The following is a 57,671-nucleotide window of genomic DNA, read 5'->3' as shown; positions in this document are numbered from 1 at the left end:
ATCGTTTTCGTCGAATCGCATTTTAGAGTTCATGATAGTATTAAATTTCTGTCAATAATGATTGGCCTGTCATCTCTACCGGAATCGGTAATTGCAAGAGTTGTAAAATTGTTGGTGCAATATCTGCCAGTTTCCCGTTTTTTATTTTCAAATTTAGTTGTTCAGAAACTAATATACATGGCACCGGATTTTTTGTATGTGCTGTGTTTGGGCTTCCATCTTCATTGATCATGTAATCTGCGTTTCCGTGATCTGCAAGAATGATAAATGAATATTTTTTTTGCTTGCCCGTTTCTACAATTTTTGCAAGGCAGGTATCCACGGTTTCAGCAGCTTTCATAGCTGCATTGAAGACACCTGTATGACCGACCATATCTGTGTTTGCAAAATTTAAACAAATGAAATCGGGTTCTTCTATTTTCCACAAATCTAAAAGAGCTTCTGTAACTTCTATTGCACTCATCTCGGGTTGAAGATCATAAGTAGCAACTTTTGGTGAAGGAATCAATATCCTTTTTTCACCCGTAAATACTTTTTCTCTTCCTCCTGAAAAGAAATAACTCACATGCGGATATTTTTCAGTTTCCGCGATTCTCAATTGTGTCAATCCATACCTGGAAATACATTCACCTAAAGTGTATTTTAGATTCTGAGCTTCAAACAACACATTGATATTTTGAAAATTGGCATCATATCTCGTCATTGTGAGATAATACAGTGGCAGTGGCTTCATGGCATACTCTGCCTGCGCGATATGCTGCGTAAGGACTTGTGTCAGTTGACGCAATCGATCTGTACGAAAATTAAAACAGAATACGGCATCGTCCGGCTGAATGACTCCCATAGATGAATCTCCTATTTTGTGAGCTTCAACAAATTCGTCAGTGATTTGATTGCGATAACTTTCTTCTAATGCCTCACTGGCCATAGGATAAAGTTTTCCTTTTCCAGAAACCAATAAATCATAAGCTCTTTCGATGCGTTCCCATCTCTTATCGCGATCCATGGCGTAATACCTTCCTATTAAACTTGCAATTTTGGTATTTTTTCCTTCGAGGTATTTTTCCAATTCACGGAGGTATTGAAGTCCGTTTTGCGGATCCGTGTCACGACCATCAGTGATCACGTGCAGAAAGATTTTTTTCAATCCTTTATTTTCTAGTCCGTCAATCAGAGCCAACAAATGACGGATATGGCTGTGTACACCACCATCTGAAACTAGGCCAATCAAATGACAGGCTTTGTCATTTTTTAAACAGTATTGTGCCAATTGGTCCCATTCGGGATATTGTTCCAATTGGTCTTCAGCGAAAATCTTGTCGATTCGCGTAAGATCCTGATATACGATTCGGCCAGCACCTAAATTCAGATGGCCAACTTCCGAATTTCCCATTTGGCCTTCCGGGAGACCAACCTGATTTCCATAAGTGACGAGTCTGCTGTTGGGACATTCAGACAAGAGTTTGTCGAAATACGGTGTATTCGCTTGTAAAATGGCATCTGCAGAAGGTTTTTGTCCGATGCCCCAACCGTCTAATATGATCAAAATGGCTTTCTGATTCACGAATTGTTATAGTTTATAAAGCTTCAAAGTTGCTACGATTTTTTGAATCTTAAATGCAAAAGAAAACTTGGCTGTCTATGTTCCCTTATTGAATGAATTAACATAACTTTAAGCCGTGATTGAAACGAAACCGCTGAGTTCAGCGTCTAATTTATAAAACATGAGACTTCCTTTAATTGTTGTTCTAAGCATCTTCGGTTTAAGCGCCCAAACCCAGGGTTTTTCCAATTTTTTGGACTTGATGCGAAAATCGGATCTGAATTCAATGGCCGAGATGATGGACCAGCGCATGCAATATTGTTTCAACGATCAAATCGAAATTGCAGATAAATCAGTAGTCATCAAAGCGCTCAAGGCTTTTTTAGACAGAAATGTTCCAAAGTCGATCCAACCTGTACATAAGGGAAATTCCAAAGGAGATGACTCCAGTTTTACCATTGCAACAATGGAATCGCTGAATGGAAGAAAATACAGAATTTATTTATACGGCGAAGCTGTGCATAGTAAATTTTTAATCAAGGAATTGCGTATAGATCCATTGTAAGATTCCCAGGTTTTTGAGCTCGCCGAGCAGCTATTTGGCATCAAATCCCAGCAAATCAATAAACCATTTGCAAATTGCGGTGTTCGTCCTCTAAGAAATAAGGCATATTTCTATCATCATTCGAACACAATCAAAATTTTCAAACTTATGCAAATCAAACGAACAGCAACAGCCGATTGGACTGGCACCGGTAAAGAAGGCGCAGGCAAATTAAGTACACAAAGTGGAGTCCTTTGCAATACCGAATATTCCTATCCAACCCGCTTTGAAGACAAAGCCGGTACAAATCCAGAAGAACTGATCGGTGCTGCACATGCAGGCTGTTTTTCAATGAAACTGGCCTTTATAATGACCGCAGGTGGATTTACTCCAGATCACATCAATACCACTGCAACGGTTATACTTGAAAATGGTAACATTCCAGTCATTATGTTACATACTAAAGTCAAAGCCCATGGGCTGACTGCAGAGCAATTGCATGAATTTACATCCAATGCAAAAGAAAATTGTCCGGTATCCAAATTGTTGAATGCGGAGATCATGTTGAATGCAGAGTTGATGGATTAAATTTTAATTTCCCATAGTTCTTGCAGATGATATCTTAAAAATAGGGAATTCTCTGCGCTAAATCTGCCAAATCTGCGGGAAACCCAAACGGATGTCCAATAAAACCCCCTCATCAAAAAGAAATTATGAAAAATGCGATCATCATTGGAGCAGGTTCCGGCATAAGTTTAGGAGTTGCAAAGCGATTTGGTAGTGAAGGATTCCACATTTCCTTGATTTCCAGAAATGAGAAAAAATTACAAGATTTAGTAGCGACTTTACAACATTCGGATATCGTTGCTGATTATTACATTGCAGATGTGAGTGATAAATTGGCTTTACAAAATGCTATCGAAACATCGATTCAAAAAAATGCTTATCCAGATCTGGTATTATATAATGCTTCAGCTATTCATATAAAAGATATATTGCTTGAAAACTGGACTATGATTCAAACTTGTTTTGATATTTGTACAGGTGGAGCATTTCATACTGCACAAATTATACTACCTGAAATGTTGAAACACAATAGTGGCAGATTGTTTTTTACCGGCGGCGGTACAGCTCTCAAAGGGGAATCGATGTTTGCTTCACTCAGCATTGGAAAAGCTGGCATGCGCAATTTAGTGCAGGCACTTGTACAAAAAGCAAAGGATTCAAATGTGCATGTTGCTCAACTAACGGTTTGCGGTAAAGTAGATCCCGCAGATATAAAATACAAGCCGGAAACCATCGCAGAAGAATATTGGAAACTATACCAGCAGGAGCCTGGCAGTTATGTACATGAGGTGATTTATTGAATGAAATAAAAGTACGGAATGGGTTGAAACCCATTCCTATTGATGGTTTGGTTTGATATTCAAGTTTATTTTGGTTTCCGTTTATTATTGACCAGATTTTGAATCTTGATTTCTATTCCGGCTGAAGCCGGCTTACGTTGGACGTAATATTGTTCACATGAATAAGATATTTCCGGATATCCAAAAATGAATTGCTTAATCATTTTTCCATGGACAAATTTCGTTTTCATTTTGTTCCTCATTCGGAATGGGTTGAAACCCATTCCTATTCATAGCTAATTTTAAAATTTATCTTTTTTGGGATCCCGCTATTTAATAAGCATATTGTGATTCCGGTTTCTATTCCGGCTGAAGCCGGCATACAATTGTTAGAATTTTACTTTTTTAAACCTAGATGGCTTTTACTTATTTGTGGTGATTGGATCTTTTTTAGCTTTTCTTTTTTCGGAATGGGTTGAAACCCATTCCTATTCATAGCTAATTTTAAAATTTATCTTTTTTGGGATCCCGCTATTTAATAAGCATAATGTGGTTCCGGTCTATTATTCCGGCTGAAGCCGGCTTACGATTGTTAGACTTTTTCGGAATGGGTTTGAAACCCATTCCTATTTATGGATTGGATCGAAATTCAACATTTTTTATGTCCTCTTCATCTTTAAGCTAAATTTAATTTCTGAATACGAATCCGGCTGAAGCCGGCATACGATGGTTAGTTTTTTTTTCATGTGGAATGAGACTACTTTGCTTCTCATCAGCAATGTGCCAATATACCTTTCTTTCAGACTAGCAGACGAACACTCTGCATAATCCTTTGGATAAGCCAATACCATCTATGATTTCATAAAAAGAAAGCCAAAAGCTTTTCGCTCCCGACATCACCATGTTATTGTTTATAAATGGCTTCATCATGTCGGGATAGCTTTTTCCCCTCCTATGGTTTGTGTAACTTATTTGCAAAATCACCACCTTTGAAAAAGCTGATTTTGTTGATGTCGATGTATTTATTCATCGCTGCGTGAATCTGTTGAGGAGTCAGCTTTGATAATTTTTGTTCAAAATCTTCAGAAAATTTAAAGGTCCTGTTGATGTTTAACATAGAATTCATTTGCCCGGATAATTGGTTGTCTTGTGAACGAGCCACTTTTCTGGATTGCAAATAACCGGAACGTGCATCATCAACTTCTTGTTGGGTAAAGCCCTCTTTAAGCATGCGTTCGATTTCTTCTTTAAACGCTATTTCCAGTTTATCTCTGTTTTCGGGAGCATAGATGGCAAATGCCATAAATCCACCTGTCTTATCCTGTGCATCTGCAAAGATCTGAGAACCTACTCCATAACTTAATCCTTCTTTTTGGCGGATGCGGGTTGCCAGCCTACTGTTCAGGAAACCACCTCCAAGAATGTAATTACCGAGTAAAAGAGCTGGATAATCAGGATCATCATCGCGGAGATTCAAATTCATACCTGCCATGAACATTGCGTTGGCTTTATCGGGTGTTTCAATATTCAGATTGACCGCAGGAACTTCAATGTGTTTGTCTATAATGCGTTGGTAAGGATATTTGCTTTTCCATCCTTTCAATCCATTGGCAACAACATTTTTGATTTCGTTTTCATCAAAATCTCCAACTACAGACATACTTGCATGGTCACCACCATAGAAATCATTGTAGAACATCCTGATGTCTTCAATTTTAGCAGCTTTCACATCTTCCAATTCTTCATCTATCGTTCTGCTATAGCGAACATCGCCTTTCGGATATGGATTTAAATGACGAGTTGCTGCATTTTGAACCAAAGCATTGGGATCTGATTTTTGTTCTTCAATTCCTGCAAGCTCTTCGTTTTTCATTTCTTCAAATTCCTTTTCATTAAATACAGGTTGTTTGAAAATTTCCATAACCAATTGCATGGCCGGAGCCAGATTTTCCCGGGTTGTTTGAATACTTGCGCTAACGACTCCTCCGCTGCCATTGAAATTAACTCTTGCCTTGAGTTTGTCGAATTGATCTTTGATTTGTTGCCAACTTTTATGGGTCGTACCGCGATTTAACATACGAGCTGTGAATTCGCTGATGGTGGCTTTTCCTTTAAGAGATTGCTCATCGCCAAATCGCAAACTGATATTCGCATTGACCAGATTTCCTTTTGTCTTTTTAGGAAGAAATGCATATTTCAATCCGCTGGGATCAACTCCACGATGGGTGCGACTTTCAATGTTTGCACAAGATGGTTCAAATTCTTCTCCCTGAGCCATTGCTAGGTCGCCTTTATAATTTTTTACGAGGGCAGCTATATCTGGAGCATTAGGTATCTCTGCGCGCTCTGGTTTTTCTTCCGGGATGAATAAGCCTGTGGTTCTGTTGGCCGGTTTGAAGTAACTCAATGCTACGCGTTGAACATCTTCGGGTGTAACTTTGCGGATATTGTCGCGGTATATAAAAGCCAGTCTCCAATCGCCCATGCCAATATATTCGCTGATGGTGCGGCCTACGAATTCTGTATTTCTGGTAAACAATTCGATGTCCTTGATCTGTTTGTTTTTAGCCCGCTCCACTTCCTCTTTTGTAGGAGGATTTTTTGCAATATCGTCTAAGGTTGCCATCATGATATCGCGAACTTCTTGCACATTATTTTCTTTTCTCACCTGAGCAGCAAAATATACAAAACCGGGTTCCTTCAAAGTTGCGCAATAACCAAATTGACTGGAAGCTTTTTTCGTTTCTACCAAAGCTTTGTATAATCTACCGGAAGGTTCCATAGTCATGATGTCTGCTAAAATATCAGCTGCTGCTGCATCAGGATGTGAGCCTGGTGCAATATGGTACATACAGGAAACCACCTGAATATCGCCGACGCGTTTTAAAGTAACATGGCGTTCACCATCCTGAGTTGGTTCTGCAGTATAAGTCGGTATGAGTTCGCGTTTGGGTTTCGGAATTTTTGAAAAGAATTCATGAATCCACCAAATGGTTTTCTTCTCATCAATTTTACCAGCAACCATCAAAACAGCATTATCAGGTTGATAATATTTGCGGTAGAATGCCTGCAATCGGTCGATTGGAACATTTTCGATATCTGAACGAGCGCCTATCGTCGACTTCCCGTAATTATGCCACAGATAAGCTGTTGAAAGAACGCGTTCCATCAAAATACCTGAAGGATCATTTTCTCCGGATTCAAATTCATTTCGCACCACCGACATTTCGGAATCCAGGTGTTTTTTAGCTATAAAAGAATTGACCATCCTGTCTGCTTCGAGATCTAAGGCCCACCGAAGATTTTCATCTGTAGCGTCGAAGGTTTCAAAATAGTTAGTGCGATCATACCAGGTGGTACCATTGGGCCTGGCACCGTGTTTAGTCAACTCATTAGGTATGTCCGGATGTTTGGGCGTTCCCTTAAATACCAGGTGTTCCAGCAAGTGTGCCATTCCAGTTTCACCATAACCTTCATGCCTTGAACCTACTTTATAGGTGATGTTGACCGTAATGGTTTGTTTTGATGGATCGGGATAGGTCAAAAATTGCAATCCGTTGGGAAGAAAATATTCCGTGATTCCCTCTACGGTCGCTCCTTTAATAACGCCGGGTGGAAGACTATTGTAATCGATAACTTTTTCAGATTGTTTTGCTTTTTTACCTGATTTGGATTTCTGGGCATCTATGCTAAGTGGGACCAGAAATAAGACCAAAATGAAATAAATGAGTTTTTGCATATTTTAAAATTTGTGATTTTTATATATCGTTTGCAAAGTTATTTTATTTTCTACGAAATAATTCGTAGTTAAATGTTAAAGTTTGCTTTTTGTTCCAATCCAAGGCCAAAAAGAGCAAAATCGTAACTAGCGGGGTCGTTGGGACTGAATGCTCTGCAATGGTCACTAAGTTCGAGAACGGCCTTCCAATCTGCCTGTTTTCGGCTCAATAAGCCAAGCTTACGGGCAGACTGCTCGACATGAACGTCCAAAGGCAACAACAATTGTGCTGGGGAAATGTTTGTCCAAATCCCAAAATCCACACCAGCTTTATCCTTGCGTACCAACCACCGTAAAAACATCAGCAATCGCTTACATCGCGAACCTGTTTCAGGTGACGCAATATGTTTAAGCGTTCGACCGGCAAAAGGCAGGAACTTTTTAAATTCCGATTTAAACGACATCAGTGCAGGTCCTACATGTAAATCAGATTTTTGCAAACCTCCTGCAAATGCGGCTTCCAAAGATTCGTTTTCGCGATAATAAGATTGAAAAAATTCGAGAAAATGGATGGCATCTTCTCCATTAAAGGTGCGATGTTTAAAATTCAAGAATTTTTTACGGTCGTTTTCATGGTGCTGTAATACAAATTGATGGGGTGATCCGTCCATCCATTCCATTAATAAATCTGCATTTTTTAAAATCGTTTTGCGTTGTCCCCATGCGATCAAGGCCGTCCACAAAGCGCTGATCTCGATGTCTTGTTTCTTAGAAAATCTGTGGGGTATGGAGATTGGATCATCTGCGATGAATCCGGGTTGGTTGTATTTAAGTACCAATGTGTCGAGGTAAGATTTTAAAGATCGAGCGTAATTTTGCATGATGTGAAGAGGAAATGGATTACGGGTCATCAAAAACTAACGTATGTTAGTTTTTGATGACCCGTATAAAATTTGTCTTTATTTTGAACAATTAAATAAGACATATCACTTTGATTAAACAGACTCTTAATTCTTGACAACCACTTTGTGGTATTCTCGTTTTTCAAATTCATTTCTAATTTCCAATATGTAAATACCATGATGAATGGATTCAACAGAAATCAACTGTTGGGTTACATTCGATGGCCAATCTCCAGATAGAATAGGTCTCCCATCCAGCGAAAACAGGCTCCATTTGTATTCGCCAAAACCATTCAAAGTTAATACGATATGATCCTTTGCAGGATTAGGATAAATGAATATCTTCCAAAATTCAGGTTTACGGACTTCTGTGGAAGTCACTTGTGGCACTTCAATTTCGGATTGAGTCTTACATCCCTTACTATCATCAATCCAAACTTTATAGCCACCTGGTGCCAAATTAAAAATCTCAGAAACTCTTTCCCCATTACTCCACAAATACGTATAAGGTGGGTTACCTCCTGTCACTTCTGCCTTTGCACTTCCATCGTTTCCGGTGCTCCCTTTTACGTCTACCTGTACAAACAGCAATTCAGGAGATTTTACTTCCAGCATTTGGATGGTTTGACATGCGTTTGCATCCCGGATAAATGCTGTGTAGATGCCGGCATTGACATCCATCAGATCTTTTGTATTTGCACCCGTATTCCAAAATACAGTGAAGGGAGCCCTTCCTGAAGTAAAATCTAAAAAGATCCTTCCGTTTTTGTCACCAAAACAATCCACATCAAAAACCAAGGGGACCACTTTCACAGAATCCAGATTGTTCAATTCCACTTCCTGCCTCATCTTACATCCTGCCGAATCGGTGACCTCCACTTCATAAGCTCCACTTGCAAGGGAATCATTCAGCGCTGTTGTTTTCCCATTGGACCAGAGGTAAGTATAATCCAGTCCACTACCTCCAGATGCGATAGCTTCTATTTGTCCGCCTTTCTCGGGGCAATCGGGACTAACGAACGTTTGTAAGTTGAGTTGAGGATTTACCTTGATGGTCACTTCATGGGTACTGTCACAACCATTGGCTGCAGTAAAATGAAAGCGTTCGATGGCATCTGCATGATAGGATTTGTTCATGAAACTGTCTGCATAACAGAGATACAGATTTTCCTGACTGAATGCATTGGGCTTCAGCATGAGTTCAGTATTAAGAATACTATCGCATCCTGTAATGGATAGCAATGTATCTGTGTAATTTCCTGAGGATTTATATGTATTTTTTCCAACTATTAAACTATCGCCATCACATATAGATAAGGCCTGTGAATACAAAGCGGGATAATGATAAAACCTAATGGAACCCTGACTTTTTTGATTTCCACGACTGACCTCCAAACTATAAATGCCTGTATCGCGAATCGTCAATTGATGAGTAGTATCTCCCGTAGACCATTTGTATTTGCCATTTCTTATGCCAGGATCTAATGTCAACACTTGCCCTTCACATAAAGGCTTTTCACAAGGAGGAATGGAATCTCGTTGCCGCCATTGTATTTTGATCGCAAAATCGACGGTGCCATCAACTCCTGCATCCAGTCTATTGTCATTGGTAACAAAATGCCAGGTACCCGCTGGATTAAAATTGCCTAGTATCCTCGAATAAGTTTTTACACCCTGATATCCGGCAGGTTCTACAACGTTAGGATTGAATCGGGTATTTGCAATTGCGGTATGTGCCGGACCATCGTAAGCGGCAGTCACATCGCGCGTCCATGAAGTTCCCATAGGACGAATAGTCATATCTAAAACGACCAATACATCACGAGCCCATGTGGGCACTTTTGCATATAAACTATCAGGTACGATGAGACTATCGCGCCGCGTTCCAAAATCGGCAATCATATTTATACTTAGCTGAACGGAATCTTTTACTCCTTTGATCAAGGGGCAACCCAGGTTTACCAAAAAGTCTGAAATTTCAATGGTATCGTTGGCTGAATATTCTGTACAATTGTTTGAAATAGCAGATTTATAAACACCACTGTATTTTACAGTCAATGTAGAATCTTTGGGTGTTGGCATCAGGTAATCATAATGGAACCAATCGTATTCGTATTTAGAATTTGAGGGCCTCGCCTTTAATCGCAGAACATCATCTTCAAAATAGGGACCTGTTATACTAGGAGTGATTTCCGGAATAAAACTCGCTGCCACACAAGATCTGTTTTGTGCTGCAATTCGAATCACTTCTGCCGGTTCCGGACCAAAACCTTTACTGAAATTAATTCCATACCCGGTAAGATGACAATAACTCATGATCGTACCGCCTCCATTCGGTGGTGGGCCAGAAGAACATCCATTGTTTTCAGGTGGCTGACAATTATCGATCACCTGATTTCTGTTAGGTCCCCAAAAACAAGCGTGGGTATGAGGTGAACCAAAATTATGCCCCAATTCATGTGCCATAACCTCAACACTCCAGGAATATGCAGGGAGTTGGCTAAATGAATTGTAGATATATGCAAAAGAATGCGGACCGGAGCTTCCATTGTAGGGTTGACACAAAGTACCTAAAAAAGCGATACCACCTTGTTGTTGAGGAGCAAAAGTGCTTACCAGTTGTGCCAGATTCCCAGTAAAATTATTCCTCCGGTAATTGGAGTAATGGTATAATATAGAAGCAAGATCTGTATGTAAAAACGGGTCTTGCGCGTTCCATACCATAATATCAGAAATTTCAATATTTACCCCATCGTTGAAGTATAAAGTTTTCACCACATTAAAAAGTGAGGTTACATAATTTTTAACGTTGGTTACGTTTCTGCCTTTGTACTGGTATAATTTATAGTCGCATTCTAAAAATATTTTAACTGTTTTACATCGATCCGTATAAATAGTTTCAGGAGCCTCGGATGTGGACTTAGAAATGCCTTCGTCTGATGTTCCACATTGAAAATCGGGTTTGACTAAAAGATCTTTATCGGCATACAAAACATGCAAATTTGCATTTGACTCTGTGGTTGAGGCCAACTTTCCAATGACCAAATTTCCGGTTGCTGGCAAGGCGATAACACCAGCTATTTCATTGCCAAAAATACTCAATGCAACGAATGAAGCTTCGACACCGGAGACCACACCACGGTAAAACAAACCATCTGATTCAAGACGGGATGAATTCGAACCTTCAGCTACCAGCAGTTTTGAATTAGCTCCAAAAAGAACTTGTTGGGTCATTAATAATTGAAGCAGCCTACCTTCGGGATCGACCAACTGCAATGAAAAATGAGCAGGTTTACTTTGCAAAAGAAATTCGATTTCATGCGCATCTAAAGCCAGATACACAGCCTTTTCGACTGGTTGCGGACCAAAGGAAGCTGCCAGGCCAGATGATTCTGCTTTTAATAAAGAGAACTCAGGGTAATTGTCCTTTTGGAATTGCGAAATCCGATACTCTTCCCAAAGCTTTCCAGACTGGGCAGGTGAAGAAATCACCGACAATAGAGTAAATAAAAGGATAGTAAAGTAGCGAAATTGAATCATGGAGAAAACATTAGCAGCTGTTATTGAATTTGTAAATATCGCAAAAACAGCCGAATTTTTGGTTCCCCACACATCAGCTTGACGAGTCCAGGAAATAAACCTAAAGAGCTTAAATCAATAATTTACACTATAAAAATTATAATATGTATAAAATTTAACTGAAATATTGCTAAAATATCGGGGTAAACCCTTAAAAATAAGAAAAAAATGAAAAATTTTAATTTTAAATTACATATTAATAAAAAAACATATATAAATTTGTTCTTACTAAAACACTCAACTATGCAAGGCTGGAAAAAAATCATGTCTTTGGCGGATGCTTACAAAGCAGAAATCAAAAAGGTTTTGCTTTTGAAAAATGGTATCGACGCGCTGGTAGAAAATAAATCTATGCGGAATACACTGGCTTCAGACCTTTATGTCAAGGAAGGTCAATATGAAATCGCCAGTATCCTGCTCTTTGAGAATGAGGAAGACTAGACGGGATTAAAAATCCAGGATAAAGTTCTTTTTGTAGATGTAAGCACACATCAGGCAAAATAAGAATACAAACAAGAGGAAGAACACGAAACACCTTCCCTTACTGCCCTTCTTCAATTCATTAATTTCCATGTCGTTTTATTATGGGCACAAAGAAAAGGGAATTCTCGTTTATTGCAAAGTTTGGGGAGAGAATTGTGGGGAAAGCTTAAAGCCAAAAGCAATGAGCCTATAGCTAAAAGCCGAGAACTATAGTAATTGTTTAGCATTTCGAAAACTTAAATCATGTTGGGTACCAAAGGCACGCGTTGAAAATGATTCATCATCAGCTACCTTCATAATGCCCCTGACGAATCATGGAATAAATCCTTTCTCAATGGAAATTAAATAAGGCCCATTATTCCTTACTCTTAAATCCATGCTCATTTCTCCATACTCCTTAATCAGTTATACATAGTCCTAATTTTCTTTTGCCTTTTGCCTTTTACATTCAGACTGTCCTATATTTCCCTGCATTTTCCCTTCAGCCATTTCTTTTCGGAGGCATCCAAGTGTGGGGACAGTCGTTTATACACCTGCTTGTGATAGCTATTCAGCCAGTCGACCGCTTGTTTATTCATTATCGGCATATGAATCAGATGTGTATCAATGGGAAACAAACTAACTGTTTCAAATTTGAGAAATCGCAGATCTCCCTGTTTTGAATGCAAAGCATTGAGCACCAGATTTTCAATGCGGATACCATACGAACCCTCTTTATAAAATCCCGGTTCATTGGAAGTCAGCATACCCTCGAGCATACCTGTCTGGCCACGTTGATTCCAGGCACTTACAAAGCCCTGCGGAGGTTCGTGAACATTCATAAAATATCCAACCCCATGTCCGGTACCATGTCCGTAATTGAGTCCCATTTTCCAGAGATATTGGCGGGCAAGGGCATCCAGCTGTATGCCTTTGGTTCCTTCAGGGAATACTGCATCAGAAAGTGCTATATGTCCCATGAGGACAGCTGTATATTGTTTTTTAAATTCGAGACCGGGTTTACTCAAAGCAATGGTTCTTGTAATATCAGTCGTACCATCCATATATTGACCACCGCTGTCGATCAACAGGATGCCTTTTGGTTTTATACGTGCAGAATTTTCAGCATGCGGCTTGTAATGAATGATGGCACCATTCGAATTATAACCAACAATAGCATCAAAACTTTCGCCGACATAATGACTTTGCTGGGAGCGAAAATGTGCAATCTGCATGGCAAAATCGTGTTCTGTGATAAGTTTTTTCTTTTTGAGTCCCTTTTCAAGCCAAATAAATGCCCGAATGAGCGCCACCCCGTCTTTTTCCATGACTTTGCGGATGTGATTTTGTTCATTAGTTGACTTACAAGACTTCATCAACATAACAGGACTCACATCTTCTTTCATAGCATCAGGTGCTAGCGTCAGGGACAGTTTTGCATTAAGACCTCCCGGATCAAATTGAACAACCGCATTTTTTGGCAAGGCCCTTAAAGCATCCTCAATTTCGGCATACATCCGAATGCTCACTCCTGATGCAGTCAACTTTTCCTGAAGTTTAGCATCTATTTTATGATCTGGAACAAACAGAACTGCAGTATCTTTAGATACGATCAGATAAGCCAGGAAAACAGGATTACAGCGTACATCGCTACCCCGTAAGTTGAGTAACCAGGCAATTTCATCCAAAGCAGATAATATGAGGTAATCGGTTTTTTGGAGTTTGAGTTGGGCCCTCAATTTTTTCAGTTTTTCTTCTCTACGACTTCCAGCAAACTTGGCGGGATGGTCGTATACGGGATCGACGTTAATCTTTGGCCGATCTTCCCATATTTTGTCGATGAGATCACCGGTATCTTTAAGAATAATGCCTTTTTCGGAAAATATTTTATCAAATATTCGCACTTGTGCATATGAAAAACACCAAAAATCGCAGCCCACTGTCTGCCCTTTTTGCAAATGATTGCACAACCATTCTACATATTCGGCCTGAGTTTGAACTTTGAGTTTATGCAATTCAATACCGGTCCCTTTCAATTCCTGTTCAGCCTGAAGAAAATACCTTGAATCGGTCCAAAGACCGGCGTGTTTTCCAGATACGATAACCGTCGCTGCGGAACCCCCAAAACCCGAGATCCAATAACGGTGAGACCAGCGATCCGGTACATATTCACTTTGATGGGGATCCGCGGTCGGGATCATATAAGCATCCACTTTATGGGCGGCCATCATTGCTCTAAGGGCTGTAATACGAGCAGGTATATTTATCATATTCAAATTATATATTAAATATTATTATAATATGTTTATATTTTATCTACATTTGCCATGCAATGTTACGAAGTTTCCTCCACGCTTCATTTAAAGCTGGCTTGAGGCTTATGAAGGTAGGGAAATTTCGAACATAAGGCCGAATCCTTTTGTTTTATAATAATGATATGATTAAACAACAACTCAGTCAGAGCCTCTTACAGAAATTATCTCCACAGCAGATTCAACTCATGAAATTGCTGCAGATCCCTACGGCCATATTGGACCAGCGCATCCAGGAAGAACTTGAATCCAATCCGGCTTTGGAGGAAGGTAATGATTTCGAAGAGAGTCCGGAGAGTATGATTGACAGCCAGGATCCAGAGGGTATGGAAGAATTTGAAGTGGGTGAAACCGAGCAATATCAGCAGGAAAGTCAGGACGATTTAATCAACAGCGATAGTTTTGAAGATTATCTCAACAACTACATGGATGACGATACGGCATCTTATAAGTATAAAACTGACGACTATGGCATGCCGGAAGAAGAATCCAAATCTGTTCCTATTGCGGTAGAGAATACTTTTCATGACCATCTCCGAAAGCAAATTGGATTACTCAAACTTAAAAATGAAGATCAGTTCAAAATAGCGCTGCAAATTGTTGGGAGTATAGATGATGATGGGTACTTACGCAGAGAACCATCTGCAATTATCGACGATTTGCTATTTTCTCAAAATCTCGTGTGTACGGAAAAGGATGTCGTCAACATACTTCTTAAAATTCAGTCTTTCGATCCTCCGGGTGTTGGTGCCCGTTCCTTGCAGGAATGTTTGTTGATACAGATTCGCGTCAAAATGAAGCTCACAACCAGCAGACCGCAACTCAAAATATTGCGACTCACTGAATTCATCCTGGAGCGCAATTTTGAAGAATTTACTAAAAAACATTATACCAAACTGCAGCGCGTACTCAATCTCACAGAAGCGCAATTGAAAGTGGCTATTGATGAAATTTTAAAGCTCAATCCGAAACCTTCTTCCGGGTATGTAGATCAATTGAATACAGGTTCTGCTGCCGGACACATCATCGTTCCCGATTTCACGATTGTGAACCGGGATGGCGAACTTGAATTATCGCTCAACAGTCGAAATGCACCGGATTTGCGCATCAACGACCAATATTTAGACATGTTGCGCCATTACAAAGACAATAAAAAAGCAGGTCTCAATTCGAAACAAGAAAAAGAAGCCATCCTCTTCATCAAACAAAAGATAGAAGGAGCCAAATGGTTTATCGATGCCATCAAACAAAGGCAGGACACGCTTTACCGCACGATGTACTCGATCATGTCATACCAGCGCGAATACTTTCTTACCGGTGACCAAAAGAAAATTAAACCGATGATCCTCAAAGACATCGCCGAAATTACTGACCTCGATATATCTACTGTTTCGCGCGTAGCCAACAGCAAATTTGTGCAAACTGAATTCGGTACGAAGCGCCTTAAAGATTTCTTTTCCGAATCCATGCAAAACGAAGAAGGCGACGAAGTCTCTACGCTTGAAGTCAAAAAAATCTTATCAGACCTCGTGCAAAACGAAAGTAAAAACAAACCGCTCAGCGACGAAAAACTCAAGATCATGTTGCACAAGAGAGGCTACAATATTGCAAGACGCACCATTGCCAAGTATCGCGAGCAATTGAATATTCCGGTTGCGAGGTTGAGGAAAGAATTGGTGTGAGGTTGTTCGTTGTCCCGACATGAAAAAGCTACTTGTAAATATTAACATGATGATGTCGGGAGTTGTTCGTTGTTAGTTGTTGGTCATTACTTACAGTTGTTAGTTTAAATATTAAACACCCCGGCTCACCAATTGGAACAATTTGTATCCGCGAGCGAATGGTCAGGAGACAATACGTGTATTACAAGTGCTTTAACCTCTTTATCCATTCAAGCGAACAGACTTCCAGACTGAAAACCTTTTCCGCAGAAATGAAGGTCAACCATTCATCATCGAACTATATTCACTTTCGTGTTAAAGTTCCTCAAGCCATCTTGCCACTGCAATACATAGACTCCTGCAGACAATCCCTCCGGCAACATGACCATATATTGGGCTCCCCGGTGCAATTCCATCCGTTGCTGATAAATGATCAGACCGTTCAGGTCTCGCAGTTCCAGTAGGCCCGATTGTCCTTCACCGGCACGACTCAATACATACAACTCGTTTCCTGTTGCAGGATTAGGATACACCTCAAGTACCGGTACGATCTTTTCTTCTTCTTCCTCAACACTCACACTCAGATGACAACCCGGTATTATACAGCCATGGTAATCAAAATGGACCAGCCAGGGTCTAAATTGACCTGTACGATCAATACCTGCACTACCTTGTGTCACAAAACTGTTGAATGGAGTTGCTACAATAGGGTTGAGTTCACTGTACCAGGTTTTTTCTTCAGGACCTAAAATATATAAATTGCGACTCCATAAACTATCGCCTCGTTCCGATGCTTTAAACATTCTAATATAGGCTGTGCTGTCTTGAGTGCCCCTGGATATCATTTCCATAGCAATATAACCAGACCCGTCTGTGCACCGTCCCATTGCAAAATGAAAATAAAAAAATCCGTTAAACTGAAAATGCGGATGTTGAAATTTGCAGCTCCACATCATGCTATCACCTCTGGGGCTGAATTTCATAATATATGGAACTGCATTTAGGGAATTACTATCAGGCCTGTTTTCTATTGTATCTTTTGACATCAATACAACCCAATTTCCATCTTCATCTACTGTAGGACTAAAGTTCTCTGCACGGTAAATAAATTTCTCTAAATCTTTTCGAACGACAACACTACTCAGCTGAAAATTACTATCTATCTGGATAAATACAGGAAATTTTTGATAGTATTTAGAAATAATTCGTTGCATGGTACCCGTAAAACCTAGCTTCCCTTTTTGTGTGACGTTAACAGCTTTATAAATAAATAAATCATATCCTGGATACTCATACTTGAGTTTATTGACAACATTTAAATTTGAATCCAATTCAAAAACAAATAAAATGTCTTCATTGCCGTTGGCAAGATTTGCTGCAGTTGGAAATACTAAGCTTCCGGAAGATGATTCATAATAGCCCCCTCCCATACTATAATAATCAAACTCTTCATATTTTGGTAAGTGCTTACTTTTTAATATCTCACCATTCCTAATATTAATTTCGAATATTACTCTCCGAAGCCAAGTGAATTCATTTTTATAATAAAGCAAATGAAAAAAATATATGGAATCATTTTTTTTGATACTTGGATAAGCATATATTTTTAATATTGTACTATCTGGCTCAATGATTTTTTTCTGAAATATTAAATTTCCATTGTAATCAAAACGCAACATGATGTTCTGGATGCGGTATTTGCTTGAGTCTCCCTCCTGGTAAGTTGGATACTCACCCAATACAAATATGCCGGTCGAATCACAGGCAGATGAAAAAACTTGCTAAAATCATTAATACCGCCTTTAATGTCAGGAGAGATATTAAATAATTTTTGAGCAAATAGTTCACTCTGGTTAAAATATAAGATAATATACAGAATTGAAATTATCCGTAGCAACATAATATAAATTTTAAGGATATTACCTGATCCAGAGTTTGCCTACCAAGACTGCCGGTGAGCTAACAGCGGTTAGTTTAATAAGATATAAGCCACTTTGAATATGCTTGGGAATACAAATCTCTTCATTCAAATCGAACTGCATTTTATGAATGCATATACCTTGTAGATTTTGCAAATTGAGCGTCCATTTTTGAATTTCGGTATCTGCCTTGATCCTGAAACAATCTAAAACCGGGTTGGGCAAGATGTTCATTTCGTTTGGCTTTTGTTGTAACTTTTTTGGAGGAATTCGGGCATATGATTGCAGTTCCGCAGGCCAATCCATCCGAATTCCATAATATGCATGCAGCCAGGATCTCAGGTAGTTTGAATAAGTGCCGTATTGACTTTGAGCATGATCGACTAACGCATTCAGTGAATCTAATGGCAAATTATAGATATCAATACTGTCTGCTTGCCAGTCTTTAAGCAGTTGGGCTGCCGTTTCCAATACCTCAAAATCTACTTGCTCAACAAGAGGGATGCCTTCAAACTCGAGGATTTGTTGAAAATTTTCACCATTCCATAATTGACTCAGGTCATTGAGATCATGGAGTTCGGGATCCTGCCGATCGATCCAAAGATCGCCTTGTGTTGTCCACACACTATCTTGCCGGTGACAGCGAATCATGTTTGCAGACAATTGTGATTGTTGCAAAAGAACCTGATCCAATTGTTCTGTCCAATTTTGTATCAAAACACTATCCTGACTATTTTCAATTTGGTCAACCAAGCTTAAGCGTACAATCTCCAAAGAGTCCCAGTTTGCTTCTGCTTCATTTTCTTGACAGGATTCAATCCATTGATCCGTTCCAGGTCCTTCTGTAAGTCGATAATTACAATTTGATCCATCGTCAATTCCACGACCTATAAACTTATTTAAATACACAAATTTTAGTTCATTAGGTTCACCAGATTTAAAATAGTTCACTACATCAGCATATTGAGCATTCAAAATTGGAAATTTGTTTGTTGTAACCCGGTTTCCAGATGATCGGTCAGCTGTGCCCCAGCTTGAAATAAATGGCGAAGCCTGGTTATTCACAGCATATCCTTGTGGCTCGAGCCAGCTGTTGCACTCTGCATTGGTCAGTGCATTATTGCCATAAAATTCCATCCGGGTATCGTCTAAAAGATTATCTCTAAATTCGTAAGCCAATTCGGGACGGATGATTGATACATAGTTTACAGCTGAATGTTCCCCTTTTATCAAATTATGTATCCACACCCCACTGGACTTTCCTCTGGAGTTGACAATTCCAAATAAATCATTATCAAACACTACTGCGTCTTTGGTATCATTCAGATAAATGGATTCATATTTATCTAAATTTGCCATTACTTTACTATTACTCACCAACAATCCGGCTCCGGAACTGCCAAAGGAATCAAAACCACCATTCACTTTGTCTGCATCTTTGTATATACAGGTCTCAAAATTTTTAATCGTAGATTGGTTGACAACCCTTAAAGTTCCGTAATAGGAATATATCCCGGTACTCAATCCTTTTCCCGTAATAATGCTCGAAGATATTAATGCACCTGTATTAATGAGTTCTATTTCGCGATACTTAGCTCTGTTGGTTTCATTTATTTTGGAGGAACTTCCATCAATAAAACTATTATTCATTATATAAACACCATATGCGCCATGTCTGGCTACTATGCCGGATCCATTGCTCTTCATCTGGCTTTGATCAAATCTTATTTCCTTAAATTGGTTGGCCTTGATCCCGTTATTGCTATGAGATATCTCCGAATTTTCCAATACCAGCAGAGATGGTTTTTCACTGCTGTTGCCAGCTGAAAATCCACTTAAATAAATCCCATCCCATTCTCCATATTTGGATAGTCCGGGGCAAGCAGGGTTGGTTCCGTGTTTTTTGGTGATCTTATAATTCCTAAGCGTTAAGGAGCCTCCGGCTTCAATGATGATTTTTTGATCCTTGCACATCTCTGCTGTTCCATTTTCCCAGATCACCGGTGTGGAGATCGTTATATCCGCCAGTTGGCAATTGACCGGATTAAAATATGGATCCGTGTCGCAATCAGTTTGTATCATCTCCTCAAAAAAATCTTCGATGTAGATATGCATCATTTCATACTGACCCTGGGAAAAACATTTTTTGCATTGACCGTAATAGCTCATCCAATTATCAAGTGGTATGTTCCATGAATTTGTTTGATCATCGCAATCATCTTTTTGTGCAGGGCTGATATTTTGACTACACGAAGCCTCAATAAACCATTTCCATTCATCAGCTTTACCGTTGTTATCTAAATCCATGGTATAGGGATCCGCTCCGGTATCGGCGATATCATCTCCCTGAAAACTGCTTTCGTTGCTTCCGTCTTTGCATACCCAAGGTTTTGCAAATGGTTCTTTATCTGTTAGCGGATTCCCCTTCCCAAATGTATGCCACAATCCCAGGGTGTGTCCAAGCTCATGTGCCATCGCCGAAACATTGGATGCACAAAACAGGATGTTCTCGCCGCGGTAGGCTTCGCCGCCCCCTGATTTTGTGAAAGAATAAACGTTTATTGCCTCTTCATCAAAACCAAATGTTGTCTTGTCATTGAGTACTGTGGATTTCCTTTGAGCAGCATCATTAGATTGAGAACCTGTGTTAAAAGTTTGATTATATTCGATATAATTTATACAATCTCCACCAAACGTAAACTTGATATTTCCTTCATCAAATATTTCATTTAGTTGATCCAATAAATCAATGTACAATTTATCGGTCGGAAACTCTTCCGGGCTCCCCTGGTATTTTATAAAGTGAAATTTAAGCTTTAAGCAAACTGACGGAAAGGCGCTTGTATTGATATCACAATCGTTTTTGGGTTCAGCCAGTCGGCCAATCATTGCGATATCACAAACCGCAGAAGACTGGCTAAAACCATCTTGATAACATATTAATAAAATCATATATATATATATATATGATTTACAATACAATTTGGTTTTTCTTAGGGTTCGGACGTTAAATAAAGGCAACATGGTTAATTATTTGATAGGGCTAATAATCTACGAATATAAGAAATGGTATGGACAAAACTAAATTTTCAAAAAGCCATTTACTTTGGATTTTGAGTTAAGTATATCTGTTTTTCAATTATTCATTGGTAACAGACTTCGTTCCAAAGGCCATAATCCTTACCATCAAATAAGCAAGTCATCTATTAACTCGTGTTAATTGTTGGTTGTCCCGACATGAAAAAGCAACTTGTAAATATTAACATGATGATGTCGGGAGTTTTTAGTTGTTGGATTTTAAGTGTTACTAACAATTGTTAGTTCAAATATTAGACGCAACAACTAGCCCTCTGGAACAAATTTTAGTCGAGTGCTTTTGGTCGGGAGTCAATGCATACAAGAAAGAAAAATCCTACTTGCCTGAACCCCCTTCCCCCTTTCTTTTGGATATATTCCAAAAATATTTAATATTTGCCAAATATCCACGTTCATGCCAATACACCAACTTGAAAATATATGTCTGTCAGTGGTATCTGCCTCACGCGAAGCCGGACAATTCATTCGCGAAGAATTGGGAAAAGTGAAGGCAGATCAAATCCAGGAAAAAGAAAAACACAGCCTGGTTTCCTATGTAGATATTGAAACCGAAAAGATGCTGGCCAAATCATTGGACCCGCTTGTCCCCAATGCACAATATCTAACTGAGGAAAATACGCAAACTCAGATTTCCACTTCACAGTATTGTTGGATCATTGATCCTTTGGATGGTACGACAAATTTTTTGAAAGGTATACCCGTTTTTTCAGTGAGCATAGCACTGGCTTATGATTCAGAACCCATAGTTGGAGTCGTATACGACGTCATGCGCGATGAATGTTTTTCAGCCTGGAAATATGGCGGAGCATATCTCAACGGACAGCGCATGCATGTCAGTAAAGTTGAATCTCTTGAAGAATCCATCATTGCCACAGGTTTTCCCTACAAACGTGGTTACATGCCCAATTTAGCAGCGATCCTCACAAATGTATTACACCACGCACGCGGCATTCGCAGACTCGGTTCAGCCGCTATTGATCTTGCCTACACTGCCGCCGGTAGATTCGACGGTTATTATGAAACCCGGCTGAATCCATGGGATATCGCCGCTGGCATTTTACTGATTCAGGAGGCTCGTGGAAAAGTTACCAATTTTCAGGGCGATGAAAAAGGAATTTTAAATGCGCATCACATTGTCGCTTCAAATGGTTTCATTCACACTGAGCTGATGGATTGTATTGAAAGTGCGGAGTTGGGGAATTGAGGGAATCTGTTAGTCTGTTAGTCTGTTAGTCTGTTAGTCTGTTAGTCTGTTAGTCTGTTAGTCTGTTAGTCTGTTAGTCTGTTAGTCTGTTAGTCTGTTGTCTGTTAGTCTGTTAAAAAAAAAAACACGCCCTAACGAATGTTAGTTCAAATAAATACGTATTTTTTCAAATTATTTTTCAGAACTTTACTTGTTAAATAATATTGCTTTGAGCTTTGAGCTTTGTGCTTTGAGCTTTGTGCTTTGAGCTTTGAGCTTTGAGCTTTGAGCTTTGAGCTTTGAGCTTTGAGCTTTGTGCTTTGTGCTTTGAGCTTTGAGCTTTGTGCTTTGTGCTTTGAGCTTTGAGCTTTGAGCTTTGTGCTTTGAGCTTTGAGCTTTGAGCTTTGTGCTTTGTGCTTTGTGCTTTGAGCTTTGTGCTTTGAGCTTTGTGCTTTGTGCTTTGTGCTTTGTGCTTTGTGCTTTGAGCTTTGAGCTATGAGCTTTGAGCTTTGAGCTTTGAGCTTTGACTGCTAACTGCTTCTCTCCCGTCTAGCAGGAACAAAATATTGGTAAAAAAGATAGAATAAATCTTTACGGTGTACCGTAGGTATGCAATACACTATAAAGAATAAAATTTTCTTTCATTATATTCAAACTTTCAACAAAACTAACAATAGTTAGTATCATAAGCTGTCCATTAAATCGTGTTAATTTCAAATACGAAATAATGCTAATTCCTTAATGCGTTTAATGTGAAAATATTTGTCCCTTTTGGCCAAATTTATAATATTATGAAAATATTTATATGTTAAAGTTCTTGGATTTTCAAATTCCTTGTAATACATTTATCAGGCTTTTTGTAATCACCCATATATAGCATATCAAAGGTTTTCAGTATAAAAAATCTTAAATTGATTTTTTAATTTTAAATTTTATTGTTATGTTTTATTTAGCCCCCCTCCCCGCTGAGGCTCTACGCTTAGTCAGGAGCTCGCAAAAATTTTACATTTCGAAATTCCGCTCCAACGCTCCTTCGAATGAGTATACCGGATTTTTTAATTTTAAGATTATTTTTCCACTAAAATTTCTAATTTTACTTCCATTCATTTTTATCATTTCAACTATGGATAATAAAAATTTTGCCGGGTGCAATTGCAATGTCCAAAATCCTACAATTGTTGGTACCCGAGGCACCACCACAAATTTTTCTTCATACTACCCTTCGGGAATATTAAGCAGTGGTTGTTATGTGTTTCAGGGAACTGTACAAATGGACATCAATGTGCTCATTTCTAGTTGCACTTTGGAAATGGAGGCCGGCTCTGAAATCAGAATTTTGAGTAGTAAACGACTTACCATCACCGACAATTTGATTTACGCCTGTGATACTCTTTGGAAAGGCATTACCGTAAACTCAGGTGCAAGACTTTGGGGTTCTGGAAATGATATTTATGATGCCCAATATGCCATAAAGGCTGCGGGCACCGCCAACGTGACACTATACAATAATGAATTTTACCACAATTATGTAGCTTTTTACATTCCACCTACAGGTACTCAAACAAGCGTTCATACAGTGCGGTTGATCTTTCAAAATAACATCATCGACAACCCTTCCATTTTGGGTGGAGGAACCGGTCTATTAAGGCGACCTAATTATTCAGGTATTTCACCCAATCCGAATGGACGTGCTTTTGCAGGATTTGATGTACATAATGCTAATTTGGTTATTGGTAGTAAATCGCTGGCCAGTCCATATTACAGAAACTACATCAGCAATGTCATGGTTGGTGTAAAGGGCTTCTTTTGTAATCTGGAATGTCATCGTCTGATCATCAACAATATGCTTAACCATGGCGCAGGTAACACCAATTACACCGAGCCTGAAGGAATTGGAATTTTGGTCAGAGATTGTCGATTACAGGCGACCAGAGACACCATTACCAATGCTTTGGGTGGCATTTCAGGATTTCGCTCGTGGTTAAGTGATATTTCTCGCAATGAAATTGCTTATGTCCGCGCCGGTGTACATGACTTTGCATCTATGAACTCACCGGAAATAGGCCAGAATGAAATTCACCATGTATCCAATATTGGTATTGAAGTTGAGTTTCCGCTCTCATTAATTGCGCCTTTAATCAGTTACAATATCATTTCAACAGATGGAACTACACCTACACCCACTGGGAGTTTTATGATTGGAATTTTATTTCAAACCTTGGGTGCAAGAAGTCTAGGTTCTGTGATCAGTTGGAATGAACTTTACCTCCACTCCAAAAGTAATGGCATAGACATTCGGGATTGTGTAAATATTGGAGTAGGATATAATATCGTAACGTATAACGATGACAGTGAAACGACTTATTCCGGAGTGGGTATCATTCACAATGATTCCCGAGACGGTTTTGTTATTGAAAATGATGTTATCGCATCCAGCGGCTTTAATAAAATTGTCGGATTTCATTCCATCAATACCGGAAATACTCGTTTCTGTTGTAATTATACAAGTGGCACAGATTACGGATTTAATTTTGTAGGACCTTGTCGCCGCACCAATGGTTTTGGCCACAACGAGATCCGTGGCCTTTCTGCTGGTTTGCGTTTGGCAATTTCAAGTATCATAGGTAATCAAGTGAATAAAGGTAATCTTTGGAATGGAAGTTTTCCAACAGCAAATTATTACAAAGGTGCTGCTGTGAATACTGGGAATCAAACTGAAATTAGAAGTTCTAGATTTTATGTAGAGGACTGCGATGATCCGTTATGGCCGCCATCAATTTACCCTTCCCAAAATTGTGATGAAAGTGCCACTAATTGGTTCCGCTTTTATGAAGCAACATCAGTCGAATGCAATGAAGATAATATCTGCGATGCTGAATTTCTAGATCCCGATCGCGAATTAGTATTTGCGGACATTGATGAAGGTGACGAATATCTTGCTCGGGGGCAAATGGCAAGTGGTGATTATGGGTTTTCGCTCGATTATGAAGGCCGTCGTCAATTATTGGAAAGATTGCGACTGGATGCAGGAGCACATAACCAAAACAGTTATGTAGATAGTTTTTATTCAGCCAGTACAGGGAGCTCGTATGCCGCCTTGATGGAAATTGCATTCGATATAGACACCTTGTTATCTTATCCTGGTTCTGATCTAGAGATACTGGATGAATTGAAAGAAGGATTTCGTGCTGCTTCCGATTCCATTAGGGTTTTGGATAGTTTGATCTCTATTGCAGGCAACTCAACAGACAGTACTAATGCTATCAATTTAAGAGAGGCTCAATTGGTTGAAACGGATACCATGCTGATGGACTTGCTGGAATTATTGGACGATCATCTCAATACAATTATTGCAGATAAAGAAGATCTTAGAGATTCAAACGATACCGTTGATGCTATCAATATTATTGATAGCAATGAAGTGATCGTAAACGATATGTATCTTACCATGCTTGGCGAAACAGATTTTTCATTTAACAGCACACAGGCAGCTGAAATTTTGGATGTAGCTGAACAATGTCCGCGTCTTGGAGGAGTAATCGTATATCAGGCCAGAGCCCTGTATAAATTATACGCCAGCCAGACTTATGACGATTACGATTGTCTCGACACTTCAATGGTCATTCGTCAAAAAACAGATCGCAGTTCCAATCTCCACTTTATCGTCAAGACCAATCCGGCACAACAACAAATTATCGTGCATTTGAAGGCTGATGAGTATTCTTCACACAAAGTAATTGAATTGTGCAATATACACGGACAGGTAATAAGCAGGCATCCGGTGAATCATGATATAAATCATCAAATAATCGATGTGCCAAATATGCCAAATGGAATGTATTTGTTAAACCTCAAAAATGGAAAACAAACTCTGGCAAGTCAACCAGTGATCATTTCAAACTAAACGGATGATGTACCCAATCATTTCTTAAAAAACACCCGGGAGTAAACTTACAGTCTTACTTCCGGGTTATTTTTCCTTTATAAAATAATTTACAATGAAACTTAATTTCACTTTACTATATATAGTATCGATACTTATAACCAATGCTCATACCCAGAAGCACGATTTTAAATGGCTATTAGGACAAAGCTTTGCCGACAACCCTTATGATACAGGCTGGGGTAGTGCCATCATGGATTTTAACACCTTGGATGGAAATCCTCTTTTTTACGAAGAAAAATATAAGAGAATTGATTTTCTGGCAAGTGGTGCTAATATTTGTGATGCAGAAGGTAATTATTTATTTGCTTGCAACGGCGGCTATGTTGAAGGCCCCAATGATAGTCTGATGTTAAATGGAGATGATTTAGGTTATGATATAAAATACCCAGAATTAGGAACAGCAGCTTCTCAAAGTGTTTTAATTTTAAATAAACCTAACTCAAAATTTGAATACATTTTGTTTAATAAAGTTCTGCACTATATTGAAAATTACGGATTAAGCATTAATAAGCTGGAATATTCTATAATAGATATGAATGCAAATTCCGGAAATGGTAAACTAACAGTACGTAGAAAAGCGTTTTTATCAGACACATTAGATGCGGCTTCTCTTATTGCTGCCAGACATGCCAATGGAGTGGATTGGTGGTTAATAACTTCTGAAGATACAAAAGCTAATTATTATGTTTTTTATGTATCAAACATAGGAGTAAAATTACACAATAAATATGAATTTGACTATAACAAATCTGAAGGGGAATCCGTTCAAACCTGTTTTGCTAATTGTGGAAATTATATTGCTACTGCTGCAGGGGTCGCAGTGCTCATTAAATACAATTTATATTTTTTAAAATTTGACCGCTGCACCGGTGAGATATTAAATTTTCAAAAAAAATTAATTCCTTTTCATTCTATTACATGGGATGGTGGCTGTTGCTTTTCACCAGATAGTAAATATTTATACTATTCCACACTTGATACTTTATACCAGTTTCCAATATCTTCAGATACTCTAGGTAAAAGACATATCATTGGAAATTATGATAGTTTTAGAGAAGGCATCAGTGGTAATTTCTTTAGTTTAACTGAATTTGGGCCTATGCAATTGGCTCCAGATGGAAAAATTTACGGACAGGAGACTGGACTTCAATGCAGGTCTATGCATGTCATTCACAATCCTGTTGGAGCTGGGGATCAATGCATCTTCAGACAACATGATATCTATTCTCCTACGATTAAAATGTGCCTACCCAACTTCCCTAACTACCGTTTAGGTCCGATCGATGGGAGTGTTTGCGACAGCCTCGGCATAGACAATGTGCCCTGGTGTCACTGGCGGTATCATCAGGACAGTTTGGATTTTTTAAACTTCATTTTTACCGATTTAAGTGCTTACGAAGTGGAAGAATGGTATTGGAATTTTGGTGACCCTGCAAGTGCAGAAAACGGCAGCACCCAGCAGCATCCAGTACATCGTTTTTCAAAGCCAGGTATTTACGAGGTTTGCCTGATCGTCAAAAATAAAAATGGTGCAGATACTCTGTGCAGAACCGTACGCATTGCAGTGGTGAATAATGAAAACACAACTGAAGTTGCCATCCAAATTCAAAACTGGCCCAATCCATTTTCTCACTCATTTGTTTTGAATGTCATCGGTTACAATCCCCAGGATATGCATTTGGAGCTTGTCGATTTGATGGGGCAAGTCGTACATCGTCAAAAATTGCAACAAGGAAGTCACTGGATTCACACAAAGCATCTTCCGCCAGGTACTTATTCTCTCCAGGTGTTTGAGCGAAATGAACGGGTATTTGGCAAACAGGTCTTGAAATTTTAAATGACTTATTACTTATTGGCATTTCAAGCTTTCATGTTTTCTTTGGCTTGTAGTCTGTTAGTCTGTTAGTCTGTTAGTCTGTTAGTCTGTTAGTCTGTTAGTCTGTTAGTCTGTTAGTCTGTTAGTCTGTTAGTCTGTTAGTCTGTTAGTCTGTTAGATCTGTTAAAAAAAAACGCCCTAACGAATGTTAGTTCAAATAAATACGTATTTTTTCAAATTATTTTTCAGAACTTTACTTGTTAAATAATATTGCTTTGAGCTTTGAGCTTTGAGCTTTGAGCTTTGAGCTTTGAGCTTTGAGCTTTGAGCTTTGAGCTTTGAGCTTTGAGCTTTGAGCTTTGAGCTTTGAGCTTTGAGCTTTGAGCTTTGAGCTTTGAGCTTTGAACTTTGAGCCTTGAGCTTTGAGCTTTGAGCTTTGAGCTTTGAGCCTTGAGCCTTGAGCTTTGAGCTCCGTATTTCCAGCTTTCGTCGAAATCCTGGGCTCCCTTGGAGAAATCTGAATGAACAAGGCCCCTGTTCAGCTATATTTGCAACACATGAAATACATCGAAATCCTGAGACTGGCTTTTGCAAATGTTAAAGCAAATCTTTTGCGCTCAACCTTGACGCTTGTGATCATAGCATTGGGTATTATGGCGTTGGTAGGAATTCTGACCTCTATTGACGGAATGATTTATAGCATGAGCAGTAATTTTTCTAATCTTGGGGCCAACAGTTTTAGCATAGACCGGAAATCCACGGAGTTCAAAAGGCATGGGGACCGCCAAAATTACAAAGAAGCTGCACCCATGACTTATGAGCAGGTCAGTAGCTTTAAAGAGCGGATGCAAAATATTGCAAAAGTCGGGATATCCTTCCGCTGCAGTTACAACAGTATAGTCCAGTACGGCAATAAAAAAACAAATCCGAGTACCAGAGTGCGTGGAATTGATGAAAATTATCTGGATATCGCAGGTTACGAGATTGAACAAGGGCGACTTTTTTCAACGCATGAACTGGAATATGGGGTTCCTAAAGCAATTATCGGCTCAGAGCTGGTCAACCGTTTGTTTGACGAAGTTCCGGAAAAAGCATTACAAAAAGAAATCCTGATCGCCGGAAAAAAATACCAGGTCATTGGTACATTAAAATCTAAAGGAGCCTCTATGAACGAAGGAGCGGACCGGAGAATTTACATTCCTCTGTCCAATGCCAAATTGGAGTACGGAGTAGCGGATTCCAATTTCGATATTGAAGTTAATGTACCCAATGCCGTAGATATTGATAAAACCATCGACCATGCTATCGGCGTTTTACGCGTCATCCGGGAATTGAAAGCCTACGAAGAAAATGATTTTGAAATTTTTAAAAGCGATGGCATCGTCGAGTTCCTTCGCGAAAACACAGTAAAGTTGCGGGCAGCTGCAGTTGCCATCGGTCTCATGACCTTATTAGGAGCTTCCATAGGACTCATGAACATTATGCTGGTTTCTGTGACGGAGCGTACACGTGAAATTGGCATTACTAAAGCGATCGGAGCCACTCGAAAAAATATCATTTATCTTTTCCTCACAGAAGCCATCATCATCTGTCAGGCTGGAGGAATTCTAGGCATTTTACTCGGCATTCCTGTTGGCAACATCGTAACCCTGGCCATCGGGAGTGATTTTATTATACCATGGGCCTGGATCATTTTGGGGCTTGTCGTATGTATGTTCGTAGGTATTATCAGCGGATTATATCCTGCCTTAAAAGCTGCTAATTTAGACCCGGTAGAGAGCTTGAGGTATGAGTAGCTCGTTGCTTATTCTGCTTGTTGGGAAGTAAAATATCCGAAATTTGAAAACAGTTATACATTTAGTGGATTGGTAATATTCTGATATCCTTACTTACGTTTGTTAGTTTTTAAAATACCGCACAACCACGTTTTGTCTTTATTCCCAAGAAGATTTAATATATCCGGACTGCCAACTGTTGATTGATAACTACTTCATTTTCTGCTAAAGGATATAAAAATGGTAGGGAGCGGTAAATTCCTGTTTGTAATATGAATCTTTCAATCCTGTCTATCTTTACAAAAAAAATCTTGACCTTTCTCCCTACCCGACAACTTCCTCACCCAATCCAATTTGCAGTGAGTCTGATTTTGGTTTTGGCTGTAGCCCTTTTGTATTATTATGCCGACAGTCTGATTGATTATCGCATTGTGGCTCTGGTTTTGTTGATGACAGTCTCCATAATCGCCATGTTGTTTGATATGATGCCCGTATTATCTGCTGCGGTGCTAAGCGCAGTGATCTGGAATTTTTTTTTCATTCCACCTATTTTTACTTTTCATATCAGCAATGCGGAGGACCTCCTGTTTTTCCTGCTTTATTTTCTGATCGCTTGTGTCAATGCGGTACTTACTTTAAAAATAAGGGATGCTGAAAAGAAAGCAAGAGACAAAGAAGAAAAAGAGAATACCATCAAATTGTATAACACCTTGCTGAATTCACTTTCCCACGAATTGCGGACACCCATTTCTACCATAATTGGTGCCGTAGATACGCTTCAAGAAAATAAAGCCCAACTCAGCATTCCCCATCAAAACGAACTGTTATCACAGATTGAACTTGCTGGCCTCAGGTTGAACCGGCAAGTCGAAAATCTATTAAGTATGAGTCGGTTGGAAAGTGGGATGCTCAAACTCAAACTGGACTGGTGCGATCTAAATGAATTGATCCATTCAGTCATCGATAAATTTGTAACGATACCTACACATAAGATTCTTTTTTCTGCTAACGACAAACTTCCATTATTCAAATTAGACGCTTACTTACTCGAACAGGTTCTTTACAATCTCATTCAAAATGCCGTTCTATATACTCCTCAAAATACGATCATTAAGCTCTCAGCAGAATTTATTTCCAACGAATGTGTCATTCGAATCTCAGACAACGGCAAAGGATTTCCTGAACATGAAATTCCACTGGTCTTTCAAAAATTTTACAGATTACCAAAGTCCAGAACAGGAGGCAGCGGGCTAGGGCTTTCCATCGTAAAAGGATTTGTAGAAGCCCACAGGGGCTGCGTCAAACTTGAAAATAATTCGCAGGGTGGTGCTACTTTTACCCTATATATTCCAGCAGAAGCCTCTTATATCAACATTCTAAAAAATGAATAATCCTGAAATCCTGATTATAGATGACGAACAAGCCATTCGAAAACTTCTGGAGATCAGCCTTGAAAGTAATGGATATAAAATCAGACAAGCTTCGAACGGAAAAGAAGGCCTTATTATGGCGGCCAACCATCCCCCAGAATTGATATTACTTGACATAGGTCTCCCGGATCAATCCGGTCATGAGATTCTCAAAGAACTTCGCATCTGGTATCAAAAAGCCATCATCATTCTATCTGTATTAAATAGCGAACAAGACATTGTGCAGGCACTTGATAACGGCGCCACCGACTATCTTACAAAACCTTTTCGCACTGCAGAATTATTGGCTCGCATTCGCTCAGCCATTCGCAGAAATCAAAATTTAAATACAAAGAGTGTTCTCGAAATCGGAGACTTAAACATAGATTTCACAACCCGCAGCGTCAAAAAAAACAATCAACTTCTCAAACTTACCACTACTGAATACCAACTCCTCGCATTGTTCGTCCAAAACGAAGGTCGCGTCCTGACTCATCAATTTCTACTCAAAGAAATTTGGGGAATTGCTTACCAGACAGAAACCCAATATCTACGCGTGTTTGTTGGAACCTTGCGTAAAAAAATTGAAGATAATCCCAACCAGCCCAGACATATTCTTACCGAAAGTGGTGTTGGCTATCGTTTCATTTAATCCTAATAGGACATTATTCAACCTCTTTCTCTTAATCCCTATTTAGGTCATAATCCATCTTAGAATAACATACTAAAGCTTAGTTTATATTTTCTTTATACCAGCCATACTTTCTTTATTATTCCCCTATATTATCCATCACAACTTTGCATGTCTAACACAATTCACATGCAGAACACTCATTCCGGAATCAACGGTAAAGTCACAGCGGCTTCCTTACTCATCGCACTTGGTATCATTTATGGCGATATCGGTACGAGCCCATTATACGTATTAAAAGCCATAATAGGCGATCGCCCGATTCAGGAGATCATCGTTTATGGAGGTATCTCCTGTGTATTCTGGACAATTACCTTTCAAACGACCTTCAAGTATATTTATCTCACACTTCAAGCTGACAACAATGGAGAAGGTGGGATTTTTTCACTTTATGCATTGGTCAAGCGCTTTGGTAAATATCTCATTTTTCCAACAATTCTAGGGGCATCGACATTACTCGCAGATGGGATCATCACGCCGCCCATCTCTGTATCATCTGCCATTGAAGGATTGCGCAATATTCCAGGTTTAGAATCACTGCCTACGGTACCCATCGTCATTTTCATTCTATCCGGCTTGTTTTTCTTTCAAAGATTCGGCACTCAAAAGTTGGATATGCTTTTGGGCCAGCAATGCTGATATGGTTTAGCATGTTGGCTATATTAGGTGTCAGCCAAATCGTTCACCATCCTGAAATATTAAAATCATTAAATCCCGTTTATGCATATAAATTCCTAACAGAATACCCTCAAGGATTTATCCTATTGGGTGCTGTTTTCCTGGCCACTACTGGTGCAGAAGCTTTATATTCAGACCTCGGTCACTGCGGACGCAAAAACATTCGCATAAGTTGGATTTTTGTCAAAACCAGTTTATTGCTTAATTACATGGGACAAGCCGCCTGGATCATGGAATTAGGCGATGGAAATTTACTTCTGGGCCGGAATCCTTTCTACGAAATTATGCCACCCTGGTTTCTTTGGATCGGTGTCTTTATAGCCACCTCAGCAGCTATCATAGCATCACAGGCCTTAATTAGCGGAAGTTATACTCTCATCAACGAAGCTATGAACTTGAATTTCTGGCCACGTGTGGCAGTAAGGCAACCAAGTGACATCAAAGGTCAGATCTACATTCCAAGTGCCAATATTTTTTTATGGATCGGTTGTGTATTTATGGTGTTGTTCTTCGAAAATTCATCCAATATGGAAGCAGCCTATGGCTTGGCAATTACGATCACTATGATGGTAACAACTTATTTATTGTCATTTTTCCTTTTATATCGCCTTCGGTGGCATAAAATAATTGTTTTGACTTTGTTATTGGTTTTTGCCAGTATTGAACTTGCATTTTTTGCAGCGAACATCCACAAATTTCCGGAAGGCGGATACGTTACTTTATTGATTTCTTCCATATTTATTTTTATTATGTTTTCTGTTTACTCGGGTCGAAAGATTAGTAATAGATTTATCAAATTTGTAGATCTTGGAAAATATGTCGATCAAATCAACGAACTAAGTCATGATTCGGAAATTCCAAAATTTTCCACACATCTCATATATCTTACGAAAGCAAACCACAGGCATCAAGTAGAAGAGAAAATTATTAAATCCATTTTTTCGAAAAAACCAAAACGCGCTGACGTTTATTGGTTTTTACACATTCATCGCACCGCCGAGCCCTATACGCTGAGCTACGATGTTTCTGAATTGGTCGACGATAAAGTCATAAAAGTTAATTTGAATGTAGGCTTCCGCATTCAGCCTCGAACAGAATTGTATTTTAAGAAAATCGTGAAAGAATTGATTGAACGCAAAGAACTCAAGCTTCACATTCGTCCTGATGGATCCACCAAATACAATGACGAACCTGATTTCAAATTTGTAGTCATCGAAAAATTTCTTTCGGTCGAAAATGAATTTAGCTTAAAAGAAGGAATTTTATTAAATACCTTCTTCTTGATTAAGAAGTATAGCTTAAGTGATGAAAAAGCTTTTGGCCTTGAAAAAAGCGATGTGGTCATCGAACATGTACCGTTGTTATACCAACCCATCAATGGCATTGCTTTAAAACGGGAGGAACAAAGTTAAAAGCACTGATTGCGATGAAAGCTGAATTAAGTCAATTGCTTTATACAACTTATATCAAACATTGGGATTCCCAAGTTGAAATCCAAGATAAAAAAGGAAATGTTACAAAAGGATATGTTTCTGGAATTTATTTGGATCGAAGTGATGGACATCACATCAGGATCGACAAATGGCATATTGTGCAACATGAAGACCGTTATAATTTAGGCTTGTACCCTTTAGGTTTCATGAAAGGTGTTATCGTCGAGCAAAAAGAAATCAGAAGTTTAATATTTGAAAACAATGCTATTGAATTTAGATTTGAAGAATGAAAAAATATATTAAATACAGTTTGATTTTGATCCAATGTATAATTATAAGCAAGGCAGTAATTGCCCAGGATAATCCATCAGATTTAACACAAAATTCGATTGAACTGGAGGCTTATTTGGATATCTACTACTCCTATGATTTTGCACGGCCAGAATCTTACCAAAAGCAATTGTATTTTTATAATTATAATCGGCAAAATAGCTTTCAACTAAATCTCGGGTACTTAAAAGTCAAATGGCTTCGCGAAAAATATCGGGCAAACCTGGTATTACAAGCTGGAACTTATGCGGAAGATAATTATACTGCAGAACCAGGATTGCTTAAACATGTTTTTGAGGCAAATGCGGGTTTGGCGCTGAATTCGAAAAATACATTTTGGTTGGATGTGGGTATTTTTTCATCTCATATAGGATTTGAATCTGCAAATGCTTTCGACAACTGGACCCTGACGCGATCGCTCGCAGCTGAAAATTCGCCATATTACCTTTCAGGCCTAAAAATGAGCTATGATGTGACACCACGGTTTCAACTTACTTCTTTGGTGTGCAATGGCTGGCAACGCATTCAGAAAGTAGCAGGTAATAGTTTACTCTCCTTTGGAACCCAAGTAAAAATCACCCCAAAAGAAGGATGGTTAATCAATTGGAGTAGTTTTATTGGAACAGACGATCCGGATAGTTTGCGAAGGATGAGATACTTCAATAATTTCTATGCACAAATGCAATATTCAAAAGCCTGGAGTGTAATACTCGGAATGGATCTGGGATTTCAACAAGTAAGCAAAGGAGTGCAGATTTCCAAACTTGGATGAGTCCGGTAGCTATTGTTCGCTATAAGATCAACGAGACATGGGCAACAGCGCTACGCGGAGAATATTATCGCGATATCGACCGGATCATTGTTTCCAGCTCTTCAAAAGGATTTACGGTATCCGGAATTTCGATCAATTTGGATTATGCTCCTCTTGAAAATATTTTATGCAGAGTCGAGGGCCGTTGGTTGCATGGTGTACATCAGATTTTCAATGAACCTGAAAATCAAGACCGGAATAATTTTTCGATGACGGCATCGTTTGCTTTGAAAATGCGTTAAGGATGAATTAAAATTTTGACAAATATTTATGTATCGAGCTTCTGCCAGATCGAATTGCTACAATTACCTAATCGGAAAACCAAATGTGACTGCAATTGTTATTCAAGTTAGTTACAAATTTTTTAAATGGATCCATTGTCAAATCACCAAAAAGGGGCATTGAAAATACTTGTCTTTTCTGCCTCCTTAAGAAAAGATTCGCTGAACACACAATTGGCAAAATATGCAGCTGAAATTCTCGTGAAAAATGAGATCGATGTGGATTATGCAGAAATGCGCGAATTTGATGTGCCCGGCTTCAACCAGGATCTGGAAACTGGTTTTGCTGAACTAAAAGGGGCCGAAGAATTCCGCAATCGCATGCTTGCAAATGATGGGTTTATCATAGCATCACCTGAATACAATGGTTCTATGCCTGGCTTATTAAAAAACTTGATCGATTGGGTTTCACGATATCGTCCGCAACCCTTCAACGAACGCCATGCTCTATTGATGTCGGCTTCTCCATCAATGGTTGGGGGTAATCGCGGTTTGTGGGCATTGAGAGTGCCGCTGGAGCATTTGGGAACGAATGTATATCCCAATATGTTTTCTCTGGCCATGGCACACAAAGCCTTGACGCCTGATGGTAAAATTGCAGACGAATCCCTGGCGAAGCGATTTGAAGATCATTTGATATCATGGACTGCGCTTGTAGAAGCATCCAAAAATTATCCATGTATGAAAAAAGCCTGGGTTGAGTTTCTCGGAGAAAAGCCTGATTCGCTTACAGATAGAGTAGAATAAATCTATAAGTTAATGTGTCGATAAACTCCTGATTCTACCATTGAAAAACTCAACACTGGATCGCAGCAACAGATGCTTTCGCAGCATTTAAGGATGCTTCCCAATCCGTTCTTAATTGTCCTGTTAGTCCCGGACAATTTCCGTAAGGCTCCAAAGCATTGACGTAAGCTTGCGCCGCGTTTTTATAAGCAAGGCATGTAGTTGCGTTAGGATTTAAACCATATGCCTGAGCCGCAGCAGACAAAGCATTTATTTCATTTTGTAATTCATCGGCATAAGCCGTGGAACAAGGCTTGGTCGTTTCTTTATCATCTCCGCAAGAAAATGTAACGAAAGCTAAGGAAAATAGAAATAAAATTGAAATTAATTGAGTCTTCATAAATGAAATTTTAAAAAAAACAATCTAAAGATACAAATTTTTACAATTATTTCAAATTAATTTATACTCGTTACTATATAGCGCCGCAGACGCTTCAATTTTAGGTTCATAAAAAAGAAACAAATTCAACAATTATCTTTAAAATTGATGGGTTAAAACTGGTGAATAAAACGAATTTCAAATGCCTGTAGCTGTATATTCTCAAGATGGTATTATTTTCCCAATGGCTATCAATTATCAACAAACTAGGCCACTAATTTTAGGGGTCCAAGTTTGATCTTGGCTCAAGAGTAAATATTAAAGAGTAAATGGTTGATTGATTTTAATATTAGGCTTCATTTAATTGTTTACCTCTTTTACTCATAAAAATTTTCATACACAATCCAAATAGAAATCCAAATATAAATGCAGGCAAAATATTTCCTTTAACTGTGTCCCAAGAAAAGGCTTGTTCCGAAAAATAGGGTTCAACAAGACTTTTAAACAAAAAATATACAAATCCCGTTACAAAACCCTTTTTAATCCAACCATAACCCGCATACGGATTGTATGTTTTTTCGATGTCCAGAGATTTGAATCGATCAGGCTGCACCTTTAACCAATTTTCCTTTAATGATTTTCTGAACCAGCCCCAAATTGGAAAAAGAAGTGCGAGTATCAGGAAAGAAGTGAAATTCATCAAACATGGAATAATGTTTCCACATTTCGGACAATATAATCCAAACCAGTTCTTGAAGCCGGTTCCGTTTTCTACTGACCAGGTTCTGCCATCATGTAAGGTATGACAATGCGGACAAGGAATAAAAGTTCTTTCAAAGCGAGGTTTATCAGACTCCCGATCAAGTAAAGAAATTTTGGCAACCCTCTGTCCAAAAAAAAGTTCAACAACCGCACATCCGGGATTCAATAACCAATGCAATGTTCCCGGTTGTTTCCAGTCATAGACTTTATATCGCTTTTTATCAAATTCCATCAGCCATATTTTTACCAAAAATAATCATTTTTATATAGGTAATACGCATTCCATTGTGGCAAAAGGCTGAAACCACCCGACATCAGCATGTTATAGTTAATATGAGGTTTCTTCATGTCGGGAAGATTATAGATCAAAGTGCAATTCTGGTAATCTTCAAAATCACATTCATCCAATTCATTATTGTCATTCTATTGAAATGTTTTCCCTTGCCCTGTCAGGGCACTATATTGGTCGATAATAAGTATAGAATTTCCACAGCGTGCCGTAGGTACGCTACATGATTTTAGATTTCGCAATGTTATTCTATTCCAACAAACAAAGATTTGGGCTTTAAGCTTTAAGCTTTAAGCTTTGAGCTTTGAGCTTTCATAGCATTCTTCAATAAAATTGAATAAATTTGGGTTTTCAATTCAAATGCTAACAGATCGTTTTAACAGGGTTCATGATTACTTGCGCATATCGCTCACCGATCATTGCAATTTTCGGTGTACCTACTGTTATCCAGACATAACTGATGAACATCACCAGCCGGCGGCCTCCAAAATGAGCGCGGATGAGATCGTGGGGATCGCTGCAGTATTTATAAATGCGGGCGTCAAAAAAATTAGACTCACCGGCGGTGAACCGCTTGTGCGAAAAGATGCAAAAGACATCATTCAGCGTTTGTCGGTTTACCCCGTAGAATTGGCCATAACGACTAATGGTGTATTTGTTCACGAATACGCAGACCTCTTTGTGAAAACCGGACTAAAATCAATCAATGTGAGTTTGGATTCGCTCGATCGCGAAAAATTTTTTTCCATCACCGGTCGCGATGAATTTGTAACGGTACTCTCAAATATTGAATTGTTGCTGACCAAAGGATTTCACATCAAAGTGAATGTAGTTGTCAAAAAAGGTGTGAACGAATCAGAAATAAATGATTTTATCGAGTGGACGCGGGAACGCCATGTTCATGTCAGATTTATAGAATTCATGCCCTTTTCGGGCAACCATTGGAACCAGGATGAAGTTTTTTCGCATCAACAGATACTTGCTTGCATTTCTTCTAACTTTTCGTTTCATCGCATTCCTACGCATAAGCACGACACTGCCAAACCCTATTACATCTCCGGTCATACAGGCACTTTTTCTGTCATCAGCACCATGAGTGAACCCTTTTGCGAAGGATGCAACCGGATGCGGCTCACGGCTGATGGAAAGATGAAAAATTGTTTGTTCTCGGTTAGCGAAACAGATTTACTAACACCCTACCGTCAGGGAGTTAACATTTTACCACTTATTCAGGAATGTCTTGCCGCTAAAAAAGAAAAACTTGGCGGACAATTAAACACGATAGATCAAGCTATTGAAGCATCCAAACTCAAAAACCGAAGCATGTTAAATATCGGTGGTTAAGAATACTTCAGGTAAGACCTTTCAAGCTGTTGATAAATAGTGTAGATTTGGCAAATCTATGATGAGAATATTACTTACCGGAGCGAATGGATATATTGGTATGCGTTTGTTGCCTGTACTAGTGGAAGCAGGGCATGAAGTAACTTGTGTGATACGAGATAAAAACCGTTTCAAACCATCTTCAGATCTTTTATCCAAAATTCAGATCATTGAATTTGATTTTCTTAAGCCGGAAAATGCCGTTTTTCAATTTAAAGACAAGGAATTTGATGCTGCCTATTATTTGATTCATTCTTTAGGTGACACCAAAACGACATTAAAAGAATACGAGATCAGGTCCGCAGGTTGTTTTGTTTTGGTTGCTCATCTGACACATGTCAAACAAATTATTTATCTTGGAGGTATCAGCAATGACAACAGCCTTTCCAAACACTTGTTAGCAAGGCAAAGTGTAAAGGAGGTATTGATGCAATCTGCCATTCCTTTTACAATTCTTGAAGCAGGAATCATAGTAGGTTCCGGAAGTATTTCCTTTGAAATCATCAGAGACCTCACTGAAAAATTACCTGTGATGATCGTGCCAAACTGGCTGCATTCAAAATGTCAGCCTATTGCCATCAGAAATGTAATTAATTATCTCAGTGCCTGCCTGCTTCTCCCTGGAATGATGAACCGAGTATTCGAAATCGGTGGACCTGATGTATTGAGTTACAAACAAATGTTACTCGAATATGCTTCTGTCAGAAACTATAAACGATACATTTTCACCTGGCCCTTTATTTCTCCATCGATTTCTGCAAATTGGTTGAATTTAATGACTTCTGCAAATTTTATTATAGCCAGGCAATTGGTTGAAAGTATGAAAAATGATGTCGTCTGCAAGGAATTCGGCATTCAAGAAGTGCTCCCTCAAGAACTGATTTCTTATAAAGATGCCATCCGGATGGCGTTTTTGCGCATCGAACAAAATATGGTTGTGTCCAGTTGGAAAGATGCAGCATCCAGCAGCCTGTCCTACCTGGATGTCAAACAACACGTAGAAGTGCCTGTCAATGGATGTTATAAAGACCGAAAATGGATAGAAATCGACAGAGATCAAGTAGAAGAAGTATCCCAAAGATTTTTTGGAATTGGGGGCAACCAGGGATGGTATTATGCGGATGGATTGTGGCGCATTCGAGGCGTTATAGATAAACTCTTGGGGGGTGTAGGATTAGGAAGGGGCCGCCGCAGCGAAGTGGATCTTCAACCGGGTGATGCTTTAGATTTCTGGAGAGTTCTTTTAGCAGACTATAAAAACAAACGACTTTTATTGTATGCTGAAATGAAATTACCTGGTGAAGCATGGTTGGAATTTTCAATCGTGCAAAATGATAAAAGATGCTTACTGAAACAAACGGCAACCTTTAGGCCTGAAGGAATTCTCGGTAGAAATTATTGGTACCTGATGTTACCTTTCCACTATTTTATATTCAATAATATGATTCGTCGCATCGCAGGCAAATAAAATGGTTTACCAGGAACTCACTTTCTATATCTGTCTCTTTTGGATAGCCTATTTATATGCTTCCGTTGGTCACGGTGGCGCTTCAGGTTATCTTGCGATCATGGGTTTGTTTGCTGTTTCTGCAGTCACTATGCGACCTTCTGCATTATTGTTGAACTGTTTGGTTTCACTTATTGCATTTATTCAATATTACCGCGCAGGTCATTTTCAATGGAAATTCTTTATTCCTTTTGCTATAACATCGGTACCGGCAGCATTTTGGGGTGGCACCATACAACTCGATGAATTTATTTATAAAAAAATACTGGCAATACTTTTAGTAGTTTCTATTATTCAATTGTTGAAATCTAACAAACAAGTTGCTTTAGCGGATCTTAAACCAGCTCCCTTTTATTATTGTATGATCATAGGAACAATCATTGGATTTATTTCCGGACTCATTGGAATTGGGGGCGGAATTATCCTTAGTCCATTGCTGCTTTTCCTTCATTGGGCAACTATTAAACAAACTTCAGCTACTGCAGCTTTGTTTATTTTTGTCAATTCAGTAGCTGGCATATTTGGAATCGGAATTCATGCGCTCCAATTCCATCCGCACATATTTTTATGCATTTTATTGGTTGCAGTCGGTGGCTTTATTGGAGCTTATGCCGGTGCATTTAAGCACAATGAAATCGTATTAAAAAGAATTCTTGCTTTTGTATTATGTATTGCTGTATTTAAACTGCTGATGAGTTGACTGAATAAGCCGGCAATTGGATTTACCTTTGCATCAATCGTCATTAAAAATATATAAATACCCAGCCATATGGTAGATATTACCGCCAAAAATAATTCACATCGGATAGCCATTGCACAAGCAATCGTGCGCGTAGGTTCTGTCAAAACTATTGAAGCTATACAACAGAAAAAGGTGCCCAAAGGAGATGTCCTCGAAGCAGCCCGCGTGGCCGGATTGTTCGGAATCAAAAAAACATCAGACCTCATTCCCGATTGCCATCCACTGCCTATCGAATTTGCACAAATAAAATTTAGCATAATAGATCTAAGCATCATTATTGAAGTGGAAGTGCAAACCATTTATAAAACAGGAGTGGAAGTGGAAGCCATGCATGGTGCTTCCATCGTTGCACTTACCATTTACGATATGCTTAAACCCATCGATAAGGAAATAGAAATTGCTACCATAAAATTATTGAAAAAGAAAGGCGGCAAATCTGACTATGCAGATCTTTTGTCGCCTGATTTTAAAGCTGCAGTCATCGTGTGCTCAGATTCTGTATCCTCCGGAAAAAAGGAAGATTCCGCAGGAAAAGCCATCATGGCTTCTTTGCAAAAATACAATGCTAAACTCGGAACTTATTTAGTCATACCAGATGATATTGAACTTATTCAAAAAACAATTCAAGATTGTTGTGCATCACAACACCATATGATTATCATCACAGGTGGAACGGGATTATCGATGCGCGATCAAACTCCTGAAGCCGTCAGACCAATATTAGAACGAGAGATACCCGGAATAGCAGAAGCCATGCGCCAATACGGACAACAGCGTATGCCTTATGCCATGTTATCCCGAAGTGTCGCCGGTATGATCGGCGAACATTTAATTCTTGCATTGCCAGGTTCGACACGAGGCGCGATGGAATCTATGTCGGCCATATTTCCAGCAGTGTTTCACTTATTCCGATTGAAGGAAGGGTTTAAGCATGAGGAATAGTTGTTAGTTGCTGGTTGTTAGATGATCGTTGTAGGTTTATATATCTAACAGTTGTTAGTTGAATAAAGATCCGGTATTTTAATCTTGTCGTTATACTTCTAACTTTGTGGTCCTTTGTGCCTTGGAGCCTTTGTGGCGAATCAGGATGATCAATGGTTACGAATTCATTTCGGAATGGGTTAAAACCCATTCTTGTATATAGTTCCATCTTGTTTCAAATTTATGTAGATCCGTTTAAGCTTCTTGTTACTCAGGATGAGTGGTTTTACATTCCGGCTAAAGCCGACTGGATTTTTTGCTTATTATTTTAGGTTTGATTATTTCACTTTTACAGCTTTTTCTATATTACTCCGTTTTATATTTACTTTAAAGCAACCAATTCTCACTGAAATATTTCTCTGAATGATTTATATCAATAGTCTATTTTTGTATTAAACTTACAAAAAAAAAATGAAATTCGAACAACGACAACAGGAAGTGGCCGCATTTTCTAATTTTCTCACGAGACTTGGCATGTACAGTCTTTTTGCATTTGTACTGATTGTCATTTCACTGCTCATGGGAACGGTAGGTTATCACCATTTTGGGCAGCTCAATTGGGTAGATAGTTTTTACATGACCAGCATGATTCTTACGGGAATGGGACCGATTGCTGAAATGAATTCGGATGCATCAAAATATTTCTCATCGTTTTATGCGCTTTATAGCGGCATCGCTTTTCTCAGTATCACGGCCGTTTTTCTGGCACCCATCATACACAGGATACTTCATATTTTACATGTTGAAAAAACCGAAGAGCCCGAATAAGTTATGAGAAGCATAGTCTCGTATTAGCTTTAATATTTCAATTTATGAAGTTCAATAAGTTTTTATTATTACTGATTTCAGGAGTTTTGTCATGTGAGGCCCCTGTAAACAAAGCAAGGATAAAGGCAGAAATTTTAAAGACAGAGGAAGATTTTATGAAAATGGCTTCTGAGCAAAGTATCTCTGAAGCTTTTTATTATTTTGCCGACTCCAATGCCGTAATCAAAAGAGAAAATGATACTCTTGTTCAGGGAAAAGATGCCATCCGGCGATATTATGAAGCTAAAAAATTAGAAGGTGCGCGTGTAGAATGGTCACCGGACTTTGTCGCTATTTCCGATTGTGGAAACATGGCTTATACTTATGGAAAATATATCTGGAAGATTGTCGATTCCAAGGATTCCGTTATTGAGTACAGAGGCATATTTCAAACGATTTGGAAAAGACAAGAAGACCAACAGTGGAAATACGTGTGGGACTAATCCCAAATTTCAATATGAAGCACAAAAAAAAAATAACATTCAAACGTAAGCTTACGACTTGCCTGTCTGCGCTTTCCAATCCTTTATCAAGTAATAAGCCCAGCACAGTTCTATAAACAACCAGGTGATATAGCCCAATACCAAAGGTGTGTCGTAATAAGCTCCGCCTGAAATGACATGGACATAAAGATATAAAAAGGAAGCAGCAGGAAATAAACCGGCCAATCTCAACCATTTTGGAAAAAGGGTACACCAATGGAGCAAGATAAATGTTGGGATCATAGGCATGATCATCAGTATTCCACGTTCTTCATTAAAACTATCGACACCGGCTGATGATAAAGATATGCCATGGGTGATCCCAAGTAATATAAAACCTGAAGCTGCTACATGTTCTGACCGGATACCCACGTAGCGCGCGGCAACCACTGCTGCCATGATAGCAGAAGCATCGGCCATTTGAAAGCACAATAATTGTTGATAGGACATTTGAGGGAGCGTATAGCCTCGCAAACCTAAGGCGGCATTTAAGAAAAATCCAATAGCAGCAAGGAACACGAGACTCTTGTTTTCCAAATTTATATCAGGCATATGAATTTTTTTAATGGAATTATGCTCACAAAGAACCGAATATTTAAACAAAATTGTATTGAATAAGCAGCAACAAATTTAAAAAATTAGAGGGCTGAATCATGAAACAAATGGTGAATTTCCAGAAAGTTGCATAACTTTATAGGAGCAATAATTCCATTTTCTTAAAATATCAATTAACATGAAAAATAAAATTTATCACTTCATTGGCATACTTGGATTAATGCTTGTGAGTATTCACTGTACTGAGGTAAAAAAGGAAAACTTAGTTGAACAATCAAACAGCTATTTTGAAAATCAAGACTCCGGCATCCAAACCGGAGGAATAAAAATCATTACAATCCAAACTGCAAAAGATTCATTTAAAGTGTGGACCAAAAGGATTGGCAATCATCCAAATATAAAAGTTTTGTTATTACATGGTGGCCCCGGAGCGACTCATGAATATTTTGAATGCGTAGAAAACTTCTTTCCAAAAGAAGGCATTGAATTTATTTATTACGATCAGTTGGGTTCCGCATTTTCTGATCAACCCAAGGATACCTCCTTATGGAATATAAATCGTTTTGTGGATGAACTTGAGCAAGTGCGGCTTGCACTTGGATTGGACAAAAGTAATTTCTATCTTTTGGGGCATTCCTGGGGTGGTTGGCTGGCACAGCAATATGCATTAAAGTATAACGAACACCTGAAAGGACTGATCATCTCCAATGCCATGAGCAGTTCCCCGGCGTATGGAAAATATGCACAAGAAGTTTTAGGCCCCCAGTTAGATTCTGCAGTGTTGCAAGAGATCCGGGATTTGGAAGCGAAAAAAGATTTTGAAAACCCCAGGTATATGGACTTGTTGATGCCGCATTTTTACAATAAATTCATTTGTAGAATTCCTTTGGAAACATGGCCAGATCCCATTCTAAGAGCTTTCAAAAATTTGAATCATCAGATCTACATTATGATGCAGGGTCCCAGTGAATTTGGAATGTCAGGCAATCTTGAAAAATGGGACATTGGCACTGAATTAAAAAACATAAGTGCACCAACCTTAGTGATCGCCGGTAAATACGACACCATGGATCCCGAACATTTGAAATGGATGTCACAACAAGTACAAAATGGAAGTTATCTGTATTGTGAAAATGGCAGTCATATGAGTTTATACGATGATCAGCAGACCTATATGAATGGCCTGATCCATTTTATAAAAGCGGTTGACAAAGGAGAAATGAAAGTCAAATTTTAAAAGAAATATCAAGCGCGTTCACAAAAATGCAAACAAAGTCATTCGCGAAATAAATTTGAACATCACCTACCAATCGGATACAATCCCAGACAATGGATCTATTATTGAACGCTATCGAAATTCGGGTATTAACAGACTCAAAACTGATCTAGAACGAATTTTTTATCATCACAAAAAAAATTGGAGAAGGAACCATGCTTTTCCATCTATCTGCCCCGAGTGCTATGGAATATTACACCAAAATTGATTTTGAAAAAGTTGAGAATGGGTTCATGATTAAAAAGATTCATTCATAAAAGTTTGTATTTAAATATAAAATAGAATTTGAATTTATCATTTCTGCAAGTTCTCACGTTGGAATGGTGAAATCGTAAACAGCCTTTGTTTACTGCATTTGCAGCGATTTTAATGGTGTTTTAAATACATCAAATTTGTTGCAATTCTGCTCATAATTTTACTTCTTTTTTATTTTGTTTTTTATACATACTAACATATGTTAGTATTAAACTAACTTATGTTAGTTATATTATAAATAATAATAAATTAAATAAATTTAAAATATGAACGATTGTTAGTTTATGAAAAAAATAAAATTTTAGGTGTTTAAAATTTAATCTGAAATTTAGGAAATAGAAGAAATTGGGTGAATTGCATTGGATTCAATTGATGATTCACGCTCGATTGGAATGGATTTGGTAGGAATGGGTGCGGTAGGAATGGGTGCGGTAGGAATGGGCACGGTAGGAATGGGCGGTAGGAATGGGCGCGGTAGGAATGGGTTGAAACCCATTCCTATTTATAGTTTCCGGTTCATTCCATGTTTTTTTGGGGTTTCGTTTTCAATTGAGCATTTTTGGAGATTGTGTTATTAAATCCGGCTGAAGCCGGCATTGGGGGGTTTGGTGTTTCGATTTACATGGAATCTATTTATTGCATTTCGGAGGAATGGGTTGAAACCCATTCCTATTTATAGTTTCCGGTTCATTCCATGTTTTTTTGGGGTTTCGTTTTCAATTGAGCATTTTTGGGGTTTGCGTTTTTAATTCCGGCTGAAGCCGGTATTGGGGGTTTGGTGTTTCGATTTACATGGAATCTATTTATTGCATTCCGGTAGGAATGGGTTGAAACCCATTCCTATTAATAGCTATAGTTACAATTCATGTTTTATTTTGAATCCGTTTTTAAATCTTCATTTTAGAGGTTTCCGCTCCGTATCCGGCTGAAGCCGGCTTTCGTATTTATTGTTTTCGTATAAAGAAGGATAACGAAAAATATTAATATTTATCTCCAAAAAGAATTCAATCGCGTCTTCACATTTTCGCGAACGTTCATGTAAAAGATATTCAAATCTCCGCGATGAAAATTGGCAAAGGGATACAAAAAGCTGAATTTGAATTTGGGTTTGTCTACCCAAAGGATGCCTTTGTAAATCCTTGCACCTGACATACCAATTACCGGAGACTTGTCGAAGCCATCCAATACGGCTCCCAGGTTGAATTCCTTTGAAATGTAATCTTCAGTGGTTTTCCAATTTAAAGGATTGGTAATTATGACCTCTGCTTCATTTTTGATGTGTTTGGGTTTGTGGCCCATTTTAAAGCTTCGCCAGCTGCAAATGCAACCGGTTCCTTCGGGGTATTCGCATGCTTTTAAAAAGCGGAATTCATCTTTGGGAATAGGCCAACCGACCGCGTAAGCGACGACCAATTTGTTGCGCATGCTGTCTGGTTTGTCAAAATAATCCTGAAGCAACCTGATCATATGTAAGGCGCCCTGACTATGTCCGGCAAGAATAATAGGCCTTCCCTGGTTTTCTTTTTCTAAGAAATAATCAAACGCAGCTTTAACATCTGTATAGGCCAGGAGTAATGATTTTCTGGCTGATGCAGTATCTTCCGTAAAAAATGCCTCAAAGTGGGCCTGGCGATACCGGGGTGCATAAATTCTGCCCACTTCATTGAATATCGTCGCCTGATACTGAATAGCTCCTTCATCAGTTATTTGGTTGACTTTACTATTGTTTATTTCAGCGTTCCATTGATCATGCCCTCTTTTATTCAGGAAACTGGTAGGATGAATAAAAAAGACATCAGCTTGCGAAATCTGCTGCTGGTCTCTTAATCCAAGGGGCGTTGTATCTGCCAAATCCTTTTTCCCCGGCCAGGCCGCCCAATTCTCTGGAAGGGCATAATTGGGTGAATCGGGAAGTGTATAGTATTCAAAAGCATTTTTGGGTTTGGTAGCTGCACAGCTGCTCAGCATGAATAATCCCATTAAACCATAGATCCAAAATCGAAAATTTCGCTTCATACTGCAACTTTGAGTATATATACGTAGCGAGTTGACATATTGTTTTGATTTGTACAAGTTCTCAAGAGTAATTTTGCATTGATTCATGGAAAATCTTAAAAAAGACCTGTTAAATATAAGTCCGGAGGACCTGCAAAGCTGCCTGAGTGAGATGGGTTGGGAAAAATTCAGACACAAACAACTTCAGGAATGGTTATGGAAAAGAGCCGTCAGGGATTTTGAAAGTATGTCTAATTTGTCTAAAACCCAAAGACAACAATTATCTGAGCAGTTTTTTATTCCTGCACTCACCATGGATAAACAGCAGGAGAGTTCGGATGGAACTATGAAATTCAGATTTCGCACTTATGATGGATTTCCCATAGAATCTGTATTGATCCCTGTTGAAGACGATAAGCGGTTTACGATTTGTGTTTCTTCTCAATCGGGTTGCAGCCTCAGTTGTGCATTTTGTGCAACCGGAACCATGGGATTACTGCGTCAACTCACTGCATCTGAAATTGCAGATCAATTTTATGCGGTGAATTCTGTTTGTGAGCAGAAATATGGCAGACCGCTAAGCAACGTCGTGTATATGGGCATGGGTGAACCTTTGCTCAACTATAAAAATGTCATGAAGAGTATTGAAATCTTGTGCGCAAAGGAAGGGCTTGCTCTTTCTCCAAAACGTATCACCTTATCAACCGCAGGAATTTCTAAAATGATTAAAAAACTTGCAGATGATGGCAGCAAAGTTAATTTAGCCTTGTCCTTGCATGCTGCCGATGATCTCAAAAGAAATAAAATGATGGCCATCAACGAGAGTAACAATCTGAACAGCCTCATGGAAGCCCTGCGCTATTTTTATAAAAAAACCGGAAACCGGATAAGCTATGAATATATCGCCTTCGAAGGATTTAACGATACGGTTTCCGATGCCAAAAATCTCATTCGGATGTGTTCGCATTTTCCGGTAAAAGTCAACATCATTGAATACAATCCGGTGAAAGGAATGGATTTTATAAAATCTACCGAAGATCACATCAACAGCTTCGCTAAGGAAGTTCGCAAACACGGCATTATGATTACGGTTCGAAGAAGCAGGGGAAAAGATATTGATGCCGCTTGCGGACAGTTGGCGGTGGAAAAGGAGGGTAGTTAATAGTTGTTAGATGCTAGTTGTTAGTTTGCTAGATGTTAGCCTTTAGCTTTAGTCTGTTGGCTTTTTACTGTCCTAGGTTCTTCCTACCCATACCTTAAAGAAGTCGGGAGTTATTAGCTACTAGGTCCACAAGGATAAAAATTAATTAAATTCAATTTAACATCTGTATGTAAAAACGGCTTGACACCTTTTGCACCCCAGGCAAAGCAGTCGAAGAGATTAAATTATTAGTGAGTCCATAAAAGCGGAATGAAAACGCTCCCAATTAGAGGTTTTTATGAATTTTAAAATAATTTTAAGGCCTTGCACAATAATTATGTAAATTTTACTTTACATTTGTATAACTAAACTTTACATTATGAAAAATTTATTGCTTTTTCCTTACACTCTACGAACTCCTGGATGGATCCTGTTTTGGGGGTCATTTGTTGCTGGTATTGTCTGCTTGAGTTTCGATTGGGAGTGGGAGGTCCTCAAACTGCATACCTTGGCGATTTATGGGGATGCTATTTTTGGAAATGACACCTGGCTGGGTATCATCGAAGACAACCTCACCCTCGAAGTGATTGGGTTTTTGTTTGTTATGGGCATCCTATTTCTTGGTTTTTCGCATGAAACAGGAAGATGAATACACGCTGCAGATGCGCTATAATGCTTTGATGTGGGCTGCTTTGGCCAGTTGCATTTTGTTGATTTTTACGCTGTTTTTCTTTTATGGAACGGGCTATTTTTATTGCATGATCTTTAATATGTTTTCGATTCCATCCATCTATATTTTGAGGTTCAGTTATCTGTATCGTCAAAGTCAAATCAGCGAAGAATGAAAAACAAAGTCAAGGTTTATAGGGCCATGAATAATATTTCTCAGGAGGAATTGGCTCAAGCACTGGGTGTGAGTCGTCAGAGTATCTATGCGATTGAAACGTCGAAGTACATACCGTCTACTTTATTAGCGCTCAAAATGGCGAGCTACTTTTTGTGTTCGGTTGAGGAGTTGTTTGAGGTGGAAGAGGGAGATTAGAAAAAGAAGTGTCGATGCCTTATCAAAATCCTGTGGTTTCCCGCAGATTGCGCAGATTGAATTTCGATTAAATACTGAATAAATTTACCAGCATTTGGGGAATTACCCATTCATGACAGGTAATTCTTTTACGTCGAAAGTTGATAGTTGTTCGAACTGGCGGATGCGCTCGTGGATTTCTTCCTGGCTTAAGTTGCGAAGTTTACTCAAGCTGAATTCTTCTACACAAAACGAGGCCATCGTTGAGCCATAGATGATGGCGGTTTTCATATTTGAGAAACTCAGATCTCCTGTACGGGCCAGATACCCAATCATGCCACCAGCAAAGCTGTCGCCGGCTCCGGTAGGATCGATTACATCCGAAACCGGGAGTCCGGGTGCAAAAAATATTTGTCCGTTGTGAAAGAGTAAGGCTCCATGTTCACCTTTTTTAATCACCAAAAAAGCCGGACCCATTTCATGTATTTTATTAGCTGCTCTAACGAGACTGTGCTCGCCTGATAATTGCCGGGCTTCTTCGTCGTTGATGGTCAATAAATCTACGCGGGAAATCACTTTTTTCAAGGTGTCCATGGCATTGTCCATCCAGAAATTCATGGTATCTAAAACAATGAGCTTTGGCTTATGGGTAAGTTGATCTAAAACGGAAAGTTGAATATCGGGTGTTAGATTTCCCAACATTATAAATTGGCTGTTTTTATAACGCTCAGGTAAAACGGGATTGAAATCTGCCAGTACGTTTAGATCTGTCACCAGTGTATCGCGATTATTCATATCCGCATGGTACTTTCCAGCCCAATAAAACGATTTTTTTCCAGCAACGCGGACCAAGCCATCCATATTTACCCCGCGATTTTTTAAAGCCCGGATCTCTTCCTCAGGAAAGTCATCTCCAATAATCGACACCAGATTAATGTCTTTATACCAGTATGAAGCAGCCCAGCTAATGTAAGTACAAGCGCCGCCTATGACTTTTTCGACGGATCCAAAAGGGGTATGAATGGAATCAAATGCCATTGTACCTATAGTCAGTATGCTCATTTTGTTGAAATGCTTTTGATGTAAAAATAAAGCCCGAAAACCAATGCTTCCGGGCTTTTTGCGCCTCCTCTTGGGCTCGAACCAAGGACCTGCGGATTAACAGTCCGACGCTCTAACCAACTGAGCTAAGGAGGCGTTTTCAAAACGGACTGCAAATATATATTCTTCAACGGAATCGCTGAAACTAAAAATCAAATATTAGCGAGAAATTTAGCGCTTCCCCCTATTTATTGTGCTAATTATCAAAACAGTACAATAAATATCAGTCTGAACTGAGCGCTGCTCCAATCAAACTTCTGTTTAATCTGGCTATGTTTTCAAGGCTGATTTCCTTCGGACACTCGGCTTCACAAGCACCTACGTTACTGCAGTTTCCAAATCCCTCTTCATCCATTTGCTTGACCATATTCTGAACGCGCCTGGAATGCTCAATTTTTCCTTGTGGTAATAAACCCAGATGAGAAACCTTAGCAGCGACAAAAAGCATAGCTGAGCCATTCGGACAAGCAGCAACACAGGCCCCGCAGCCAATACATGCTGCAGCATCGAAGGATTTGGAGGCGAGATCTCTTTGTACGGGTATGGCATTTCCATCAATGGCCTGGCCTGTATTTACAGAAATAAATCCACCGGCTTGAATGATCCGGTCAAAAGCCGATCTGTCGACTACCAAATCTTTCACCACCGGAAATGATTTAGCCCGAAAGGGTTCAATAACGATTTCGTCACCTTCTTTAAAAAACCGCATGTGCAACTGACAGGTTGTCGTTCCGGAATTAGGTCCATGCGGACGGCCATTAATCACCATACTGCAGGCTCCACAGATCCCTTCTCTACAATCATGATCAAAAGCCACCGGATCTTTTCTTTCGGCTATCAATTGTTCGTTTAAAACATCGAGCATTTCCAAAAATGACATATGCTCGTTGGCATTTACTTCATATTTATCAAAACCACCTTTTGCATTTGGGTTTGATTGGCGCCAGATTTTTAGATTTAGATTCATGGTTGAAAAGTTTGCAGTTTATAATTCTCAGTTGGCAGTATTTATTTTTTTGACAATTTAATTTAGACTTTAATTACACCAAATTTAGATGGGTATTTCATCATGTGCTGTAAAAGTTTACCAATTTCTTCATTTGCTGAAAATAATTTTACACTTTGTTCCTCATTTAGATAATTACCCTTTATCGAAAATTCCAACCAAACATTTGTTTCTGAATTTTCCATATCTACATCGGATAATTTAGAGATAAAATGTGCCGGATACCTTCTTTTTCTATATGCTTCAGCAATATTTTTGCACACAGACCTCGATGATCTTCTCACCTGATCAGTTAAACTATATTTTTCTTCTGCAGTAAATTTTTTTGATAATTCAAATATTTGCATAGCCAATTCGAACGCCTTTTGATAAACAATTAATCTTTTATAATCACCCAACATTTTTATTATCATTAATTTTCAATTTCACCTACATCTGCCAACAGTGCAAGCTGACCAAGTGCAGTGCGCCAATACCACTTATGAATAATTCATCCTGCATGGTCATTCAGCGCTGTGTTATCAGATGTGAATTTTTTCATTACCATTTTATAAACATTTTTGTTCGAAGAATACCTTTTGAATTTCTTATGTGCAACAAATATAATCCTGAAACCAAATTGCTTACATCAATAATGTGATCATCATCAGAAAATATTAACTGTTTTATTATTTGCCCTTCTGAGCTTACAATGAAACATTCCTTATTATCTAAATTTGATGATATAATTCTAAGTTTATCTTGTGTAATGGTAGGTTGAATAGAATAATTATCGCTATTGACATCATTCGTTTCAGTCAATGAATCACAAAGATGAAAATAAGGTGGCCCAAAATCTATACCAATTGCTGTAATGTATTGCTTGCCTCGTCCTAAAATTATATGCTGAGTTATAAATGGAAGCTCAAAATTTTTTTCTAACAATTCAGGCCTTAAATCTTTAGTGTAGGTTTTATTGTTTGCGAGGCATGCTACTTCTCGGATTGGTACTGGATCATTGAACAACCATTTTTGAGAATAATAACTATCTGGTGAACCAACACTTCCATACAAACAAGGATGATTTCTAAAGTAAGATCGATCCCATGTCATCGTAACAGGCCAATTTTTAGTATATACAAATATTAAAAGTGGATTAGGAACAATGCATCCGTCGGGCTGATCAACATCATTGGCTGTAAGTATAATGTTTTGATAAAAATCACCACCAATGGCAAATTTTGGTTGTGCCCTAACTTCAAATGTAGAATCAAATGGAGAATTATCAATTATTTCTCCCCATTCTGGATTCCAATCATCATCAAATGTAATTTCATCAATTATAGAGGAATCGGCTCTAAATACAATTGTGTCTTTATTTCCACTCGCATCTTGAAAATAAAAACTCATTTCAAATTGGGCTTTCCTCTGCCCCCAACAATTGAAAGAAGAAAAAAGCAGGATACAAATTATTATTTTTTTCATAATGTTCTAATGATAATAATGGGTATATAGCTTCTTGAACTATTTCACATTAAATTAAATACTATTGCTTGATAAAAGTTTTAGTAAAAATTATACCGCCAACCTCAAATATAATTACATTTAATCCTGGATAAAATGATTCGATTGGAACATTTACATTATATATTCCTTGATTCTGTGACATCAATGATGTTACCGTGTAGTTAAAACTGGTGTACATTGGATGTGTAACTAGAATTCTCACCTCAGCGGTTTCTTCTAACTCATAATGTATAATTAAATAATCTGATGCCGGGTTAGGACTTAATGATATCTTGTAATCCTCATTAGGCACACCTACAATAGTGCAGTCCCTTACCGGGAGTATAAAAGGAAAGGATTTGTCAGTTTCACTGCAATCATTTTTAACAATCAGCTTTATTAAATACGGGTGATCCGGCAACATTCCATCTTGCCAATTTCCCAATATGGGGCCACTTATACAATATTTTTTAGCTAATCCAGAAAGCCAATTGGTCGTATGGATTATGGAAGGACTAGATGGATTTATATTGTCATATATTTCAATCTTGTATTGATTATATCCCATACTTGCCCCCAAATCAAAACAATAAGTACAATGTTTTGTTTTCACAATGTCTTTTGGTTGCCTGATTATAATTGCTGAAAGTGGCGGACAATTGCCACCTATTTGGGCGATATATTCGCATTTCAAATTCGATATGTGTTCTAGTGTTTTCAGAATTTGGCAATTAGTCCAAGCCGTATTTGGGCTGTTGTAACTCATGATGTTATTGTTGATCCAGCCTTGGTCACAGCAATGGTATATTGGACAAGGGCTCGGTGGATTACATTTAATGCTATTTGATGGTTCCAAGCCAAAGCATGTTTGTTCTTTTTCCTTATCAACTGGATTCGAACTTATCTGCCCATCACAATTTAGATCATAATCGAATGTGAGTTTAGGTGTATCATCACAACCATCAGGATCAAAACTGTGACCTAAACTCAAATTATGAACCAATTCATGATTCAATACTTGCCAATCAAATCGATTAACAGAACTAATGCTTCCACCTTGAAAGGCAGCTCCACTAGTAGAAGTATGATTGAAAGAGGCCATAAATACATTTAATTCAGAATTCGAGTTAATAGCATATTTAGAACTTAAATAGCTTAGGCTATATCCATCAAATTTATCAGAATTATTGCAATGAAAATAAAGCCCACTTATAACAAATCGGATTGGGTTGCAATGGGGTGATGAAGATGAAGTATTATAGCCACTTGCATTTAGTTGTGCCATATTATTAGCTAAATCTTCATTCGCTCGATATATAATATAACCTGCCCAACCAGCTGCGTCTTCTTGTTTTACAATTGTTGGGTCAAGAGGCAAGGAAACATCGCCAGAACAATCATCATTGACAAAAAAATGGAAATTGACTTTGATGTAAATCGGAATACAATTTTCGAAAATGGAATCTACATTAAAGCAAGGCTCGGATGCGGCTACTGCTTGAACAGGATCAGTAAGTACGCTACATTCAGAATTTTGAGCGTTTATATTTTGATTATGAAAAAACAATAATATGGTTACAATACCAAAGTTAAATATGTTTTTCATCTTCATGTTTTTTTAAAGATTCTTCTATTTTTTTTGTTTTTTAACGAATATTTTACACTATACTAAATCCAGTTAAAGAACACATTTCTAAAAGAAATTGCCAAGTATTTTAATTCAAAAATTCAATGCACATATAAATCTATTTGTTATATATTTTTCTCCTTTACTTCTATATTCTACTTATAACTCCTACTCGCAATTTTCACATTCTCATATTCGAGCTTTTCTTTAAACAGTTCGGGTTCTTTAGAGAGATCGGTCCAGGACCAGGCTGCGACAAAGTTGAAGTTTTCGTCGTCGCGTAAGGTCTCCCCTTCTTCTGTTTGGTATTCTTCGCGGAAATGTCCGCCGCAGGATTCGTTGCGTTGCAGGGCATCCAGAACCATCAATTCGCCCAGTTCGAGGAAGTCTGCTACTCTGCCAGCTTTTTCCAACTCCGGATTGAATTCGTTGGCTTGACCGGGAACAAATACATCGCGCCAGAATTCATCTCTTAGTTCTTGGATGGCTTTTCTTGCAAATTGCAATCCTTCCGCATTTCTTGCCATGCCGCAATAGTCCCACATTATTTTACCCAATCTGCGGTGAAAAGATTCTACAGATTGTTTGCCATTAATATTAAAAAAACGATGGATCTGATCCTTGACTTTTTTCTCCGCTTCTTCAAAAGCAGGAAGTTGTGTATCGATTTTTGGAGTTCTGATTTCACCAGATAAAAACTGGCCAATGGTATATGGTAAAACAAAATAACCGTCTGCTAAACCCTGCATTAAAGCAGATGCACCTAAGCGATTGGCTCCGTGGTCTGAAAAATTGGCCTCACCGAGTGCAAATAATCCGGGAATATTGGTTTCAAGATTGTAATCCACCCATAAACCTCCCATCGTATAATGCACTGCCGGATAAATTTTCATCGGTGTTTTATATGGATCTTCACCCGTAATCTTTTCGTACATCTCAAACAAGTTGCCGTATTTCTCCGAAACAACTGCTTCTCCCAATTTGATAATATTTGCTTCATCGGGTTCGTGAATGCCAAGCACATGTGCTTTGGATTTTCCGTAACGCTTTATGGCCGCCCCAAAGTCGAGATATACCGCAAGACCTGTAGGACTGACACCCAGGCCTTTGTCGCATTCTGTTTTTGCTGCTCTCGATGCAACGTCCCTTGGTACTAAGTTTCCAAATGCAGGATATCTGCGTTCCAGAAAATAATCGCGATCTTGTTCTGCAATATCCGTAGCTTTTTTGCGACCCTGACGAATAGCTTCTGCATCTTCTTTTTTTGCGGGAACCCAAACGCGGCCATCATTGCGCAAAGATTCGGACATCAATGTCAGTTTGGATTGGTAATCGCCGGATACGGGAATACAGGTTGGGTGAATTTGCGTATAACATGGGTTGCCCATCAATGCTCCATTCCTGACTGCTTTCCAAATAGCTGTGGTATTACATCCCATTGCATTGGTAGATAAATAAAATACATTTCCATATCCACCTGTAGCCAGCACCACACAATGTGCACCGAAGCGTTCTATTTTTCCATCTAATAAATTTCGTGCGATGATACCTCGTGCTTTGCCATCGACTTTTACCAGTTCCAGCATTTCGTGACGATTGTACATCTTTACAGAACCTAAAGAGATCTGTCGGCTCAAAGCCTGATAAGCACCTATCAACAATTGTTGTCCGGTCTGACCTCTGGCATAAAAAGTTCTGCTCACCTGTACCCCACCAAAGGATCTGTTCTCCAACAATCCGCCGTACTCTCTTGCAAAAGGTACACCCTGGGCAACACATTGATCAATAATAGCAGAACTTACCTCTGCAAGCCGATGTACATTCGCTTCTCTTGCACGATAATCTCCTCCTTTGATGGTGTCATAAAACAAACGATAGACACTATCGCCGTCGTTCATATAATTCTTGGCTGCATTGATACCTCCTTGTGCTGCAATACTGTGAGCTCGACGGGGACTGTCGTGAAATGTGAAACAGGAGACATTGTAGCCTAGTTCACCAAGACTGGCAGCCGCAGATGCTCCAGCCAATCCGGAACCCACAACTATAATGTCCAGTTTCCTTTTATTGGCAGGAGAAACTAAAGGTACTTTTGATTTATACTGGGTCCACTTTGATTCCAGTGGCCCTGCAGGAATATTTGATTCGAAATTCATATTAATAAGATCAAGCTTGGCTTAAATAAATGATGATCGGAATGACAGCAAATCCCAAGGATACCAGGATGGCGTAAGCCATACCGGCATAACGGATCAGCGGATTATATTTTTGATGATTCAAACCCAATGTTTGAAATGCGGATTGGAAACCGTGCCACAAATGCATCCCAAGAATGAGCATACTTATCACATAAAATATTACAAAGGGCAAATTATTGAAAGTGGCCATAACCATTACATAAAGATCCTGATAAGCCACTTCCGAATTCGGATAATTTACCATTGTTACATTTCCGAGTTTCATTTGCAACCAAAATTGGTACATATGGATTAATAAAAAGATGAAAATGATAATTCCCAAATGTGCCATGTATTTTGAAAAAAGGGAAACATCAGCGTTTGAAGGTACTTTGTAAGATTTACCTTTCGCCTTTCGGTTTTCCAGGGCCAATAAAATACCTTGTACGCTATGAAGTAAAATGGTAAAATATAAAATATAGGAAATGGTTTTGATGAGCGGATTATGCGTCATGAATCGGGTATATTGATTGAATTGC

Annotated in this window: 48 protein-coding genes, 1 tRNA gene and 1 pseudogene (2 of these 50 running past the window's edge); 28 read left to right on the top strand and 22 right to left on the bottom strand. The window is 38.8% G+C overall.

Annotated features, from left to right (window positions below):
• Positions 1–33, bottom strand: the 5' portion of a protein-coding gene (gene nadA, locus IPM92_00745) for a quinolinate synthase NadA (GenBank protein ID MBK9106929.1). The gene continues 981 nt to the left of window position 1, outside the view; the window shows 33 of its 1,014 coding nt (coding positions 1–33); the start codon lies at positions 31–33; the stop codon falls past the left edge of the window.
• A 7-nt stretch (positions 34–40) separates the two neighbouring features.
• Positions 41–1,564 carry a 2,3-bisphosphoglycerate-independent phosphoglycerate mutase gene (locus IPM92_00740; GenBank protein MBK9106928.1) on the bottom strand — a complete coding sequence of 508 codons (1,524 nt, stop codon included), beginning with the start codon at positions 1,562–1,564 and terminating at the stop codon, positions 41–43.
• Between the two features lie 160 nt (positions 1,565–1,724).
• Between IPM92_00740 and IPM92_00735 the strand changes: the two genes are divergently transcribed.
• From IPM92_00735 to IPM92_00725, 3 genes are all read left to right on the top strand, one after another.
• Positions 1,725–2,108, top strand: a complete 384-nt coding sequence (locus tag IPM92_00735) for a DUF4783 domain-containing protein (GenBank protein MBK9106927.1) — start codon at positions 1,725–1,727, stop codon at positions 2,106–2,108.
• A 147-nt stretch (positions 2,109–2,255) separates the two neighbouring features.
• Positions 2,256–2,675: an OsmC family peroxiredoxin gene (locus IPM92_00730; GenBank protein ID MBK9106926.1), complete on the top strand. Its 420-nt coding sequence runs from the start codon at positions 2,256–2,258 to the stop codon at positions 2,673–2,675.
• Positions 2,676–2,800: 125 nt separating this feature from the next.
• Positions 2,801–3,454 carry an SDR family NAD(P)-dependent oxidoreductase gene (locus tag IPM92_00725; GenBank protein MBK9106925.1) on the top strand — a complete coding sequence of 218 codons (654 nt, stop codon included), beginning with the start codon at positions 2,801–2,803 and terminating at the stop codon, positions 3,452–3,454.
• A 931-nt stretch (positions 3,455–4,385) separates the two neighbouring features.
• On the opposite strand, the gene IPM92_00720 is transcribed toward IPM92_00725, so the two are convergent.
• The 3 genes from IPM92_00720 to IPM92_00710 form a co-directional block, all read right to left on the bottom strand.
• Positions 4,386–7,172, bottom strand: coding sequence for an insulinase family protein (locus IPM92_00720; protein ID MBK9106924.1), 2,787 nt, complete (start codon positions 7,170–7,172; stop codon positions 4,386–4,388).
• A gap of 68 nt (positions 7,173–7,240) precedes the next feature.
• Complete coding sequence (locus tag IPM92_00715) at positions 7,241–8,032, bottom strand: TIGR02757 family protein (protein ID MBK9106923.1); 792 nt, start codon at positions 8,030–8,032, stop codon at positions 7,241–7,243.
• Between the two features lie 126 nt (positions 8,033–8,158).
• The gene (locus IPM92_00710) at positions 8,159–11,593 is read right to left on the bottom strand and encodes a T9SS type A sorting domain-containing protein (protein MBK9106922.1); all 3,435 of its coding nucleotides are present in this window, start codon (positions 11,591–11,593) and stop codon (positions 8,159–8,161) included.
• A 207-nt stretch (positions 11,594–11,800) separates the two neighbouring features.
• Here IPM92_00710 and IPM92_00705 point away from each other — a divergent pair, with 207 nt between their 5' ends.
• On the top strand, positions 11,801–12,073 hold the full coding sequence (locus IPM92_00705; protein MBK9106921.1) for a hypothetical protein: 273 nt from the start codon (positions 11,801–11,803) through the stop codon (positions 12,071–12,073).
• A gap of 500 nt (positions 12,074–12,573) precedes the next feature.
• Here IPM92_00705 and IPM92_00700 read toward each other — a convergent pair whose 3' ends face one another.
• Positions 12,574–14,364: an aminopeptidase P family protein gene (locus IPM92_00700; protein MBK9106920.1), complete on the bottom strand. Its 1,791-nt coding sequence runs from the start codon at positions 14,362–14,364 to the stop codon at positions 12,574–12,576.
• A gap of 167 nt (positions 14,365–14,531) precedes the next feature.
• Here IPM92_00700 and rpoN point away from each other — a divergent pair, with 167 nt between their 5' ends.
• Entirely contained in the window at positions 14,532–16,088 is a 1,557-nt protein-coding gene (rpoN, locus tag IPM92_00695; GenBank protein MBK9106919.1) for an RNA polymerase factor sigma-54, read from the top strand.
• Between the two features lie 269 nt (positions 16,089–16,357).
• Here rpoN and IPM92_00690 read toward each other — a convergent pair whose 3' ends face one another.
• Positions 16,358–17,806: a T9SS type A sorting domain-containing protein gene (locus IPM92_00690; protein MBK9106918.1), complete on the bottom strand. Its 1,449-nt coding sequence runs from the start codon at positions 17,804–17,806 to the stop codon at positions 16,358–16,360.
• 180 nt (positions 17,807–17,986) lie between these two features.
• Positions 17,987–20,938: a hypothetical protein gene (locus tag IPM92_00685; protein MBK9106917.1), complete on the bottom strand. Its 2,952-nt coding sequence runs from the start codon at positions 20,936–20,938 to the stop codon at positions 17,987–17,989.
• A 538-nt stretch (positions 20,939–21,476) separates the two neighbouring features.
• Between IPM92_00685 and IPM92_00680 the strand changes: the two genes are divergently transcribed.
• The 3 genes from IPM92_00680 (at position 21,477) to IPM92_00670 (ending at position 28,048) form a co-directional block, all read left to right on the top strand.
• On the top strand, positions 21,477–22,286 hold the full coding sequence (locus tag IPM92_00680; protein MBK9106916.1) for an inositol monophosphatase: 810 nt from the start codon (positions 21,477–21,479) through the stop codon (positions 22,284–22,286).
• Positions 22,287–23,388: 1,102 nt separating this feature from the next.
• The gene (locus tag IPM92_00675) at positions 23,389–26,169 is read left to right on the top strand and encodes a T9SS type A sorting domain-containing protein (protein MBK9106915.1); all 2,781 of its coding nucleotides are present in this window, start codon (positions 23,389–23,391) and stop codon (positions 26,167–26,169) included.
• A gap of 94 nt (positions 26,170–26,263) precedes the next feature.
• Entirely contained in the window at positions 26,264–28,048 is a 1,785-nt protein-coding gene (locus tag IPM92_00670; GenBank protein MBK9106914.1) for a T9SS type A sorting domain-containing protein, read from the top strand.
• A gap of 232 nt (positions 28,049–28,280) precedes the next feature.
• Here the strand turns inward: IPM92_00670 and IPM92_00665 are convergent, their stop codons facing one another.
• On the bottom strand, positions 28,281–28,556 hold the full coding sequence (locus tag IPM92_00665) for a hypothetical protein (GenBank protein ID MBK9106913.1): 276 nt from the start codon (positions 28,554–28,556) through the stop codon (positions 28,281–28,283).
• A 28-nt stretch (positions 28,557–28,584) separates the two neighbouring features.
• On the opposite strand from IPM92_00665, the gene IPM92_00660 reads away from it, so the two are divergent.
• The 8 genes and pseudogenes from IPM92_00660 to IPM92_00625 all read left to right on the top strand — a co-directional run bounded on the left by IPM92_00660 (position 28,585) and on the right by IPM92_00625 (position 36,182).
• A complete protein-coding gene (locus IPM92_00660; protein MBK9106912.1) occupies positions 28,585–29,823 on the top strand; it encodes an ABC transporter permease in 1,239 nt (412 codons plus the stop codon).
• Between the two features lie 251 nt (positions 29,824–30,074).
• A complete protein-coding gene (locus IPM92_00655; GenBank protein MBK9106911.1) occupies positions 30,075–31,193 on the top strand; it encodes a DUF4118 domain-containing protein in 1,119 nt (372 codons plus the stop codon).
• A complete protein-coding gene (locus IPM92_00650; GenBank protein MBK9106910.1) occupies positions 31,186–31,863 on the top strand; it encodes a response regulator transcription factor in 678 nt (225 codons plus the stop codon). The genes IPM92_00655 and IPM92_00650 overlap by 8 nt, the downstream gene beginning before the upstream one ends.
• 168 nt (positions 31,864–32,031) lie before the next feature.
• Positions 32,032–33,992 (top strand): annotated as a pseudogene (locus IPM92_00645) (KUP/HAK/KT family potassium transporter).
• Between the two features lie 14 nt (positions 33,993–34,006).
• Positions 34,007–34,303, top strand: coding sequence for a hypothetical protein (locus IPM92_00640; GenBank protein ID MBK9106909.1), 297 nt, complete (start codon positions 34,007–34,009; stop codon positions 34,301–34,303).
• Positions 34,300–35,115, top strand: coding sequence for a porin (locus IPM92_00635; GenBank protein ID MBK9106908.1), 816 nt, complete (start codon positions 34,300–34,302; stop codon positions 35,113–35,115). The genes IPM92_00640 and IPM92_00635 overlap by 4 nt, the downstream gene beginning before the upstream one ends.
• Entirely contained in the window at positions 35,112–35,396 is a 285-nt protein-coding gene (locus IPM92_00630) for an outer membrane beta-barrel protein (GenBank protein MBK9106907.1), read from the top strand. Before IPM92_00635 ends, IPM92_00630 begins: the two co-directional genes overlap by 4 nt.
• A gap of 126 nt (positions 35,397–35,522) precedes the next feature.
• Positions 35,523–36,182, top strand: a complete 660-nt coding sequence (locus tag IPM92_00625) for an NAD(P)H-dependent oxidoreductase (protein ID MBK9106906.1) — start codon at positions 35,523–35,525, stop codon at positions 36,180–36,182.
• 49 nt (positions 36,183–36,231) lie between these two features.
• Here the strand turns inward: IPM92_00625 and IPM92_00620 are convergent, their stop codons facing one another.
• Both IPM92_00620 and IPM92_00615 read right to left on the bottom strand, forming a co-directional pair.
• Entirely contained in the window at positions 36,232–36,561 is a 330-nt protein-coding gene (locus IPM92_00620) for a hypothetical protein (GenBank protein MBK9106905.1), read from the bottom strand.
• 328 nt (positions 36,562–36,889) lie between these two features.
• Positions 36,890–37,534 carry a hypothetical protein gene (locus IPM92_00615; GenBank protein ID MBK9106904.1) on the bottom strand — a complete coding sequence of 215 codons (645 nt, stop codon included), beginning with the start codon at positions 37,532–37,534 and terminating at the stop codon, positions 36,890–36,892.
• A 417-nt stretch (positions 37,535–37,951) separates the two neighbouring features.
• Here IPM92_00615 and moaA point away from each other — a divergent pair, with 417 nt between their 5' ends.
• The 4 genes from moaA to IPM92_00595 all read left to right on the top strand — a co-directional run bounded on the left by moaA (position 37,952) and on the right by IPM92_00595 (position 42,165).
• Complete coding sequence (moaA, locus tag IPM92_00610; GenBank protein ID MBK9106903.1) at positions 37,952–38,935, top strand: GTP 3',8-cyclase MoaA; 984 nt, start codon at positions 37,952–37,954, stop codon at positions 38,933–38,935.
• A 61-nt stretch (positions 38,936–38,996) separates the two neighbouring features.
• A complete protein-coding gene (locus IPM92_00605) occupies positions 38,997–40,442 on the top strand; it encodes an SDR family oxidoreductase (protein ID MBK9106902.1) in 1,446 nt (481 codons plus the stop codon).
• Position 40,443: 1 nt separating this feature from the next.
• The gene (locus IPM92_00600; GenBank protein MBK9106901.1) at positions 40,444–41,181 is read left to right on the top strand and encodes a sulfite exporter TauE/SafE family protein; all 738 of its coding nucleotides are present in this window, start codon (positions 40,444–40,446) and stop codon (positions 41,179–41,181) included.
• A gap of 69 nt (positions 41,182–41,250) precedes the next feature.
• Positions 41,251–42,165 (top strand): bifunctional molybdenum cofactor biosynthesis protein MoaC/MoaB, encoded by a 915-nt coding sequence (locus IPM92_00595; GenBank protein MBK9106900.1) that lies wholly within the window; start codon positions 41,251–41,253, stop codon positions 42,163–42,165.
• Here IPM92_00595 and IPM92_00590 read toward each other — a convergent pair.
• A complete protein-coding gene (locus IPM92_00590; GenBank protein ID MBK9106899.1) occupies positions 42,149–42,373 on the bottom strand; it encodes a hypothetical protein in 225 nt (74 codons plus the stop codon). The two genes, IPM92_00595 and IPM92_00590, sit on opposite strands and share 17 nt — an antisense overlap.
• A gap of 242 nt (positions 42,374–42,615) precedes the next feature.
• On the opposite strand from IPM92_00590, the gene IPM92_00585 reads away from it, so the two are divergent.
• A complete protein-coding gene (locus IPM92_00585; GenBank protein ID MBK9106898.1) occupies positions 42,616–42,972 on the top strand; it encodes a hypothetical protein in 357 nt (118 codons plus the stop codon).
• Positions 42,973–43,016: 44 nt separating this feature from the next.
• Positions 43,017–43,454, top strand: a complete 438-nt coding sequence (locus IPM92_00580; GenBank protein MBK9106897.1) for a nuclear transport factor 2 family protein — start codon at positions 43,017–43,019, stop codon at positions 43,452–43,454.
• 51 nt (positions 43,455–43,505) lie between these two features.
• Here the strand turns inward: IPM92_00580 and IPM92_00575 are convergent, their stop codons facing one another.
• A complete protein-coding gene (locus IPM92_00575; GenBank protein MBK9106896.1) occupies positions 43,506–44,045 on the bottom strand; it encodes a hypothetical protein in 540 nt (179 codons plus the stop codon).
• A 181-nt stretch (positions 44,046–44,226) separates the two neighbouring features.
• Here IPM92_00575 and IPM92_00570 point away from each other — a divergent pair, with 181 nt between their 5' ends.
• Together IPM92_00570 and IPM92_00565 are read left to right on the top strand one after the other, a co-directional pair.
• The gene (locus IPM92_00570; GenBank protein ID MBK9106895.1) at positions 44,227–45,285 is read left to right on the top strand and encodes a proline iminopeptidase-family hydrolase; all 1,059 of its coding nucleotides are present in this window, start codon (positions 44,227–44,229) and stop codon (positions 45,283–45,285) included.
• 686 nt (positions 45,286–45,971) lie between these two features.
• Positions 45,972–46,157: a hypothetical protein gene (locus IPM92_00565; protein MBK9106894.1), complete on the top strand. Its 186-nt coding sequence runs from the start codon at positions 45,972–45,974 to the stop codon at positions 46,155–46,157.
• A 409-nt stretch (positions 46,158–46,566) separates the two neighbouring features.
• On the opposite strand, the gene IPM92_00560 is transcribed toward IPM92_00565, so the two are convergent.
• Positions 46,567–47,595: a DUF3089 domain-containing protein gene (locus IPM92_00560; protein MBK9106893.1), complete on the bottom strand. Its 1,029-nt coding sequence runs from the start codon at positions 47,593–47,595 to the stop codon at positions 46,567–46,569.
• 85 nt (positions 47,596–47,680) lie between these two features.
• Between IPM92_00560 and rlmN the strand changes: the two genes are divergently transcribed.
• From rlmN to IPM92_00540, 4 genes are all read left to right on the top strand, one after another.
• Positions 47,681–48,736: a 23S rRNA (adenine(2503)-C(2))-methyltransferase RlmN gene (gene rlmN / locus IPM92_00555; protein ID MBK9106892.1), complete on the top strand. Its 1,056-nt coding sequence runs from the start codon at positions 47,681–47,683 to the stop codon at positions 48,734–48,736.
• A 358-nt stretch (positions 48,737–49,094) separates the two neighbouring features.
• Entirely contained in the window at positions 49,095–49,364 is a 270-nt protein-coding gene (locus IPM92_00550) for a hypothetical protein (GenBank protein ID MBK9106891.1), read from the top strand.
• Entirely contained in the window at positions 49,348–49,560 is a 213-nt protein-coding gene (locus IPM92_00545; protein ID MBK9106890.1) for a hypothetical protein, read from the top strand. The genes IPM92_00550 and IPM92_00545 overlap by 17 nt, the downstream gene beginning before the upstream one ends.
• Positions 49,557–49,757: a helix-turn-helix transcriptional regulator gene (locus IPM92_00540; protein ID MBK9106889.1), complete on the top strand. Its 201-nt coding sequence runs from the start codon at positions 49,557–49,559 to the stop codon at positions 49,755–49,757. The genes IPM92_00545 and IPM92_00540 overlap by 4 nt, the downstream gene beginning before the upstream one ends.
• A 102-nt stretch (positions 49,758–49,859) precedes the next feature.
• On the opposite strand, the gene IPM92_00535 is transcribed toward IPM92_00540, so the two are convergent.
• The 8 genes from IPM92_00535 to IPM92_00500 form a co-directional block, all read right to left on the bottom strand.
• Positions 49,860–50,798 (bottom strand): bifunctional hydroxymethylpyrimidine kinase/phosphomethylpyrimidine kinase, encoded by a 939-nt coding sequence (locus tag IPM92_00535; GenBank protein MBK9106888.1) that lies wholly within the window; start codon positions 50,796–50,798, stop codon positions 49,860–49,862.
• Between the two features lie 61 nt (positions 50,799–50,859).
• Positions 50,860–50,933: transfer RNA gene (locus IPM92_00530), tRNA-Asn, on the bottom strand.
• Between the two features lie 127 nt (positions 50,934–51,060).
• Positions 51,061–51,804, bottom strand: a complete 744-nt coding sequence (locus IPM92_00525) for a succinate dehydrogenase/fumarate reductase iron-sulfur subunit (protein MBK9106887.1) — start codon at positions 51,802–51,804, stop codon at positions 51,061–51,063.
• A gap of 62 nt (positions 51,805–51,866) precedes the next feature.
• The gene (locus IPM92_00520; protein ID MBK9106886.1) at positions 51,867–52,244 is read right to left on the bottom strand and encodes a four helix bundle protein; all 378 of its coding nucleotides are present in this window, start codon (positions 52,242–52,244) and stop codon (positions 51,867–51,869) included.
• A gap of 139 nt (positions 52,245–52,383) precedes the next feature.
• Positions 52,384–53,307 (bottom strand): T9SS type A sorting domain-containing protein, encoded by a 924-nt coding sequence (locus tag IPM92_00515; GenBank protein MBK9106885.1) that lies wholly within the window; start codon positions 53,305–53,307, stop codon positions 52,384–52,386.
• A 61-nt stretch (positions 53,308–53,368) separates the two neighbouring features.
• Complete coding sequence (locus IPM92_00510) at positions 53,369–54,934, bottom strand: hypothetical protein (protein MBK9106884.1); 1,566 nt, start codon at positions 54,932–54,934, stop codon at positions 53,369–53,371.
• 176 nt (positions 54,935–55,110) lie between these two features.
• Complete coding sequence (locus IPM92_00505; GenBank protein MBK9106883.1) at positions 55,111–57,111, bottom strand: fumarate reductase/succinate dehydrogenase flavoprotein subunit; 2,001 nt, start codon at positions 57,109–57,111, stop codon at positions 55,111–55,113.
• A gap of 10 nt (positions 57,112–57,121) precedes the next feature.
• Positions 57,122–57,671 carry the 3' portion of a succinate dehydrogenase cytochrome b subunit gene (locus IPM92_00500; protein ID MBK9106882.1) on the bottom strand. The gene runs 140 nt beyond the window's last position, so 550 of the gene's 690 nt are visible here — the last part of the coding sequence; the start codon falls outside the window, past its right edge; the stop codon is at positions 57,122–57,124.

The sequence above is a fragment of the Saprospiraceae bacterium genome, assembly GCA_016719615.1.
In the GTDB taxonomy this organism is placed as follows: Bacteria; Bacteroidota; Bacteroidia; order Chitinophagales; family Saprospiraceae; genus Vicinibacter.
Note: the sequence above shows the minus strand (reverse complement) of the source record. Positions and strands in the feature narration are given on the sequence as shown.

Bases quoted from the DNA above. Each gene is read 5' to 3' on its own strand.
- IPM92_00540 (MBK9106889.1), top strand. From the start codon at position 49,557: ATGAAAAACAAAGTCAAGGTTTATAGGGCCATGAATAATATTTCTCAG.
- IPM92_00590 (MBK9106899.1), bottom strand. From the start codon at position 42,373: ATGGAACTATATACAAGAATGGGTTTTAACCCATTCCGAAATGAATTC.
- IPM92_00675 (MBK9106915.1), top strand. From the start codon at position 23,389: ATGGATAATAAAAATTTTGCCGGGTGCAATTGCAATGTCCAAAATCCT.
- IPM92_00660 (MBK9106912.1), top strand. From the start codon at position 28,585: ATGAAATACATCGAAATCCTGAGACTGGCTTTTGCAAATGTTAAAGCA.
- IPM92_00515 (MBK9106885.1), bottom strand. From the start codon at position 53,307: ATGAAAAAAATAATAATTTGTATCCTGCTTTTTTCTTCTTTCAATTGT.
- IPM92_00625 (MBK9106906.1), top strand. From the start codon at position 35,523: ATGGATCCATTGTCAAATCACCAAAAAGGGGCATTGAAAATACTTGTC.
- IPM92_00730 (MBK9106926.1), top strand. From the start codon at position 2,256: ATGCAAATCAAACGAACAGCAACAGCCGATTGGACTGGCACCGGTAAA.
- IPM92_00655 (MBK9106911.1), top strand. From the start codon at position 30,075: ATGAATCTTTCAATCCTGTCTATCTTTACAAAAAAAATCTTGACCTTT.
- IPM92_00630 (MBK9106907.1), top strand. From the start codon at position 35,112: ATGAGTCCGGTAGCTATTGTTCGCTATAAGATCAACGAGACATGGGCA.
- IPM92_00560 (MBK9106893.1), bottom strand. From the start codon at position 47,595: ATGAAGCGAAATTTTCGATTTTGGATCTATGGTTTAATGGGATTATTC.
- IPM92_00615 (MBK9106904.1), bottom strand. From the start codon at position 37,534: ATGGAATTTGATAAAAAGCGATATAAAGTCTATGACTGGAAACAACCG.
- IPM92_00710 (MBK9106922.1), bottom strand. From the start codon at position 11,593: ATGATTCAATTTCGCTACTTTACTATCCTTTTATTTACTCTATTGTCG.
- moaA (MBK9106903.1), top strand. From the start codon at position 37,952: ATGCTAACAGATCGTTTTAACAGGGTTCATGATTACTTGCGCATATCG.
- IPM92_00600 (MBK9106901.1), top strand. From the start codon at position 40,444: ATGGTTTACCAGGAACTCACTTTCTATATCTGTCTCTTTTGGATAGCC.
- IPM92_00705 (MBK9106921.1), top strand. From the start codon at position 11,801: ATGAAAAATTTTAATTTTAAATTACATATTAATAAAAAAACATATATA.
- IPM92_00685 (MBK9106917.1), bottom strand. From the start codon at position 20,938: ATGATTTTATTAATATGTTATCAAGATGGTTTTAGCCAGTCTTCTGCG.
- IPM92_00635 (MBK9106908.1), top strand. From the start codon at position 34,300: ATGAAAAAATATATTAAATACAGTTTGATTTTGATCCAATGTATAATT.
- IPM92_00715 (MBK9106923.1), bottom strand. From the start codon at position 8,032: ATGCAAAATTACGCTCGATCTTTAAAATCTTACCTCGACACATTGGTA.
- IPM92_00580 (MBK9106897.1), top strand. From the start codon at position 43,017: ATGAAGTTCAATAAGTTTTTATTATTACTGATTTCAGGAGTTTTGTCA.
- IPM92_00605 (MBK9106902.1), top strand. From the start codon at position 38,997: ATGAGAATATTACTTACCGGAGCGAATGGATATATTGGTATGCGTTTG.
- IPM92_00735 (MBK9106927.1), top strand. From the start codon at position 1,725: ATGAGACTTCCTTTAATTGTTGTTCTAAGCATCTTCGGTTTAAGCGCC.
- IPM92_00505 (MBK9106883.1), bottom strand. From the start codon at position 57,111: ATGAATTTCGAATCAAATATTCCTGCAGGGCCACTGGAATCAAAGTGG.
- IPM92_00535 (MBK9106888.1), bottom strand. From the start codon at position 50,798: ATGAGCATACTGACTATAGGTACAATGGCATTTGATTCCATTCATACC.
- rpoN (MBK9106919.1), top strand. From the start codon at position 14,532: ATGATTAAACAACAACTCAGTCAGAGCCTCTTACAGAAATTATCTCCA.
- IPM92_00585 (MBK9106898.1), top strand. From the start codon at position 42,616: ATGAAATTCGAACAACGACAACAGGAAGTGGCCGCATTTTCTAATTTT.
- IPM92_00570 (MBK9106895.1), top strand. From the start codon at position 44,227: ATGAAAAATAAAATTTATCACTTCATTGGCATACTTGGATTAATGCTT.
- IPM92_00640 (MBK9106909.1), top strand. From the start codon at position 34,007: ATGAAAGCTGAATTAAGTCAATTGCTTTATACAACTTATATCAAACAT.
- IPM92_00565 (MBK9106894.1), top strand. From the start codon at position 45,972: ATGGATTTGGTAGGAATGGGTGCGGTAGGAATGGGTGCGGTAGGAATG.
- IPM92_00595 (MBK9106900.1), top strand. From the start codon at position 41,251: ATGGTAGATATTACCGCCAAAAATAATTCACATCGGATAGCCATTGCA.
- rlmN (MBK9106892.1), top strand. From the start codon at position 47,681: ATGGAAAATCTTAAAAAAGACCTGTTAAATATAAGTCCGGAGGACCTG.
- IPM92_00545 (MBK9106890.1), top strand. From the start codon at position 49,348: ATGAAACAGGAAGATGAATACACGCTGCAGATGCGCTATAATGCTTTG.
- IPM92_00720 (MBK9106924.1), bottom strand. From the start codon at position 7,172: ATGCAAAAACTCATTTATTTCATTTTGGTCTTATTTCTGGTCCCACTT.
- IPM92_00575 (MBK9106896.1), bottom strand. From the start codon at position 44,045: ATGCCTGATATAAATTTGGAAAACAAGAGTCTCGTGTTCCTTGCTGCT.
- IPM92_00650 (MBK9106910.1), top strand. From the start codon at position 31,186: ATGAATAATCCTGAAATCCTGATTATAGATGACGAACAAGCCATTCGA.
- IPM92_00510 (MBK9106884.1), bottom strand. From the start codon at position 54,934: ATGAAAAACATATTTAACTTTGGTATTGTAACCATATTATTGTTTTTT.
- IPM92_00670 (MBK9106914.1), top strand. From the start codon at position 26,264: ATGAAACTTAATTTCACTTTACTATATATAGTATCGATACTTATAACC.
- IPM92_00725 (MBK9106925.1), top strand. From the start codon at position 2,801: ATGAAAAATGCGATCATCATTGGAGCAGGTTCCGGCATAAGTTTAGGA.
- IPM92_00700 (MBK9106920.1), bottom strand. From the start codon at position 14,364: ATGATAAATATACCTGCTCGTATTACAGCCCTTAGAGCAATGATGGCC.
- IPM92_00520 (MBK9106886.1), bottom strand. From the start codon at position 52,244: ATGTTGGGTGATTATAAAAGATTAATTGTTTATCAAAAGGCGTTCGAA.
- IPM92_00620 (MBK9106905.1), bottom strand. From the start codon at position 36,561: ATGAAGACTCAATTAATTTCAATTTTATTTCTATTTTCCTTAGCTTTC.
- IPM92_00550 (MBK9106891.1), top strand. From the start codon at position 49,095: ATGAAAAATTTATTGCTTTTTCCTTACACTCTACGAACTCCTGGATGG.
- IPM92_00680 (MBK9106916.1), top strand. From the start codon at position 21,477: ATGCCAATACACCAACTTGAAAATATATGTCTGTCAGTGGTATCTGCC.
- IPM92_00525 (MBK9106887.1), bottom strand. From the start codon at position 51,804: ATGAATCTAAATCTAAAAATCTGGCGCCAATCAAACCCAAATGCAAAA.